Origin of the sequence: Sphingomonas lycopersici (genome assembly GCF_026130605.1) — a bacterium.
GTDB classification, from domain to species: Bacteria; Pseudomonadota; Alphaproteobacteria; order Sphingomonadales; family Sphingomonadaceae; genus Sphingomonas; species Sphingomonas lycopersici.
In genome coordinates this window covers 1-57671 of sequence record NZ_JANFAU010000018.1, presented here as the reverse complement: position 1 = coordinate 57671, position 57671 = coordinate 1, and the positions used below count along the sequence as shown (strand labels likewise).

At 67.9% G+C, this 57671-nt stretch carries 51 protein-coding genes, 2 tRNA genes and 1 pseudogene (1 of these 54 running past the window's edge); 16 read left to right on the top strand and 38 right to left on the bottom strand.

What is annotated here, in order from left to right:
* On the top strand, positions 1-390 hold the end of the coding sequence (locus NED98_RS21570; RefSeq protein WP_265269073.1) for an ABC transporter permease. 465 nt of this gene lie to the left of the window's left edge; the window shows 390 of its 855 coding nt (coding positions 466-855); its start codon lies beyond the left edge, outside the window; it ends in the stop codon at positions 388-390.
* Positions 391-504: 114 nt separating this feature from the next.
* Here the strand turns inward: NED98_RS21570 and NED98_RS21565 are convergent, their stop codons facing one another.
* The 22 genes from NED98_RS21565 to NED98_RS21460 form a co-directional block, all read right to left on the bottom strand.
* Positions 505-1674, bottom strand: coding sequence for a deoxyguanosinetriphosphate triphosphohydrolase (locus NED98_RS21565; RefSeq protein WP_265314437.1), 1170 nt, complete (start codon positions 1672-1674; stop codon positions 505-507).
* The gene (locus NED98_RS21560) at positions 1671-3797 is read right to left on the bottom strand and encodes an SPOR domain-containing protein (RefSeq protein WP_265314436.1); all 2127 of its coding nucleotides are present in this window, start codon (positions 3795-3797) and stop codon (positions 1671-1673) included. Before NED98_RS21560 ends, NED98_RS21565 begins: the two co-directional genes overlap by 4 nt.
* Before the next feature lie 157 nt (positions 3798-3954).
* Positions 3955-5424: a cell division protein FtsZ gene (gene ftsZ, locus NED98_RS21555; protein ID WP_179510785.1), complete on the bottom strand. Its 1470-nt coding sequence runs from the start codon at positions 5422-5424 to the stop codon at positions 3955-3957.
* 107 nt (positions 5425-5531) lie between these two features.
* Entirely contained in the window at positions 5532-6794 is a 1263-nt protein-coding gene (ftsA, locus tag NED98_RS21550; protein WP_265269070.1) for a cell division protein FtsA, read from the bottom strand.
* 18 nt (positions 6795-6812) lie between these two features.
* Complete coding sequence (locus NED98_RS21545; protein WP_265269069.1) at positions 6813-7754, bottom strand: cell division protein FtsQ/DivIB; 942 nt, start codon at positions 7752-7754, stop codon at positions 6813-6815.
* Complete coding sequence (locus NED98_RS21540) at positions 7751-8707, bottom strand: D-alanine--D-alanine ligase (protein ID WP_265269068.1); 957 nt, start codon at positions 8705-8707, stop codon at positions 7751-7753. Before NED98_RS21540 ends, NED98_RS21545 begins: the two co-directional genes overlap by 4 nt.
* Entirely contained in the window at positions 8700-8930 is a 231-nt protein-coding gene (locus NED98_RS21535; RefSeq protein WP_265314434.1) for a hypothetical protein, read from the bottom strand. The genes NED98_RS21540 and NED98_RS21535 overlap by 8 nt, the downstream gene beginning before the upstream one ends.
* Positions 8927-9826 (bottom strand): UDP-N-acetylmuramate dehydrogenase, encoded by a 900-nt coding sequence (gene murB / locus NED98_RS21530; protein ID WP_265314433.1) that lies wholly within the window; start codon positions 9824-9826, stop codon positions 8927-8929. Before murB ends, NED98_RS21535 begins: the two co-directional genes overlap by 4 nt.
* Positions 9823-11238, bottom strand: coding sequence for a UDP-N-acetylmuramate--L-alanine ligase (gene murC / locus NED98_RS21525; RefSeq protein ID WP_179510780.1), 1416 nt, complete (start codon positions 11236-11238; stop codon positions 9823-9825). The genes murB and murC overlap by 4 nt, the downstream gene beginning before the upstream one ends.
* Complete coding sequence (gene murG / locus NED98_RS21520) at positions 11235-12380, bottom strand: undecaprenyldiphospho-muramoylpentapeptide beta-N-acetylglucosaminyltransferase (RefSeq protein WP_265269064.1); 1146 nt, start codon at positions 12378-12380, stop codon at positions 11235-11237. Before murG ends, murC begins: the two co-directional genes overlap by 4 nt.
* Positions 12377-13609: an FtsW/RodA/SpoVE family cell cycle protein gene (locus NED98_RS21515; RefSeq protein WP_265269063.1), complete on the bottom strand. Its 1233-nt coding sequence runs from the start codon at positions 13607-13609 to the stop codon at positions 12377-12379. The genes murG and NED98_RS21515 overlap by 4 nt, the downstream gene beginning before the upstream one ends.
* Entirely contained in the window at positions 13606-14889 is a 1284-nt protein-coding gene (gene murD / locus NED98_RS21510; protein WP_265314432.1) for a UDP-N-acetylmuramoyl-L-alanine--D-glutamate ligase, read from the bottom strand. The genes NED98_RS21515 and murD overlap by 4 nt, the downstream gene beginning before the upstream one ends.
* Before the next feature lie 163 nt (positions 14890-15052).
* On the bottom strand, positions 15053-16123 hold the full coding sequence (gene mraY / locus NED98_RS21505) for a phospho-N-acetylmuramoyl-pentapeptide-transferase (RefSeq protein ID WP_179510776.1): 1071 nt from the start codon (positions 16121-16123) through the stop codon (positions 15053-15055).
* Positions 16124-16125: 2 nt separating this feature from the next.
* On the bottom strand, positions 16126-17490 hold the full coding sequence (locus NED98_RS21500) for a UDP-N-acetylmuramoyl-tripeptide--D-alanyl-D-alanine ligase (protein ID WP_265314431.1): 1365 nt from the start codon (positions 17488-17490) through the stop codon (positions 16126-16128).
* Positions 17491-17516: 26 nt separating this feature from the next.
* A complete protein-coding gene (locus NED98_RS21495) occupies positions 17517-17648 on the bottom strand; it encodes a hypothetical protein (RefSeq protein WP_265269061.1) in 132 nt (43 codons plus the stop codon).
* On the bottom strand, positions 17645-19057 hold the full coding sequence (locus NED98_RS21490; RefSeq protein ID WP_179510774.1) for a UDP-N-acetylmuramoyl-L-alanyl-D-glutamate--2,6-diaminopimelate ligase: 1413 nt from the start codon (positions 19055-19057) through the stop codon (positions 17645-17647). Before NED98_RS21490 ends, NED98_RS21495 begins: the two co-directional genes overlap by 4 nt.
* Positions 19054-20775, bottom strand: coding sequence for a peptidoglycan D,D-transpeptidase FtsI family protein (locus NED98_RS21485; RefSeq protein ID WP_265314430.1), 1722 nt, complete (start codon positions 20773-20775; stop codon positions 19054-19056). Before NED98_RS21485 ends, NED98_RS21490 begins: the two co-directional genes overlap by 4 nt.
* Positions 20772-21530, bottom strand: a complete 759-nt coding sequence (locus NED98_RS21480; RefSeq protein WP_265314429.1) for a hypothetical protein — start codon at positions 21528-21530, stop codon at positions 20772-20774. The genes NED98_RS21485 and NED98_RS21480 overlap by 4 nt, the downstream gene beginning before the upstream one ends.
* 2 nt (positions 21531-21532) lie before the next feature.
* The gene (rsmH, locus tag NED98_RS21475) at positions 21533-22492 is read right to left on the bottom strand and encodes a 16S rRNA (cytosine(1402)-N(4))-methyltransferase RsmH (protein ID WP_265314428.1); all 960 of its coding nucleotides are present in this window, start codon (positions 22490-22492) and stop codon (positions 21533-21535) included.
* On the bottom strand, positions 22489-23040 hold the full coding sequence (locus NED98_RS21470) for a division/cell wall cluster transcriptional repressor MraZ (RefSeq protein ID WP_265314427.1): 552 nt from the start codon (positions 23038-23040) through the stop codon (positions 22489-22491). Before NED98_RS21470 ends, rsmH begins: the two co-directional genes overlap by 4 nt.
* A 341-nt stretch (positions 23041-23381) precedes the next feature.
* Positions 23382-23630, bottom strand: a complete 249-nt coding sequence (locus NED98_RS21465; protein ID WP_265269059.1) for a hypothetical protein — start codon at positions 23628-23630, stop codon at positions 23382-23384.
* A gap of 107 nt (positions 23631-23737) precedes the next feature.
* Positions 23738-24715 (bottom strand): cysteine synthase A, encoded by a 978-nt coding sequence (locus tag NED98_RS21460; protein ID WP_179510769.1) that lies wholly within the window; start codon positions 24713-24715, stop codon positions 23738-23740.
* A gap of 124 nt (positions 24716-24839) precedes the next feature.
* Between NED98_RS21460 and NED98_RS21455 the strand changes: the two genes are divergently transcribed.
* The 4 genes from NED98_RS21455 to aat all read left to right on the top strand — a co-directional run bounded on the left by NED98_RS21455 (position 24840) and on the right by aat (position 27370).
* Entirely contained in the window at positions 24840-25328 is a 489-nt protein-coding gene (locus NED98_RS21455; protein WP_265314425.1) for a DNA-deoxyinosine glycosylase, read from the top strand.
* Between the two features lie 98 nt (positions 25329-25426).
* Positions 25427-25813: a hypothetical protein gene (locus NED98_RS21450; protein ID WP_179510767.1), complete on the top strand. Its 387-nt coding sequence runs from the start codon at positions 25427-25429 to the stop codon at positions 25811-25813.
* A 106-nt stretch (positions 25814-25919) separates the two neighbouring features.
* Complete coding sequence (locus NED98_RS21445) at positions 25920-26630, top strand: ParA family protein (protein ID WP_179510766.1); 711 nt, start codon at positions 25920-25922, stop codon at positions 26628-26630.
* Complete coding sequence (gene aat / locus NED98_RS21440) at positions 26627-27370, top strand: leucyl/phenylalanyl-tRNA--protein transferase (RefSeq protein ID WP_265314424.1); 744 nt, start codon at positions 26627-26629, stop codon at positions 27368-27370. The genes NED98_RS21445 and aat overlap by 4 nt, the downstream gene beginning before the upstream one ends.
* Before the next feature lie 35 nt (positions 27371-27405).
* On the opposite strand, the pseudogene NED98_RS21435 reads toward aat, so the two are convergent.
* The 5 genes and pseudogenes from NED98_RS21435 to NED98_RS21415 form a co-directional block, all read right to left on the bottom strand.
* Positions 27406-27573: pseudogene (locus tag NED98_RS21435) on the bottom strand (DUF2155 domain-containing protein); the annotation flags it as partial.
* A gap of 266 nt (positions 27574-27839) precedes the next feature.
* Positions 27840-28232 carry an NADH:ubiquinone oxidoreductase subunit NDUFA12 gene (locus NED98_RS21430; protein WP_179510764.1) on the bottom strand — a complete coding sequence of 131 codons (393 nt, stop codon included), beginning with the start codon at positions 28230-28232 and terminating at the stop codon, positions 27840-27842.
* A gap of 98 nt (positions 28233-28330) precedes the next feature.
* Positions 28331-28834 carry a DUF192 domain-containing protein gene (locus NED98_RS21425; protein ID WP_265314422.1) on the bottom strand — a complete coding sequence of 168 codons (504 nt, stop codon included), beginning with the start codon at positions 28832-28834 and terminating at the stop codon, positions 28331-28333.
* Position 28835: 1 nt separating this feature from the next.
* Positions 28836-29354 (bottom strand): cold-shock protein, encoded by a 519-nt coding sequence (locus tag NED98_RS21420; protein WP_432423356.1) that lies wholly within the window; start codon positions 29352-29354, stop codon positions 28836-28838.
* 130 nt (positions 29355-29484) lie between these two features.
* Complete coding sequence (locus NED98_RS21415) at positions 29485-30030, bottom strand: regulatory protein RecX (protein WP_265314421.1); 546 nt, start codon at positions 30028-30030, stop codon at positions 29485-29487.
* Between the two features lie 110 nt (positions 30031-30140).
* Between NED98_RS21415 and NED98_RS21410 the strand changes: the two genes are divergently transcribed.
* Positions 30141-31868, top strand: a complete 1728-nt coding sequence (locus NED98_RS21410; RefSeq protein ID WP_265314420.1) for a fatty acyl-AMP ligase — start codon at positions 30141-30143, stop codon at positions 31866-31868.
* A 46-nt stretch (positions 31869-31914) separates the two neighbouring features.
* Here the strand turns inward: NED98_RS21410 and NED98_RS21405 are convergent, their stop codons facing one another.
* Positions 31915-32985: a GlxA family transcriptional regulator gene (locus NED98_RS21405; protein WP_265314419.1), complete on the bottom strand. Its 1071-nt coding sequence runs from the start codon at positions 32983-32985 to the stop codon at positions 31915-31917.
* Between the two features lie 183 nt (positions 32986-33168).
* On the bottom strand, positions 33169-33531 hold the full coding sequence (locus NED98_RS21400) for a UrcA family protein (protein ID WP_179510759.1): 363 nt from the start codon (positions 33529-33531) through the stop codon (positions 33169-33171).
* 458 nt (positions 33532-33989) lie between these two features.
* Here NED98_RS21400 and NED98_RS21395 point away from each other — a divergent pair, with 458 nt between their 5' ends.
* Positions 33990-36353, top strand: coding sequence for a putative bifunctional diguanylate cyclase/phosphodiesterase (locus NED98_RS21395; protein ID WP_265314417.1), 2364 nt, complete (start codon positions 33990-33992; stop codon positions 36351-36353).
* Positions 36354-36410: 57 nt separating this feature from the next.
* A tRNA-Trp gene (locus tag NED98_RS21390) sits at positions 36411-36487 on the top strand.
* Between the two features lie 172 nt (positions 36488-36659).
* Here NED98_RS21390 and NED98_RS21385 read toward each other — a convergent pair.
* Positions 36660-39278, bottom strand: coding sequence for a TonB-dependent receptor (locus NED98_RS21385; RefSeq protein WP_265314416.1), 2619 nt, complete (start codon positions 39276-39278; stop codon positions 36660-36662).
* A 164-nt stretch (positions 39279-39442) separates the two neighbouring features.
* Positions 39443-41038 (bottom strand): tetratricopeptide repeat-containing sulfotransferase family protein, encoded by a 1596-nt coding sequence (locus tag NED98_RS21380; protein WP_265314415.1) that lies wholly within the window; start codon positions 41036-41038, stop codon positions 39443-39445.
* 197 nt (positions 41039-41235) lie between these two features.
* Here NED98_RS21380 and secE point away from each other — a divergent pair, with 197 nt between their 5' ends.
* Together secE and nusG are read left to right on the top strand one after the other, a co-directional pair.
* Positions 41236-41433: a preprotein translocase subunit SecE gene (secE, locus tag NED98_RS21375; protein WP_179510756.1), complete on the top strand. Its 198-nt coding sequence runs from the start codon at positions 41236-41238 to the stop codon at positions 41431-41433.
* 20 nt (positions 41434-41453) lie between these two features.
* Positions 41454-41990 (top strand): transcription termination/antitermination protein NusG, encoded by a 537-nt coding sequence (gene nusG / locus NED98_RS21370; protein ID WP_179510755.1) that lies wholly within the window; start codon positions 41454-41456, stop codon positions 41988-41990.
* A gap of 133 nt (positions 41991-42123) precedes the next feature.
* Here nusG and NED98_RS21365 read toward each other — a convergent pair whose 3' ends face one another.
* The 3 genes from NED98_RS21365 to NED98_RS21355 are packed head-to-tail and all read right to left on the bottom strand — an operon-like array spanning position 42124 to position 45284.
* Positions 42124-43518 carry a hypothetical protein gene (locus NED98_RS21365; RefSeq protein ID WP_265314414.1) on the bottom strand — a complete coding sequence of 465 codons (1395 nt, stop codon included), beginning with the start codon at positions 43516-43518 and terminating at the stop codon, positions 42124-42126.
* A gap of 2 nt (positions 43519-43520) precedes the next feature.
* Positions 43521-44237, bottom strand: a complete 717-nt coding sequence (locus NED98_RS21360) for a DUF4163 domain-containing protein (RefSeq protein ID WP_265314413.1) — start codon at positions 44235-44237, stop codon at positions 43521-43523.
* A gap of 12 nt (positions 44238-44249) precedes the next feature.
* The gene (locus NED98_RS21355) at positions 44250-45284 is read right to left on the bottom strand and encodes a quinone-dependent dihydroorotate dehydrogenase (protein ID WP_265314411.1); all 1035 of its coding nucleotides are present in this window, start codon (positions 45282-45284) and stop codon (positions 44250-44252) included.
* A gap of 245 nt (positions 45285-45529) precedes the next feature.
* Here NED98_RS21355 and NED98_RS21350 point away from each other — a divergent pair, with 245 nt between their 5' ends.
* The 3 genes from NED98_RS21350 to NED98_RS21340 all read left to right on the top strand — a co-directional run bounded on the left by NED98_RS21350 (position 45530) and on the right by NED98_RS21340 (position 49177).
* On the top strand, positions 45530-46345 hold the full coding sequence (locus NED98_RS21350; protein ID WP_265314410.1) for an EF-hand domain-containing protein: 816 nt from the start codon (positions 45530-45532) through the stop codon (positions 46343-46345).
* Positions 46346-46424: 79 nt separating this feature from the next.
* Entirely contained in the window at positions 46425-49040 is a 2616-nt protein-coding gene (locus tag NED98_RS21345; protein WP_265314408.1) for a TonB-dependent receptor, read from the top strand.
* Positions 49041-49103: 63 nt separating this feature from the next.
* A tRNA-Gly gene (locus tag NED98_RS21340) sits at positions 49104-49177 on the top strand.
* Between the two features lie 360 nt (positions 49178-49537).
* Here the strand turns inward: NED98_RS21340 and NED98_RS21335 are convergent.
* The gene (locus tag NED98_RS21335) at positions 49538-49849 is read right to left on the bottom strand and encodes an ArsR/SmtB family transcription factor (RefSeq protein ID WP_265314407.1); all 312 of its coding nucleotides are present in this window, start codon (positions 49847-49849) and stop codon (positions 49538-49540) included.
* Positions 49850-49978: 129 nt separating this feature from the next.
* On the opposite strand from NED98_RS21335, the gene NED98_RS21330 reads away from it, so the two are divergent.
* From NED98_RS21330 to NED98_RS21320, 3 genes are all read left to right on the top strand, one after another.
* Complete coding sequence (locus tag NED98_RS21330) at positions 49979-50713, top strand: SDR family oxidoreductase (RefSeq protein WP_265314405.1); 735 nt, start codon at positions 49979-49981, stop codon at positions 50711-50713.
* Positions 50714-50887: 174 nt separating this feature from the next.
* The gene (locus NED98_RS21325) at positions 50888-51634 is read left to right on the top strand and encodes a helix-turn-helix transcriptional regulator (protein ID WP_265314404.1); all 747 of its coding nucleotides are present in this window, start codon (positions 50888-50890) and stop codon (positions 51632-51634) included.
* 54 nt (positions 51635-51688) lie between these two features.
* Positions 51689-52837 carry an acyl-CoA dehydrogenase family protein gene (locus NED98_RS21320; protein ID WP_265314403.1) on the top strand — a complete coding sequence of 383 codons (1149 nt, stop codon included), beginning with the start codon at positions 51689-51691 and terminating at the stop codon, positions 52835-52837.
* Here the strand turns inward: NED98_RS21320 and NED98_RS21315 are convergent.
* Genes NED98_RS21315 through NED98_RS21305 form a run of 3 tightly spaced genes read right to left on the bottom strand, consistent with a single transcriptional unit; the run spans position 52825 to position 57573 of the window.
* Positions 52825-53499, bottom strand: a complete 675-nt coding sequence (locus NED98_RS21315; RefSeq protein ID WP_265314401.1) for an acyl-CoA dehydrogenase family protein — start codon at positions 53497-53499, stop codon at positions 52825-52827. The two genes, NED98_RS21320 and NED98_RS21315, sit on opposite strands and share 13 nt — an antisense overlap.
* Before the next feature lies 1 nt (position 53500).
* The gene (locus NED98_RS21310; protein ID WP_349293283.1) at positions 53501-55072 is read right to left on the bottom strand and encodes a long-chain-fatty-acid--CoA ligase; all 1572 of its coding nucleotides are present in this window, start codon (positions 55070-55072) and stop codon (positions 53501-53503) included.
* A 23-nt stretch (positions 55073-55095) separates the two neighbouring features.
* On the bottom strand, positions 55096-57573 hold the full coding sequence (locus tag NED98_RS21305; protein WP_265314400.1) for a TonB-dependent receptor: 2478 nt from the start codon (positions 57571-57573) through the stop codon (positions 55096-55098).
* Positions 57574-57671 lie beyond the last annotated feature (98 nt).

The following is a 57671-nucleotide window of genomic DNA, read 5'->3' as shown; positions in this document are numbered from 1 at the left end:
CTCTATCCGGGCGTCCATGTCACCCCGGTGCATCCGGTCGCGGTGATCTGGTTCGGCTTCCTCGGCGCGGCGTTCCTCGCCTTCCTCGGGGTGCTGACCTCGATCTGGGCGGAGAAATTCGATCATGCCGCGGCGGTGACCAATTTCGTCATCGCGCCGCTTTCGCTCCTCTCGGGCACCTTCTATTCGGTCGACCATCTCGCGCCCGCCTTCCGCGCGTTCAGCCATGTGAACCCGTTCTTCTACATCATCTCGGGCTTCCGCTACGGTTTCCTCGGCACCGCCGATTCGCCGGTGCTGGTGGGCAGCGTGGTGATCCTCGCGCTCGATATCGCGCTCGGGCTGCTGTGCTACGTCGCGCTGCGGCGCGGGTGGAAGCTGAAGAACTGAGCCCCTTCCCCGTCATTCCCGCGAAGGCGGGAATCCATTCTGGCTGGCTCCGGCGATAGAATCGCAGACGGTTGTGCTTATGGATTCCCGCCTTCGCGGGAATGACGGAGATTTCTAAAACCCCTCGGGCATCTCGGCCGGGCCGACCACGCGTTCATATTCGCGGATCGCGTAACGATCGGTCATCCCCGCGATATAATCGGCGATATGGCGGCTGAGCGCTGGCTCCTCGGCCGGTAGCGCCGCGCGCCATTCTTCGGGCATCAGCAGCGGATCGGCGCGCAGCGCGGCGAACAGCCCCGCCACCACGCGATGCGCCGCCGCCGCGGCCTCGAGCTGGCGCGGGTGGTGATAGAGATTGGCGTACATGAAGCGCTTCAGATCGCGCTCCTCCTCGCGCATCGCATCGGAGAAGGCGACGAGCGCGCGCGCCGCGGCGCGCACGTCGGCCGCGTCGCGCACCCCCGATTCGGCGATCCGCCGCCGCGTCTCGCCGATCAGATCGAGCACCATCGCGCCAATCTGCTGCCGCACCAGCTCGCGCGACAGCCGCCGGTCGGAGATATCGGGAAAGCGCGTCTTCGCCGCCGCCCAGCCGCGTGCGACCAGCGGCACCGCGTGCAATTGCTCGGGGCTCAGCAGGCCGGCGCGCAGCCCGTCGTCGATATCGTGATTGTCATAGGCGATGTCGTCGGCGATCGCCGCGATCTGCGCCTCGAGGCTGGGCCAGGTGCCGAGTTCCAGCCCCGCCGCCGCATCCGCCTCGGCCAGCGCCCAGCCGGGATGCCGCACCGGGCCATTGTGCTTGGCGAGCCCCTCCAGCGTCTCCCACGTCAGGTTGAGCCCGTCGAACCGCGGATAGGAGCGCTCGATCCGCATCAGCGTGCGCAGCGTATGGCCGTTATGATCGAATCCGCCCTCGGCGAGCGTCGCCGCCTTGAGCGCATCCTCGCCGGCATGGCCGAACGGCGGGTGGCCGATATCGTGCGCGAGACAGATCGCCTCGGTCAGATCCTCGTTAACGCCAAGCGACCGCGCGATCGTCCGCCCGATCTGCGCCACTTCCAGGCTGTGGGTCAGCCGGACGCGGAAGTGATCGCCGTCGGGGGCGAGGAACACCTGAGTCTTGTGGCGCAGCCGGCGGAACGCGATCGAGTGGATGATGCGATCGCGATCGCGCTGATAATCGTCGCGCGGGCCGCGCGTCGCGCCGCCCTCCTCCGCGTGGAGCCGCCCGCGCCCGCGCGCCGGATCGGACGCGCAGGGCGCGAGCGCGCGGCTCATTTGCCCTCGATCTTGGTCATCTTCTGGCCGGCGGTGCTGGTGAAGGTGAACGCCTCGATCCCCTCCTTGCGCAGCTTGTTGACCATCGCGCGCGCTTCGGCCTCGCTCTTGAACGGGCCGGTGACGACGCGGTTGGTGGCGCGCAGCGGCGTCGTATAGGCGTGCTTGCCGTTGAGCGTGCTGCTCTTGGCCTGCGCCTTGGCCCAGGCCTTGGGCAGATCGCTCTCATTAGCCCCGCCCGCGACCTGCACCCAGATCCGCGACGGCTGCGCCTTGGCGGCCTTGCGCTCCTCGGCGGCCTGCTTGGCTTCCTCGGCCTTCTTGGCGGCGGCGAGCTTCTTGGCCGCTTCCGCCTTGCGCTCGGCGGCGGTCTGCTTCTTCGCGGGCTTCGCCTCGGCGTCGGCAGCCTGATCGGCCTCTTCGTCGGCCTTGGCCGATGCCTTGCGGCCGCCTGCGGGCTTGTCGCGGACCTCCGCGAGATCGACCATTGCGAGATTCTTGGCCGCGGTCCGGGCGCGGCCGGTTGCGGACGTGGCCCGGGTCTCCTCCGCGGCGGCCTCGTCCACCGCCTTGCCGCGCGCGGCGCGCGACGATGATTTGACCGGCGGCGTCGCCTCGCTCTCCTCGCGCGCCGGTTTGGGCGGGGTGCGGACGACAGCGCGCGGCGGCAGCGTCTGCGCCACCTCACGGCGCGGCGCGACGCGCACCGCGGAAGATTCGGCGGGCGGCGGCGGCGCGGTGACGGGCGCCGGGCGCTCGTGCAGCTCGGATTGCGGCACCGAAATCCCCGCGATGATCCGCGCGAGGATCGTATCCTCGCTCGCCTTGGGCGAAACGGGGGTGGTCGGGGTCACGATCTGCGGCACGGGCGCAGCCGCGGCGGCGGTTTCCACCGGCGCGGGCGCCGGGGCTGCGGGCGGCGGTGCGATCGACTCGGCGCGCGGCACGCTCGGGATCGCCGGCGACGACGATTCGACCGGGCGAGGCGCGGCGCTGGCGACCTGTCGCGGCGACGGCGGCGTGGCATCGCGCTGCGCGAGCTGCGGCGGATAGGTGCGCGGCGGCAGCTTCTGCGACACTTCCTGCGGCGCGCCGAACACCACACCGCTGCCGGGATAGCGCGGCGGCTCGGGCAGATTGGGCTGGCTCGCCACCTGCGCGGGCGGCGCGGCGACCGGCACGACCGGCGCGACCTTGCCGCGGCGACGATCGCGTTCACGCTCGCGGCGGTCGCGCTCGCGCTCGGCGGCGGAGGGCTGCGGGGGCGGCGGGGCGGCGGCGACGCGCACCGGCGCGCTGGTGGTTTCCGGCGGCAGCGGCGGCAGCGGCGGCGTCATCCGCGCATCGGCGAGCCGCGCCGCGCTCGCGCGGACTTCGCCGAAATGCACCGCAAATGCCTTGTCGACCGGCGCAAGCTTCGGCAGTTGCTGGAAGAAGCCGGCGAGCCCGCTCGCCATGCTCGGCGGCATCATCGTGCTCGCGATCTTCTCCGCGCCCGCCACGTCTCCGCCCATCGCGAGGATGAAGGCGCGCGCGCGCCACGCGCCGCGATCGCTTTTGCGCACCAGGGGCTCGATCTGCTTGAGCGCTTCGTCCTGTCGCCCGGAAATCGCCAGCGACAGCGCGTAGCGGCGCTGCACCTCGTCCTGCGGCCCGGCCTGAAGCGCAAGGCGATAGTCGCGCTGCGCGCGCTGCTGCTCGCCGATCAGATCATAGGCGAGCCCGCGATCCCCCGCGAAGGTGCGCGGATCGAGCCCATAGCCCGCCGCCTGGTCGAAATAGCGCAGCGCCTCGCCCGGCCGCTCCTGCTGGACAAGGATGCGCGCCATCCCGGCCTTCACCCGGCCGTTCATCGGATCGATCTGGTCGGCGCGCTTGAACAACGTGGCGGCGGCGGTGGGATCGCCGAGCGTCAGCGAGAGCTCGCCAGCCTCGATCAACGCATTGAGATCGCGCGGGTTTGCACCCAGAGTGCGCATCGCCTCGGCCAGTTTGTCGGCGTCGGAGAGCACCCCGCGCGGGGGCAGCGGCTGGACCATCTGGAGCTGGGCGGCAACCGCCGCCGGCGCGGTCGCGGCGACCGATGTCAGCAGCAGGAATGCGAAGGAAATCGGGCGACTCATCGCGTCAGGAAAATTCTCTTGTCGAAAGGCGGAATGCCACCCTCCTTAACGAGTGCAGCCACGCCCCGCCAGCACCGGTCGCGACCGACCGGAAGCGACACACGGCGATCCGGGGGAGCGGCGCGGCCAACGCCGGCGGCGCTCCCCGAATGCGCGCTTACTGGTTGTTCTGACGATGCAGGAACCGCGGGATATCGAGCGAATCCTTGCCCTCGCCGTCCTCGGGGCGCTGCGCCCCGCGCGAGGCGTTCTGCATCCGCTCGAACAGGGTGCCGCCGAGCTTGACGCGTGGTGCCGGCGCGGCCTCCTCTTCGGCATCGGCGCCCGACGACAGCCAGCGGCGGCGTGGCGCCTGCGCGGGCGCTTCGTCGTCGAACACCTTGGGCTGCTCCGCGGCGGCCGGCGGGGTCGCGGCGGGCGCCGGCTCGGGCACGATCGTCTCGGCGCCGAGCAGCAGTTCGTCGTCGGCGGGCTCGGCCGGCGGCGCGGCGGCCTCGGTCGGCGCAGGCTTCGCCTCAGGCGCCGGGGTCTCGACCGCAGCAGGCTCGGCCGCGGCGGCCTCCTCCTTCGGCGCGGCAGCCGGGGCGGCCGGCTCGCTGCGACGCGGCGCGGAGAAGGTGAAGGCGCGCGCCGGCTCGGCCGCGGGGGCCTCGGTGCGCGCTTCGGCCTCGATCCCGGTCGCGACGACCGAGACGCGGATCTTGCCTTCGAGCTCGGGGTTGAACGCCGATCCCCAGATGATGTTGGCTTCGGGATCGACCAGCTCGCGGATATGGTTCGCGGCCTCGTCGACCTCGAGCAGGCGCATGTCCTCGCCGCCGGTGATCGAGATGATCACGCCCTTGGCGCCCTGCATCGACACGCCGTCGAGCAGCGGGTTGGCGATCGCCTTCTGCGCGGCGACCAAAGCGCGGTCGTCGCCCTCGGCCTCGCCGGTGCCCATCATCGCCTTGCCCATCTCCTGCATCACCGAGCGGACGTCGGCGAAGTCGAGGTTGATGAGGCCCGGCATGACCATCAGGTCGGTGATCCCGCGCACGCCCTGCTGGAGCACCTCATCGGCCATTTCGAAGGCCTGTTTGAAGGTGGTGTTGGCGTTGGCGATCAGGAACAGATTCTGGTTGGGGATGACGATCAGCGTATCGACATACTTCTGCAGCTCCTCGATCCCGCTGTCGGCGGATTTGGCGCGGCGGTTGCCCTCGAACGCGAACGGCTTGGTGACGACGCCGACCGTCAGGATGCCCATGTCGCGGGCGGCCTTGGCGATCACCGGCGCGGCGCCGGTGCCCGTCCCGCCGCCCATCCCGGCGGCGATGAAGCACATATGCGCGCCTTCGAGTCGGCGCGACATTTCCTCGATCGTTTCCTCGGCGGCGGCGCGACCGATCTCCGGCCGGCTACCCGCGCCGAGCCCCTGGGTGATCTTCGCCCCGAGCTGGATCTTCTGCGGCGCGTTGGATTGTTTGAGCGCCTGCGCGTCGGTGTTGGCGACGAGGAAATCCACGCCCTGCACCTCGGCCCGCATCATGTTGGCGATCGCGTTGCCGCCCGCCCCACCGACACCGATCACCGCGATGCGCGGCGTCAGCTCGTCCGCATCCGGCGTGATGAATTCGATTCCCATCGCGTACTTACTCCGCCTGCCCCGGCTCCACCCCAGCGCCGAGCGTCTCGATTAACCTTCCTGCAACATAGCGTCCGACCGTGCCAGCCGAAAACCACTGTGCAGCCTCAATAATTGGCCTTCACCGTCTGAAAGAGGCGTTTGAGCGCCCTCAACCCCTTCGGCCGATAAACCTGCTGCGCCTGCTGCGGCACCAGCCCGCGCAAATCGATCGGATCATTGGCCGCGAAAAATGCCAGCCCGGCGAGCGTCGCAAAGCCCGGCCCGGCATGTGCCTCGGGCAATCCGGTCAGCCCGCGCGGCCGCCCGACGCGCACCGAGCGGCCGAGCACCTGCTGCGCATAGTCGGCGATGCCCTTTAGCTCCGCGCCGCCCCCGGTCAACACCACCTGGCGGTTGATCGGGCCTTCGAACTTCAATTCCTTGAGCGCGGTCTGCACCTCGCCCATCAATTGCTCCAGCCGGGTGCGGATCACCGCGATCAACGCCGCCTTGGTGATCTGCAGCGCGTCGCCGTCCTCCTCATTCTCGGGGAAGCGGATCGTGATCATCTCATGATTGTCGCGCGGGCTCGCATTCGCCGAGCCGTGGAAACATTTCATCCGCTCCGCCTGCCCGCGCGTCGTGCCGAAGGCGGAGGCGATATCGTCGGTGATGTCGGACGAGCCGATCGCGATCGACTTCAATCCGACGAGCATCTCGCCCGCGAACAACGAGACATTGGTGATCCCCGCGCCGATCTCGACCAACGCCACCCCCAGATCGCGCTCCTCGTCGCTGAGGCAGGCGAGCCCGGTCGCGACCGGCGCGGCGATGATCGACTTGACCTCCAGATGCGCCGAGCGGACGCACAGATCGAGGTTGCGCACCGGCGAACCATCGGCGGCGATGACATGGATGTGCACCCCGAGCCGGTCGGCGTGGAGCCCGATCGGCTTCTTGACGCCATCGAGCCCGTCGAGCGTGTAAAGCGCGGGCTGCGCGTGGAGCACCATCCGGCCCTGCGGATCGATCGACTGGCGCCCTTCCTGCAGCAAGGCGTCGATATCGGCCTGTTCGATACGGTGGCCGTTGAGCTCCGACTCGATGAACGCCTCGTCGGACACCAGCCCGCCGGCGGAGAAGCCCGCCCAGACATTCTCGATATTGATCCCCGCGATCCGCTCCGCCTGCTCGACCGCCTCGCGCACCGCCACCTCGGTCGCGGCCATGTCGGCGATATAGCCGCGCTTCACCCCGCGCGACTCGCGCTGCCCGGTGCCGAGCACGATCAGCTCGCCGCCATCGCCCTTCTGGGCGATCATCGCCGAAATCTTCGACGATCCGATGTCCAGCGCGGTGATCAGTCCTTCCGGTGCTGCCTTCGCCATGTCCCCGTCGCCCCTTCTTCAGACATCGCCGGTCCGCGCAACGCGCGTCTCGGTGGTGGTGCCGTTCCCCGTGCCATTGCCGCCATTTTCCCCCTGGTCGGCATCGGCGCGGTTACTGTCCGGCCCCGGCTTGCGCGCGACCAATTTGTTCGGATCGCGCATATCGAAACGTACCCAGCCCTTGCCCAGCAATGGCTTGGCGCCCTCCATCTCGGCGAATTTGACCAACGCCTGCGCCGCATTGTCCTGCGGCAGCAGCAAGGTCTCGCCGCTGTCGAAGGTGATATCCCAGCGCCGGTTGCCGACCCAGGTCGCCGCCTTGACGCGCGGGCGAAGCGCCGGCGCGGCGGCGAGCAATTGCTGATACGCCGCCTCCTGCTGCGCCGCCCCCGGCCCGATCACCAAAGGCAGCCCGGCGGGCATGTGATCGGCGTCGATCGGCGCGAGCAGCACGCCATTGGCGTCGATCAGCGTCAATTGTCCTTCGTTCTGCCAGATCGCCGCCGGCTCGCGCTCGACGATATGGATCAGCAGCCGATCGGGGAAGCGCCGCGAGACATAAGCGTCAGCGATCCAGCCATAGGCCAGGAGCCGCTTGCGCACCGCATCGAGATCGACCGCGAGCAACGGCCGCTCCGCCGCCTGATTCTCCAGCGCGACGGCATAGACCGTCTCGCGGTCCATCTTCTTGAGGCCGGTGATATCGACCTGCTCGACCCGCATCCCGGCACGCCCGGTGCTCTCGGCGATCGCGCCGCCGATCATCCCGGGCACGCCGAACCAGGTCGCGCCGGCGAGCACCGCCGCGCCGCCGACGCCGAGGAAGGTCCAGGTGACCATCCGGCGCAAGGTATCGTGGCTGATCGGCAGCTTGGCGATCAGCCGGTCGCCGAACGAGGTCTTGCGGCGCGGCGCCCCCGGGCGGCGCGGCGGCGAGCGGCGGACGGGCTGTCGGCTCATACCGCTTCCTCCTGCAACGCCCGATCCTGCAACGCCGCGTCGACGATCGCCTGCACCAGCTCGGGATAGCTCATCCCGGTATGCCGCGCCTGTTCGGGGACGAGGCTCAGCGGGGTCATCCCCGGCTGGGTGTTGACCTCGAGCAGGAACAATCCGTCGATCCCGCGCTCGTCGTCCCAGCGGAAATCGGCGCGGCTGCACCCCTTGCAGCCGAGCAGGCGATGCGCCTCGAGCGCGATCGACTTGCACGCCTCGGTGATCTCGTCGGGGATCTGCGCCGGGAAGATATGCTCGGTCAGCCCCTCGGTATATTTGGCGTCATAATCGTAGAAGCCGCTCTTGGGGCGCAATTCGGTCACGCCGAGCGCGCGATCGCCGAGCACCGCGGTGGTCAGCTCGCGCCCGCGGACATAGGGTTCGGCGAGCAATTCCTCGAAATGCTGCCACGGCCCCTCGACATCGCGCCCGATCGGCGTGCCGTAATTGCCGTCGGCGGTGACGATCGCGATGCCGACCGACGAGCCTTCGTTGACCGGCTTGAGCACATAGGGCCGCGCCAGCGGGTCGCCGGCGAACAATTCGGCCGATTTGACCACGCGACCGCCCGGCATCGGGATGCCGTGGGGGACGAGCTGGTTCTTGGTCAGGATCTTGTCGATCGCGATCACCGAGGTGGCGAGCCCGGAGTGGGTATAGGTAAGCCCGAGCAGGTCCATCATCCCCTGCACCGACCCGTCCTCGCCGGGGGTGCCGTGGAGCGCGTTGAACACCACGTCCGGCTTCGCCTCGGCGAGCCGCGCGGCGACGTCGCGCCCCATATCGATCCGCGTGACGCGATGCCCGAGCGATTCCAGCGCCTCAGCGATACCCTTGCCCGACGACAGCGACACCTCGCGCTCCGCCGACCAGCCGCCCATCAGCACGACGATGTGAAGCGGACGACGATCAGACACGCGATACTCCTTGCGATACGAACAACTTGAGCCCCTGCCCTTCAGGGAAGGTTTTGGGATTGGGCCGTGCCGCAGACGGCGCCGCCCGCTGCACGAAGAAAGACAGCCCTTCGACAAGCTCAGGGCGAACGGGATGAGCGATAGCCCCACCGCAAATATCGTTCGGACTGAGCTTGTCGAAGCCCTGCCCTTTCTTGCTCCACGGATGGACGGCGCGCATCATTTCGCCACCCCGACCCGCTGGATTTCCCATTCGAGCGCGACGCCGCTTTTGGCCTTCACCCGCGCGCGCACTTCCTCGCCCAAGGCCTCGATATCGGCGCTGGTCGCGCCGCCGAGGTTGATGAGGAAATTGGTATGCTTCTCGCTTACCTGCGCGTCGCCGATGCGCAACCCCCGGCAACCCGCGGAATCGACCAGCGCCCATGCCTTCTCACCCGGCGGGTTCTTGAAGGTCGAGCCCCCGGTCTTGGAACGCAGCGGCTGCGAGGCTTCGCGCGACGCGGCGATACGGTCCATCTCCGCCTGGATCGCCGCCGGCTCGCCGGGCCGCCCGCGCAAGGTGGCGCTCACCACCACCGCGCCTTCGGGCAGGTCGGAATGGCGATAGGTATAGCCAAGCTCGGCCACCTCCAGCACGCGCCGCTCGCCCGAGCGCAGCACCACCTCGCATTCGACGAGGATATCCGCGGTCTCGCTGCCGTACGCGCCGCCGTTCATCCGCACGAACCCGCCGACCGTGCCGGGGATCGAGCGAAGGAACTCCACCCCCGCGATCCCCGCGTCGCGCGCGGTGGAGGATACGAGGATGCCGCTCGCCCCGCCGCCGCAGACCAGCGTCGTCGCATCGATCGCCTCGACCCTGGCGAAGGGCTTACCGAGCCGCACCACCACGCCGGGCACCCCGCCGTCGCGCACGATCAGGTTGGAGCCGAGCCCCAGCGCCATCACCGGCACCGCCGGATCGAGCCGCGACAGGAAGCGCGAAAGATCGTCGGCGTCCTTCGGCTCGAACAGCCATTGCGCCGCGCCGCCCGCCTTGAACCAAACGAGCGGCGCAAGCGGCGCATCGGGGGTCAGCCGGCCGGCGACCTCGGGCAAGGCGAGGGCGACGCTCATCGTCGCGCGTCGATCGCGGGGCCGAGCCCGGCGGCCCATTTGGTGATATCGCCCGCGCCGAGGCAGACGATCTGGTCCCCGCCGCGCACCGCGCCCGCGAGCACGTCAGCGAGCGCATCGGCATCAGCCACCGTCGCCGCCGCGCGATGCCCGCGCCGCTTGAGCCCCTCGACCAGCGCCTCGGCATCGGCGCCCTCGACCGGCGCCTCGCCCGCGGCATAGACCGGGGTGACATAGACCATGTCGGCGTCGTTGAACGCGCTCTGGAAGTCGTCCATCAGATTGGCGAGCCGCGTGTAGCGGTGCGGCTGGACCACCGCGATCACCCGCCCCGCCGCGCTCTCGCGCGCCGCCGCGAGCACCGCGCGGATCTCGACCGGGTGGTGGCCGTAATCGTCGATGATCGTCGCCACGCCGTCGTCCGCCCGCACCTCGCCGACCTTGGTGAAGCGGCGCTTGACCCCGCCGAACTTCTCGAACCCCTTCTGGATCGTCGCATCGTCGATACCGAGTTCGAGCGCGACGCCGATCGCTGCCAGCGCATTCTGGACATTGTGGCGGCCGGGCATCGGCAGATCGATATGCTCGATCGAGCGCGCGGTACCGTCGCGGTGGCGGATGATCGCCTCGAAGCGATTGCCGCCGGGATAAGGCACGACATTCACCCCGCGCACGTCGGCCGAGGCGGCGAAGCCATAGGTCACGATGCGCCGGTCGCGCACCCGTGGGATCAGCGCCTGCACCTCGGGGTGATCGAGGCACAGCAGCGCCGCGCCATAGAAGGGCACGTTTTCGATAAATTCGGCATAAGCCGCCTTAGCGCGTTCGAAATCCCCGTAATGATCGAGATGCTCGGGATCGATATTGGTGACCACCGCGATCGTGCCGTCGAGCCGCAGGAAGCTGCCGTCGCTTTCGTCGGCCTCGACCACCATCCAGTCGCTGTCGCCCAGCCGGGCGTTGCTGCCATAGCTGTTGATGATCCCGCCGTTGATCACGGTCGGATCGACCCCGCCCGCATCGAGCAGCGCCGCGACCATCGAGGTGGTGGTGGTCTTGCCGTGCGTCCCCGCCACCGCGACGGTCGATTTGAGCCGCATCAGTTCGGCGAGCATCTCCGCGCGGCGCACCACCGGGATGCGGCGTTCGAGCGCAGCCTCGACCTCGGGGTTGCCGCGCTTGATCGCGGTGGAGGTGACGACCACCGCCGCATCGCCGAGATTTTCCGCCTTATGCCCGATCGCGACCGCGATGCCCTTGGCGCGCAGCCCCTCGACGACATAGCCTTCGGCGACGTCCGAGCCCTGCACCGCATAGCCGAGGTTGTTCATCACCTCGGCGATCCCCGACATGCCGATCCCGCCGATGCCGACGAAATGGATCGTGCCGATATTGGTGGGGACGCCCTTCACGCGAACGCCTCCTTGCGCACCACCGGGCCGACCGGGAGCGCGATGCTCGGCGCGTCGAGGCTTTCGACCAGATCGGCCAGATCGCGCGCCGCATCTGGCTTGCCGCAGGCGCGGGCGCGACCCGCGGCATTTTCGAGCGCTTCAGGATCGAGACCGAGTTTCTGCATCTGCTTGGCGAGTTCCGACGGGGTGAACTGGCGCTGCGCGATCGTCCGCGCACCGCCCGCAAGCGTCATCTCGCGCGCATTGGCGGTCTGGTGGTCGTCGGTCGCCGAGGGCAAGGGCACGAGGATCGCGGGGCGCCCGGCGACGGTCAGTTCGGCGATCGTCGAGGCGCCGGCACGCGCGATCACGACATGCGCCCAGCCGAGATGTTCGGGCAGGTCGGGGAGATAGGTCGCGAGATCGGCGGCGATATCGAGCTCGGCATATTTGGCGCGCGCGGCGTCGATATCCTCGATCCGCGCCTGATGCGTCACCTGCAGCCGGCGACGAAAGGCGACGGGGAGCAGCGCGAGCCCGTCGGGCACCACCTGGCTCAGCACGCTCGCCCCCTGAGACCCGCCGGTGACGAGGACACGGAAGATGCCGTCCTCCTCGAGCAGCGGATAAGGCTTCGCCCGCAGCGCGAGGACATTGTCGCGCACCGGATTGCCGACGCAATGGGTTTTGCCGAGCAGTTTCGGCTTCAATCGCTGGGTCTCGGCATAAGAGGTGGCGATCGCATCGACCCGCGCCGCGACCAGCCGGTTGACCCGCCCGAGCACCGCATTCTGCTCGTGGATCGCGGTCGGGATCTTCTCGGCGAACGCCGCCGCCAGCGCCGGGAAAGCGGGATAGCCGCCGAAACCGATCACCGCCGCCGGGGTGAAGGTGCGATAGAGCTGGCGCGCCATCGCCCGGCCACGCCACATCTCGCGCGCCGCCTTGGCCCAGCCGACCGGGCCGCCGCTGAACCGCCCGGCGGGCAGCACATGCGTCTGTACCCCGTCGAACAGCCCGGGGAAGCGCACCCCGCGTTCGTCGGACACCAGCGCGACGCGATGCCCGCGCCGGATCAGTTCTTCGGCTAATGCAGCAGCGGGCACCATGTGCCCGCCCGTACCGCCCGCCGCGAGAACGAAGTGCCGCGGGCGCGTCATAGCGGCCCCCAGCGCGTGACATAGGGGCTGCGCAGCAGGAACGGATTGCGCCGCGTGAAGGTAAGCAACAGGCCCATCCCGATCGACAGCGCGACCATCGATGAACCGCCATAACTGATGAACGGCAACGTCATGCCCTTTGACGGCGCGAGGCCGGTGTTGACCGCCATCGAGACCAGCGCCTGCGCGCCGAACTGCGTGGCGAGCCCGCCGGCCGCGAGCAATTTGAAATTATCCTGTTCGTCGAGCAGTTTCACGAAGACGCGCACCACGATCGCCAGAAACGTCACCGCGATCACCATACACGCAATCAATCCGAACTCCTCGCCGATGACCGAGTAGATATAGTCCGTGTGCGCTTCGGGAAGCCCGAATTTCACCGTGCCGCCGCCGGGGCCGGTGCCGGTCCACCCGCCGGCGGTGAGCGTGGCATGCGCGGCGTTGGTCTGGAAATGGTCGCTCGCCCCCGTCCCCTCGGCATCGGGGAACAGAAAGGCGTCGATCCGCGCGCGCGCGGTGCCGTAGAAGATATAGGCCGCGACCAGCGCCGCGGGGGCCATCGCGACGAAGCCCGCGATCGTCCGCATCGGCGTGCCCGCGATCATCAGCAGCGCCAGCCACACCGCGCAGAAGATGATCGTCTGCCCCAGATCGGGCTGGAGCATCAGCATCCCCGCCACCGCGACGGTGATCGCAAAGGTGATCGTGGTGACCGGCAGGTCCTGGTCGCGCGCGCGCAGCGAAAGCAGCCAGGCGATCGTGACGATGAAGCACGGCTTGAGGAATTCGGACGGCTGGAATTGCGCGACGCCGAAGCCGATCCAGCGCCGCGCGCCGTTCACCGTCACGCCGATCAGCGGGGTGAGCGCGAGCAGCCCCGCGAACACGCCGCAGCCGAGCACCGCGAGCCGCCGCGCGGTGTTGACCGGCAGCATCGAGGTGACGAACAGCACCGGCAGCGATACCGCCACCCACATCACCTGCCGCCAGAAATAATAGAGCGGCGGGAATTTCATATGCTCGCCCGAATAGCGCACCGCGCTCGCCGGGCTCGCCGCCGCCACCGCGAGCAGCCCGACCGCGATCAGCCCGAGCGTCAGCAGCAGCAATACGCGATCGGTATCCCAGAACCACGTGCCGAGCGGCGAACGATCGCCGCGCCCGCCGCGCCCCTTGAGCCGCGCACGGAGCCCCGCCTCGTTCAGGATCTCGGCCTTTTCCTCGCTCATGCCAGCGCCCCCACCGCGTCGCGAAATGCCTGTCCGCGATGCTCATAGTCGCGGAACTGATCGAAGGAAGCCGCCGCGGGCGACAGCAGCACGGTTTCCCCCGGCTGCGCCGCCTGCGCCGCGCGCTCCACCGCCGTCGCCAGCGTCCCCGCTTCCTCGACCGGCATCACGTCGCGCAGGATCGCGGCGAACCGCGCCCCGGCCTCGCCGATCGTATAGGCACGGACGACATGGTCGAACCACGGGCGGCAGGCATCGAGATCGTCGCCCTTGGCGCGCCCGCCGACGATCCAATGCACCCGCGGGAAGGCGCCGAGCGCCGGCGCGGTGCTTTCGGGATTGGTCGCCTTGCTGTCGTCGACATAAGCGACGCCGTGGACCTCCCCCACCTTTTCCATGCGATGCGGGAGGCCGGCGAAACTCTCCAGCGCGCGATCGATCGTCGCTTCGTCGACGCCCAGCACCTTGGCCACCGCGATCGCGGCGAGCGCGTTCTGCGCATTATGCGGCCCCTGCAGGCTCGGCCAGCGCGACTGATCGAGGCATACGCCCGGCGCGATCTTGGTGAGGTGTTCGGCGCGCGCCGACAATGACCGGGCGATCTCGGCCGAGGGCACGTCGCCGATCCCGATCACCGCCTCATGCGCGGGCGATTGCATCGCGAACAGCCGCGCCTTGGACGCGGCATAGCCGGCAAAGCCGTCGTAGCGATCGAGATGATCGGGGGTGAGGTTGAGCAGCACCGCGACATCGCAATCGAGGCTGTGGGTCAGATCGATCTGATAACTCGACAGTTCGAGCACATAGACCCCGCCGGCCGGTAGCGGCGCCTGCGCGAGGATCGGCAGCCCGATATTGCCGCCCATCAGCGCGGGGATGCCGGCTTGCTTCAGGATATGCGTGACGAGCGCGGTGGTGGTCGATTTGCCGTTGGTGCCGGTGATGCCGACCACCTTGTGCGGCGGCAGCTCGGCGCGCGCCTCGGCGAACAGCTCGATATCGCCGGTGATCGCCACCCCCGCCGCGCGCGCCTTGGCCGCGAGCGGGTGGGTGTTGAGCGGGACCCCGGGGGAGACGACAAGCGCGTCGAACCGGGCGAGGTCGATCGTATCGAGATCGGCGATCGTCGCGCCTTCTATCCCCTCGCGCCGGTCGGCGTTGCTGTCCCAGGCGGTGACGTCGGCGCCACCCGCGACCAGCGCGCGCACCGTCGCCACGCCGGTCCGCGCGAGACCGAGCACCGCATAACGTTTGCCGCGCCAGGAGGAGGAGACGATCACGCGCCCGTTCTCCCGCACTCTGTAACCACCCCGGCGAAGGCCGGGGTCCAGTTACGACCGGCCCGATGCTGGACCCCGGCCTTCGCCGGGGTGGTCGCATGTGCTTGCGGCATGAGATCCCCGCCTGCGCGGGGATGCGGTGAAAAGGATGTGCGCATCCTTTTCACCGCAGCTTCAACGTCGAAAGCCCGGCGAGCGCGAGCACCAAGGCGATGATCCAGAATCGGATCACCACCGTCGGCTCGCTCCAGCCCAATTGTTCGAAATGGTGGTGGATCGGCGCCATGCGGAACACGCGTTTGCCGGTGCGCTTGTACACCGCGACCTGGATGATCACCGACAAGGCCTCGACCACGAACAGCCCGCCGATAATCCCCAACACGATCTCGTGATGCGCGATCACCGCGATCGTCCCCAGCGCGCCGCCGAGCGCGAGGCTGCCGGTATCGCCCATGAACACCGCCGCGGGTGGCGCATTATACCAGAGGAAGGCGAGCCCCGCCCCGACCATCGCGCCGCAGAAGATCGCCAGATCGCCCGCGCGCGGCACGTGCGGAATGCCGAGATAATCGGCGAATTTCACGTTGCCGGCGAGATAGGCGATGATCATGAACGCCACCGCGGCGATGATCACCGGCATCGTCGCCAGCCCGTCGAGCCCGTCGGTCAGATTGACCGCATTGCCGAACGATACGATCGTGAAGGCGGCGAACAGTGGGTAAAGATACCCTAATTCCAGATAGTAACGGTTGGTGAACGGCAGGAACAGCCCGGTGCCGTTCTCCTGGCTGATGATCCACGCCGCGGCGCCCGCGATGAGGAATTCGAGCAGCAGCCGCACCCGCCCCGGTATCCCGGCGGTGGTCGCCTTGGTCACCTTGTCGTAATCGTCCATGAACCCGATCGCGCCGAAGCCGAGCGTCACGAACAGGCTGGCCCAGACGAACGGATTCCTGAGATCCATCCAGATCAGGATCGCGAGGCTGAGGCTGGTGAGGATCATCAGCCCGCCCATCGTCGGCGTACCGCGCTTGGCGAGATGGGTCTGCGGCCCGTCGGCGCGGATCGGCTGGCCCTTGCCCTGCCGCACGCGCAGCCAGCCGATGAACTTCGGCCCGATGATCAGCCCGATGAACAGGGCCGTCGCCACCGCGCCGCCGGTACGGAAGGAAAGATAGCGGATGAGATTGAGGACACTCGGGAAACCGAGGCTCTCGGCGATCAGGTACAACACTTTTACACGCCCCCGGCGAGCGCCGCGACGACGCGCGACAGCCCGACTCCGTTCGATCCCTTGACGAGCACCGCATCGCCCGGCGCGATCATCTGAGCCAGACGATCCAGCGCGCTTGCGGCATCGGGCACATGGACGAAATCGACGCGCCCCTCAAGGGCCTCCGCCAGCGGCGTCATCTTTTCGCCGACCAGCAGCGCCGTTTCGACGTGCGCGGCCAGCACCGGCTCGGCCAAGGCGGCGTGATAGGCGTCGCTCGCCTCGCCCAGTTCGCGCATCTCTCCGAGCACCGCGACATGCCGCCCGGGCTCGTGCGCCAGCACCGCCAGCGTCGCCGCCATCGAGGCGGGGTTGGCGTTGTAGCTCTCGTCGATCACCAGCGCCTCGCCTCCCTTGACCGTCGCGGTGAAGCGTTCGCCGCGCCCTTGCAGCCCGCCGAGCTCGCCCAAAGCGAGCCCCGCCAGCCCGAGATCGCCGCCCGCCGCATCGACCGCCGCGATCACCGCCAGCGCGTTGGACACCCAGTGATTGCCCGGCTGGGCGATCGTGAAGCTCAGCTCGCGCTCGCCGACCCTGGCGGTGACGAAGGTGCCGTTCGCCAGCCGCATCGCCTCGACCGGGTGGACATCGGCGCCGGCATCGCGCCCGAAGGTGACGATCCGCGCGGCATAAGGCGTGGCCGCCGCGATCAGCCGGTCGCGATGCGGGCTGTCATAAGGGACGATCGCCACCCCGCCGGGCTCCAACCCGCGGAAGATCTCACCCTTGGCATCGGCGATCGCGCTTTCGTCGGGGAAGAATTCGGTGTGCGCCGGGGCGATCGCGGTGACGATCGCGATATGCGGCCGGACGAGCGCGGTGAGATGCGCGAGCTCGCCGGCGTGGCTCATCCCCATTTCGAACACGCCGAAGCGCGTGTCGCGCGGCATCCGCGCGAGGCTGAGCGGGACCCCGGTGTGGTTGTTGTAGCTCTTGACCGAACGATGCACCGCGCCGCGCGCGCCGCGATCGAGCGCGGCGAACAGCGCCTCCTTGGTCGAGGTCTTGCCGACCGACCCGGTGACGCCGATCACCTTGCCCTGCATCCGCGCCCGCGCCGCGCGGCCCAGATCCTCCAGCGCGGCGAAGGTATCGGCGACGCGGACGTAAGGGTGCGCGGTATCTTGCGATACCAGCGCACCCGCCGCGCCCCGCGCGAAGGCTCCATCGAGGAATTTGTGGCCGTCGGTTTCCGCGCCCTTCATCGCGACGAACAGATCGCCGCTGCCGATCTCACGGCTGTCGAACGCGACCCCCGAAACGGCGAAGTCGGCAGAAGGCGTGCCGCCGGTGGCGGCCGCGATCTCGGCTGAGGTCCAGAGCGTCATCACCCGGCTATAGGATCAGGGCCGCGTCAACGCAGCCCGCTCACCGCATCGCCGGTGACCAGTTCGTATCGCAGCCCGAGCTTGCGACGCTCGCGCGGGCGCTTCTCGCCGTCCACCTGGGCGAACGGACGGGCGGGGATGTTGATCTTCCTTTTCACGCTACCTCCCTTGCGACAGTTACATCGTCGAACGGCAGGACGAGATCACCGACGATCTGGCCCTGTTCATGCCCCTTGCCGGCGATCAGCACGATATCCTCCGCGCCGGCCATGCGGATCGCCTCGGCGATCGCGGTGCGGCGGTCGCCGATTTCGAGCGCGTTGGGCGCGCCCTCCAGAATGTCGGCGCGGATCGCCGCCGGATCTTCGCTGCGCGGGTTATCGTCGGTGACGATCGCGATATCCGCCGCCGCGGCGGCGATCTGCCCCATCGGCTCGCGCTTGCCGGCGTCACGGTCGCCGCCGGCGCCGAACACCAGGATCAGCCGCCCCGCAACATGCGGGCGCAGCGCCGCGATCGCCGCCTCCAGCGCATCGGGGGTATGCGCATAATCGACATAGACCGGTGCGCCGCTGGGGGCGATCACCGCGCGTTCGAGCCGCCCGCGCACCGGCTGGAGCCGCGCCAGATTGGCGATCGTCGTCGCGACATCACCTCCGGTGGCGATCACCAGCCCCGCCGCGACCAGGGCATTGGCCGCCTGATAGGCGCCGATCAGCGGCAGCGTCACCTTATGCTCGCGCCCCTCGGCGGCGATCACCAGCCCCTGCCCGAGCAAGGTCGGATCGCGCGACACCAGCCGCAGCGTGTCGCCATGTTCGCCGACCGTCACCAGCTTGTTGCGGCGCGCGCGGGCGAGATCGATCACCCGTTCGGACTGCGGATCGTCGACCCACACCACCGCGGTGCCGTCATCGCTCAGCACTTCGGAGAACAGCCGCAGCTTGGCGGTGAAATAGGCCGCCATGTCGCCGTGATAATCGAGGTGATCGCGGCTCAGATTGGTGAAGGCCGCCGCCGCCACCGGCACGCCCTCGGTGCGATATTGGCTGAGGCCGTGGCTCGACGCCTCGAATGCGAGATGCGTTACCCCCTCGCGCGCCAGCCCGGCGACATTGGAGAGGAAGGTCACCACATCGGGGGTGGTGAGCCCGGTCGTCACCTGATCGTCTGCGGTCGAGACGCCCAGGGTGCCGATCGAGGCGGCATGATATCCGGCCATCCGCCACAGTTGGCGCGTCATCTCGACCGTGGAGGTCTTGCCGTTGGTACCGGTGACCGCCACCGACACCGCCGGAAACGGCGCGAAGAAGGTCGCGGCGAGCGCGGCGAAGGTGGCGCGCGGGTTGCTGCTCGCGATATGCGCCGCGCCTTCGACCGTCGCGCCGGGCCGGGCGACCACTGCGACCGCGCCGGCGGCGATCGCCGCGGGGATATAATCCTCGCCGTTGACGCGCTGGCCCTCGAACGCGCCGAACACATTGCCCGGCGCGACCTTGCGATGATCGATCGCGAAGCCGGTCACCTGCGCGGCTTCGTTTCCGCCGGTGATCTGGCCGAGCTTCATTCCGCGCTCCCTTTTTCTTCTTTTTTGTTGGGCGCCTTCCACAGCAGCGGATTGAGGTCGCTTTCGTCGATGTCGCGATGATCATCGGGGATCACCCCGAGCAGCGCGCCGGTGCGGCTGACCACCCGGCTGACCACCGGGGCGACGGTATAGGCAGCGGTGGTCTGGAACGAATTGGCCTGCACGCGCTTGGCCGAATCCATCATCACGATCACGACATAGCGCGGCGCGTCCATCGGGAAGGCCGAGGCGAAGGTCGAGACGTTGGTGTTCCGGGCATAGCCGCCGCGCTGCGCCACCTCGGCGGTGCCGGTCTTACCGCCGACGCGATAGCCCGGCGCCTCGCCGCGACGCCCGGTGCCGTCGAGCACGACGAGCCGCAGCAGCTGACGCATCCGGTCGCTGGTCGATTGCTGGAGCACGCGGCGCCCCTTGGCTTCATGCCCGGGCTGGGCCTTGAGCAGGGTCGCCGGGCGCCAGATCCCGCCGTTGACCAGCGCGGCATAGGCGCTCGCGAGGTGCAACGGGGTCACCGCGATGCCGTGGCCGTAAGCGGTGGTCATCACCGTGGTGCGCGCCCAATAGGTCGGCCAGATCGGCCGCCCCTTTTCGACCAGTTCGATATCGGGCTTGGTGCTGAAGCCGAGCCGGCGGAACATCGTCTGCATCCGCTCCGCACCGACCTCATCGGCGATCCGCGCGGTGGCGATGTTCGACGAATAGATCAATGTTTCCGGGATGTTGAGCCAGCGCTTCTGCTCGTGCCCGCGATCGTCGTGGATCGTATAGCCGCCGACCTTGATCGGCGCGGTCGCATCGAACCGGCGGCTCATGTCGGTGACGACGCCGAAATCGATCGCCGCCGCCATCGCGATAGGCTTGAAGGTCGAGCCGAGCTCGTAGACCGACTGGGTGACGTTGTTGCGCAGCTCCTCGGTGCCGGCCATCCCGACGCGGTTGGGATTGAAATAGGGCAAGGAGACCATCGCGATCACTTCGCCGGTGTGGACGTCGAGCACGATCCCGCCCGCGCCCTTGGCCTGCATGTCGTTCATCGCGCGGCCGAGTTCGCTTTCCATCGCGGCCTGCACGCGGCTGTCGATCGACAGCTGCACCGGGGTGCCGTTCTGCGCCGGATCGGTCAGCCGCGCGTTGAGCGCGCGCTCCATGCCGGCCATGCCCTTGCCGTCGGTCGAGAGATAGCCGAGCGCATGCGCGGCGAGCGACGATTGCGGATAGAGCCGCTGCGACTCCCGCTCGAACACGATCCCCGGCTCGCCGATCGCATTGACCGCCTCGACCAAGGCGGGGCTGGCGCGACGGTTGAGATAGGTGAACGATACCTTCTTGGTGATCTGCGCGTAGAACCATTGCTGGCTGCCGATATCGGGCATCAGATCGGCGAGCTTCTGCGCGATCTCGCTGCGGTCGCCGAGCAGGCGATCGGGATGGACGCCAATCGCCCAGGCGTCGATCGTCCGCGCAAGCGGCTCGCCGTTGCGATCGACGATATCGCCGCGCAGCGCGGCGCCGAGGATCGCGGGTCGCGTCGGCCGCCCCTCGATCGCGAGCCACGCGAGCCGCCCGACGACCAAGGTCACCGCAGCGGCGAACAGCAGCATCAGCATCATCAGGCGCAGATGCTGCGTCGCGAGCAGCGCGTGGCGCGCCTCGCTGGCTTTTACCGATCGAGCAGGGCGCGCGACCAGCGAGGTCAACGCAGCCGCCGTGCCTCGGCGCGCGCGCCGCTCGCCAGATCGCCCATCGTCGTGTCGCTGAGCAGCGACTTGTCGAGCATCGCCACCGCCTTCGCCTTGCGCGAGATCGGCGCGGACGAGGCCAGTTCGGCATGCATCACCACCGCCGCCGCGAGCTTCGGCGCGGGCCGGTCGGCCGCGGGCTTATCCTTCGCCTTGGCCTTGCGCGCCGCGACGGTCGCGTCGGCGAGATCGCCGTGCATCACCACCGCCGGGATCAGCCGCGGCGCGGCATCGCCGCTATGCGCCGACACCTTCATCAAGGTCGCGGGCCGCGCGGCGGCGACCGCCACCGCGGGGGCCTCGTCGATCACCGGCGCCGGCGCAGCAGCGCGGACCGGCCCCGGCGACGACGGCACGAGCAGCGACGCGGTGCGCACTGCGCCCTGCTGCTGGCCCGGGACCTGCGCCGGGACGCCACGGTCGAAGTTGATCGAGGCGAGCTGCCCCTCGTCACGCACGAACTGGCCGGCGGTCGGCGAGGCGAGCGCCAGCGTGTCGCCGTTCCAGCGTTCGAGCTGGGTCAGGTTGGAGCGCACGTCGAACTCGGTCTCCAGCGCGCGGATATCGCGCTGGGCGAGGCCGATGCGGACATTGACCTGCTCGAGCCGCTTGCGCTCGGCCGCGACCTGAAGCGAGACCAGATAGAAGCCCAGCGACACGATCACCACGCCGCCGAACCAACCCAGACCTTTCAATCGATACGTCGCTGCCATCGTTACGCCTCCACAAACTCGGCACCGGCATCCCAGGCCGCGGCGGCGGTGCGCCGCGCGGTGCGCAGCGTCGCCGACCGCGCCCTGGGGTTGCGTGCCACTTCCGCCGCGCTCGGGCGCACTGCCTTCGCCGCCGGCTCGAAACTCGGGGACCGCGCCTCGCGCGCTTCCGGCCGGTGCCGCGACCCCGCCGGGGTCGATCCGCTGCGCTCACGCAGGAAGCGCTTCACCAGCCGGTCCTCCAGGCTGTGAAACGTCACCACCGCCAGCCGCCCGCCCGGCGCCAGCACCCGCTCCGCCGCGGCGAGCCCGCGGGCGAGCTCCTCCAGTTCGCGGTTCACATGGATGCGGATCGCCTGGAAAGCGCGCGTCGCCGGATCCTTCTTGTCGTGCGGCCGATGCCCCAGCGCACGCCGCACGACCTGCGCCAGCGCGCCGGTGGTGGTCAGCGGGCGCGCCGCGACGATCGCCTTCGCCACGCGGCGCGAACGCGGCTCCTCGCCGTAACGCCACAGCACGTCGGCGATCAGCGCCTCGTCCGCGGTGTTGACGAAATCGGCCGCCGACGGCCCCGATTGCGACATGCGCATGTCGAGCGGCCCGTCGCCCTGGAAGGAGAAGCCGCGCTCAGGCCGGTCGAGCTGCATCGACGAGACGCCGATATCCATCACCACGCCATCGACCGGGGGCACGCCGCGCGCATCGAGCTCGCCGGCCAGGGCGGAAAATTCGGCCGGCACGAGGATCAGGCCCGCTTCGGCGCTTTCCAGCGCACGCCCGGCGGCGATCGCATCGGGGTCGCGATCGAAGGCGAACACCCGCGCGCCCTTTGTCAGCAGCGCGCGGGTGTAGCCCCCCGCGCCGAAGGTCGCGTCGACCATCGTCTCACCGGGCGCCGGGGCAAGCGCCGCCAGCACCTCGTCGAGCAGCACCGGGATATGGGGGTCGGCCGGCGCGGTCACAGCGCATACCCCTTTTCCTCGCAGGCGAACTCGACATATTCCTTGAGGAACGGGTCGATCCCCGGCGTCTCGATCAGGATCTTCGGGCTCCAGATCGTGATCCAGTGGAACGATCCGTGGAAGAAGGCGACATTGCCGATCCGCGCATATTTGCGCTCGAACGCCGGCATGATGAACCGCCCGCTGCCGTCGAACGGCAAGGGCTCGGCACCGCCGGCGCGATCGAGGATATTGTAATCGGTGCGCCCGCTCTTCTCGAACTGCGCGGCATCGAGCTGCTCCAGCCGCGCCTTCCAGAAGGGCACGAACTTCGGATCATAAGCGATCAGGCAGCGATGCTCTGGATGCGGGGCGATGATGACGGTCCCGCCGTCCTTGCCGTCTGCGCGCGGGGAATTCTTCGCGAGCATGGCGCGCAGGGTGTTCGGGATGGCAACCCGCGACTTCTCGTCGACGAGCGCGATACCCTTTCCCTGATAGTCGACCCTTTCCGACACGCCCACCTCACCCGGCGACGGACGCGCTTCTCCGGCCCGGAAATCGGCCACCCCGGCCGCCCGGTGCTTGCGAAGATTGAATACAGCGAGTCCGCCCCTCTGCAGCTCTGATAGATATCAGGGCTCTTCGGGGATGGGAAGGGAAATCTGGGGTAAGTCGGGGAAAACGCGCCTAATCGGGGGGTTTTCCTCCCTCGAACATGGGCGTGGGGCAATGTTGTTCCACTTCCGTTCGCGCAATGAGGGCGCCGGAATCGGGGACAATCGGGGAAACGGGGGCGATTTCCCCATTCTTCCCCGGCGATCGCGCGGACATCGTGGAATCAGTCGTCATGTCGGATCAGCTCCGGCTGACGGCCAAGGGAAGCAGCGGATCGTGCTGCATCGGGCGCTCAGTGGTGCGGCGTGGCCGGCGCGGCGCCGTTGGTCGTGGCGGGCGCGACGCCGAGTTCGGCGAGCGGCTCGTTCGGCGCGGTCGCGGCCGGGACGGTATTGTTGGCCAGCGTCATATTGGCGACCGCCTCCGCCTTCGGGGCGTCGATCGTCGCGACGGGCTTCTCGTGGCTCGCCGCGCTGAAGATCGCGCTGGCGAGCCCGATCAGCAGCACGACCGCGGCAAGGCCGATCATGCCGACGCGCACGCGCTGTGCCGTCTGGTTCGCTGCTGTCTGATTAGGGGTAGGTATTTCGGTCTTCATCCGTCGCGCGAGGGTAACGCAACATCGTGCCTTTGTCGAATTTTACAATGTTATCCGCGCTGCAAGCCTTTGTCGGCGAGCCATTCCGGGTTGTAGAGCGTGGAAAGGTAACGGAAACCCGTATCGCACAGGATCGTCGCGATCCGCTTGCCCGGCCCCAGCTCGCGCGCGAGGCGCACCGCCCCGGCGACATTGATCCCCGACGACAGGCCGAGGCACAGCCCCTCCTCGTCGAGCAGCCGCGCCACCCAGTCGAGCCCTTCCTGATCGGGGATGCGGAATTGCGTGTCGACCGGCGCGCCCTCCAGATTGGCGGTGATCCGCCCCTGCCCGATCCCTTCGGCGACCGACGACCCTTCGGCCTTCAGTTCGCCGCAGGCGTAATAGGAATAGAGCGCGGCGCCAAAGGGGTCGCTCAGCGCGATCGTCACCTTCTCGTCCTTCGCCTTGAGCCCCATGCCGACCCCGGCAAAGGTGCCCCCGGTGCCGACCGCGCAGGTGAACCCGTCGACGCGCCCGTCCATCTGCGCCCAGATCTCCTCGGCGGTGCCCGCGATATGCGCCTTGCGGTTGGCGATATTGTCGAACTGATTGGCCCAGATCGCGCCCGGCGTCTCCTCGGCGATGCGGCGTGAGGTATGAACGAAATGATATTGGCTCGAATAGGGCGCCGCCGGCACCGTCACCAGCTCCGCCCCCAAGGCGCGCAGCGTATCCATCTTCTCGCGCGACTGGGTGTCGGGCATCACGATGATCGTGCGATAGCCCTTGGCATTGGCGACCAGCGCCAGCCCGATCCCGGTATTGCCCGCGGTGCCCTCGACGATCGTCCCGCCGGGCTTGAGCTGGCCGCGCGCCTCGGCATCCTCGACGATGAACAGGGCCGCGCGATCCTTCACGCTGGCGCCGGGGTTGGCGAATTCGCATTTGCCGAAAATGTCGCAGCCGGTCTCCTCGCTCGGGCCTTTCAGCCGGACGAGCGGGGTGTTGCCGATCAGCGCAAGCGTGTCGCGGGCGGTGGTGAGCATGACGCATGAAATGGCGCGCCCGGCGCCGCGTGGCAACCTCGCTCGGACTTTCAGGGGCTAAAGACAGCGCGATTGCGCCGTCGCCCCGGTCTTGAGCCCAGGCGACGGAGAGTTAGACTTTGGCATGACACGGAAATCATCCTTTCCCCCGGTCGTCGACCAGCACACGCGGGTGCTGATCCTCGGCAGCCTGCCCGGCGAGCGCAGCCTGGCGGAGCAGCGCTATTATGCGCATCCGCAGAATCAGTTCTGGCGACTGGTCGGCCATGCGATCGGCCGCGACCTCGCGGCGCTGCGCTATGAAGCGCGACTCGCCGCGCTGCGCGAGGCGCGGATCGGGCTGTGGGACGTGATCGCCTCCGCCCGCCGCATCGGCAGCACCGACGCCGCGATCCGCGAACATGACGCCAATGACCTCACCACCCTGACCGACTCGCTGCCCGATCTGCGCGCGGTGGCGTTCAACGGCGGCACCGCGCTGCGGCTCGGCCGCCCGCTGCTCGCGGGGCGCGATCTGGCGCTGGTCGCGCTGCCCTCGTCGAGCCCGCTCCACACGGTGAAAATCGAGCTCAAACAGCCGCAATGGGATGCGCTGGCCGGGTTTCTCGCATGATTGCGCGGCAAAACGAGACATTTGGGGCATAAATATTGTCGCGAATCGGTTTTGCCGCCTTGACGATAGCCCCGCCGCGGGTATGGCGTCGCGACGCTATGAAGACCCTTTTCCTCGTTCCCGCCGCCGTCGCGCTGGTCGCGCTTTCCGCCTGCAATTCGAAGCCGGAAAAGGCCGAAGTGATCGACACCAACCCCGATCCCATGGCCGCTCAGCTCGCCAACAAGGGCGCTGTCGAGCTGCCGCCGGCGATCAAGGCTGAAAAGACCTTCCGCTGCAAGGACAACAGCCTCGTCTATGTCACCTTCTTCCAGGGCGACAAGCAGGCGATCGTCAAGACCAAGAAGGACGGCGCGCCGACCACGCTGAAGGCCGAGAAGGCGGGCGATCCGCTGGTCGCCGAGGGTGGCTGGAAGCTGACCGGCGATCCGTCGCACATCACGCTGACCGCGGGTGGCAAGGGCGAGCAGAGCTGCAAGTCCTAACCGGTCGACATTTCCCATCACACGGGCCGGCGTAGCGATACGCCGGCCCTTTTTCATTTGACGGCGAGCACTTGCCAGCCGCCGCGCGGCGCGGCACCTTCGGCCTATGGCGACAATCGCGGTCTATAGCCTCAAGGGCGGCGTCGGTAAGACGACGCTGGCGGTCAATCTCGCCTGGTGCGCGGCGGCGCGGTCCGCGCGACGCACCTTGCTGTGGGATCTCGATCCGCAGGCCGCGGCAAGCTGGATCCTCGGGCGCGAATCGAAGCGCGATCGCGCGCAGGCCGCCTTCTCGCGCGAGGTCGACGCGCACAAATTGATCCGCGACACCCCGGTCGAGCGGCTCGAGCTGCTCCCCGCCGACGCCTCGTTGCGCGAGCTCGATCATCTGCTGCGCGAAATGGACAAGAAGAAGCGGCTGTCGAAGCTGATCGCCGGGCTCGGCGACTACGACCGCGTGATCCTCGATTGCCCGCCGGGACTGACCGAGACCGCCGATCAGGCGGCGCGCGCCGCCGATCTGATCGTCATCCCGGTCGTCCCCTCCCCGCTCGCGCAGCGCGCCTATGACGAGGTCGAACGGCATCTCGGCGGCAAGACCGCGACGTTGCCGGTCCACGCTCTGGTCGATCGCCGCCGGCGGATGCATCAGGAGGCAGTGGCGGCGCGGCCCGACTGGCCGGTCATCCCGATGGCAAGCGTGGTGGAGGCATCCGCCGCGGCGCATCGCGCGGTAGGCGAAGCCGCGCCGCGCAGCGCCGCGGCGGCAGCCTTCCTCGATATCTGGCAAAGGATCGAACGACGTCTCGCTTCATGAGCTTCGAACGGCTCGACCCGGCGATGGTGCTCGGCGCCTATTCGGTCGGCGTGTTCCCGATGGCCGACGGGCGGGACGCGCCCGGGGTCTATTGGGTCGAGCCGCGGCGCCGCGCGATCATGCCGCTCGACGGCTTCCACCTGTCGCGCTCGCTGCGCAAGACGATCCTCGCCGATCATTTCCGCGTCACCGCCGACCGCGCCTTCCCGGCGGTGATCCGGCTGTGCGCCGAGGCCGCGAGCGATCGCCCCGAGACCTGGATCAACCGCTCGATCGAACAGGTCTTCCTGCGGCTGCACGAGACCGGGCATGCGCATTCGATCGAATGCTGGCACGGCAATTCGCTGGTCGGCGGGCTCTATGGCCTCGTGCTCGGCCGCGCCTTTTTCGGCGAGAGTATGGTGAGCCGTGCGACCAATGCCTCGAAGGTCGCGCTCGCCGCTTTGGTCGCGCGGCTGCGTGCCGGCGGGTTCACCTTGCTCGATTGCCAGTTCATGACCGAACACCTCGCCTCGCTGGGCGCGGTGGAGATCGATCGCGCCGATTACATGGTGTTGCTGGGCGAGGCGTTGGCCGGCTTGGTCTCGGCGACCGGCGCATCGTCGCCCGGCGCGGCATCGTCGCTGTTCGCCCCGGCGGAAGCGCCGGCGGATTTCTTCGCGGTGGAGGCGGCGATCACGTCGGTCTCCGCGCCCTTCGCCGGGAAGGACATCGTGCAGCTCTTGGCCCAGACGTCGTAAACCGGGTGCTGCACCACGTTGAGCCCGGGCCGTTCCTTGAACAGCCAGCCTGAAAAAGCGCGGTGCCACGCCTTGTCCACGCCGCGCACGTCGAGCTGGACGAACGCGCCGGTCAGCTGTTCCTGTTCCCATGGCGCGGTGGTCTCGCACGCGCGCAGGCGGACGATCGTATCGCCGACCTGAACCGCCTGCCCCGGCTTCATCGTCAGCTCGCGGCTGACGCCGTTGCGCTTGTTGAGGATGCCGATCACCGCGACTCGCTGTGCCATCGGCGTCGTCCCGGCATCGGCCGCTGCGCTGTCGCCGCCGACGGTCGTGACGCCGCCCGATCCATTCGTACCGGCGGGAACCGCCTGCGACACCTCCGGCGTATTGGGCCTGGTCGCGCCGCCGTTGAGCCAGCGACTCCCCTGCCACAGGCCGACCCCGGCCAATGCGGCGACGAGCGCGCCCGCCGCCAGCGCACGCTTCACGCCTCGGGGCTCCACGCCTCGTAATCGCCGGTCGCAGGCGCGCGGACGCCGCCCTTCTCCAGCGCGCCCGGCGGACGATAGGCGAGCGCGGTGCCGGTCATGTTGGGCACCGCCGGCTTTTCCCAGCGACGCGGCGCGGGCAGCGCACGATCGGGCACGTCGTCGACATGATGATGCAGCCAGCTGAACCATTCGGGCGGGACGCGGCTCGCGTCGTTCGCGCCACGATAGATCACCCAGCGACGCGGGCGGCCGGCGGTATCCGCCCCGCCCTCGTAATAAACGTTGCCGAGCGAATCCTCGCCGACGCGCGTCTTGCCGCGAAGGCCGAACCAGGTGCCGACGGTCGCGCCGTTCCACCAGGTGAAGGGGTTCAGATTGATGCCCATGCGCCTGCGCTTAGCCCCGAAGCGCGGAGGCTTCAACCGCGCTTTCAATACCTCGCGCCCCTCTCCCCTCCCTGGTGAAGGGAGGGGAGTTCCTGCGGCTATCTATCCCAGCTTACCTTGTCGCCCTCGTTGATGCCGAGCTCGCCGGCGCGGCCGCCGTTGATCTCCAGCACCGCCGCGACCGCCTCGCCCGACGAGATCAACGTCTGCGAGAAAGGCACGGTATTCTCCTCGATCCGCGCGATCGTGTGATCGGGGCGGATGAACAGGATGTCGAGCGAACTCGGCGTGTCCTTCATCCAGAAGTTCGCCGCGCGCGGCGGGCCGTCGGGCGGATAGGGCGCAAACAGCATCCCGCCGTCCTTGGGGATATCGGTGCGGAACATGAGCCCGCGCTCCTGCGCCGCGGCGGTGCGCGCGGCCTCGACCTGAAAGACGTGCGCGCCGTTCCTGCTCTGTACCGTCACCGTGACGAGCGCGGCATTCCCCTTGCCCCCGCCCCCGGAGCCGTCACCCGAGGTCGTCGCCGATGCCGATACGTTGCCGCCCGAGCAGCCCGCGACGAGCGCCGCAAGCATCGCTCCCGCCACGATCCGCCACATGTCAGTCCTCCAGCGCGACCGCGACCGCGAGCGGCCCCTTGCGCCCGTCGACCACGCGTGCGCGCAGCCGCTGATCGGGCTCGACCTCCTGAACGCCGGCGCGGCGCAGCGTTTCCATATGGACGAAGATGTCCTGATCGCCGTCGGGCCGGACGAGGAAGCCATAACCCTTGAGCCGGTTGAACCATTTCACCAGCACCGGCTCCCAATCGCCCGCCTCGTCGAGCAATGCGGCGGGATCGACGCGGGTCGTATCGCGCGGCGGCGCGGGATCGATCGCGTTCGAGGTGTCGATCGACAGGATCTCGGTCGCCTGAAAGCCACGATTGCGCTTGACCGCGATCGCCTCGACCCGCGTCCGCTCGGGCAGGCTGCGCCGGCCGTGCGGCTGGAGCACGCTGAAATGGATCAGCACGTCGCCGGTATCGCCGGAATCCGGCACGAGAAAGCCGAAGCCGCGCGTCACGTCGAACCATTTGAGCGTGCCCGAAACACGCACAGCCGGTTCGGCGTCGGACACGCCTGTCTCCTGTTCGCGGTCATCCGCATCGCGAGGCATGTCGCTACGCACGTATTTTTACCCGTCCCCCAACGATCGTTACGCTAGCATCTTTGGCGCGGTGTACAACAGCGAAACCATTGGGGGCGGCTCATTCCTCGCCCTCGAATGGCACACCCGGCGGACTGGTGACGATTCGCCGCGCCAGCGCATGCGCGTGCCCCGCGCGAATCATCGCCGCGACCTGGCGTTCGACCAGCCGCGCATCGGGCGCCGCGCGCGCCCACGGGCCGAAGCGACGGCGCTTCGCGAAGGCCAGCGCCGCGCGCAGCGGCTGCGCCTCCGCCCCCGGCTCTTCCGCTAGTTCGGCGAGCGCGGCGGCAGTATCCTCGGCGTCGATCTGCGCCGCATGAAGCGCCTGCGCCACACGGCGCGCGCCGAACCCGCGCCGCGCGAGCGATGCCGCGCGCATCGCCGCAAAGGCGCGATCGTTAACATAGCCCAATGCCGCCATCCGCTCGGCGACCGCCGCCGGATCGACCGGCGCGCCCTGCCAACCGCGTTCGCGCACCTTGCGGCGCAGATAATCGGCCAGCTTGCCGCGGGTGGTGGCGAAACGCTCGACATAGCGTAAGGCGAGCTGATCGAGCGCGGCAGCATCGAGCGGGCGGGGCAAAGCGTGGCGTTCGCGGGTCACGCCATGTTGTTGCCACAGTGACGAACGAATTTGAACGCGCCGGGCGCGGAAGGGCCGCCATTGCGCGAGCTTGCGTCCGGGAAGGGGCGCGCGAAAGGTTAAATTCTGGAATGACTACCCTCCAATCGACCCCCACGCAGGATGCGCTGCCGCGCCGGTTCGCGGATTTCGCGACGCTGGGCGAGGCGCTCGATTATGCGGCGCAGGGCACCCGTGGGCTGAATTTCCATGATGCGCGCGGGGCGTTGACCCGCGCCTATCCGTTCTCCGCGTTGCGTCGCGACGCGCTGGCCGCGGCGTGGCGACTAGTCGCTGCGGGGATCAAGCCGGGCGACCGCATCGCGCTGGTCGCCGAAACCGGCACCGAATTCGCCGCATTGTTCTTCGGCGCGGTCTATGCCGGCGCGTGGCCGGTGCCGCTGCCGCTGCCGACCTCGTTCGGCGGCAAGGAATCCTATATCGACCAGCTCCGCGTCCAGCTTTCGAGCTGCGACCCGACGATGCTGATCTATCCGCCCGAGCTGGCGGTGATGGCGGGCGCCGCCGCCGAGGCGGGCGGCGTGCAGGGCGTCGACTGGGGCGAATTGCTCGCCACCGAGCCGACCCCGGTCGCGCTGCCCACGGCGAAGGGCGACGATATCGCCTATCTGCAATATTCGAGCGGCTCGACCCGCTTCCCCCACGGCGTCGCGATCACCCACCACGCATTGCTCAACAATCTCGCCGCGCACGGGCACGGCATGGAGCTGATCGACAGCGATCGCTGCATTTCGTGGCTGCCCTGGTATCACGACATGGGGCTGGTCGGCTGCTTCCTGTCACCGATCGCCAATCAGGTGTCGACCGATTACCTCAAGACCGAGGATTTCGCGCGCCGGCCGCTGGCGTGGCTCGATCTGATCAGCCGCAACCAGGGCACCTCGATCAGCTATTCGCCGACCTTCGGCTATGACATCTGCTCGCGCCGCATCTCCAGCCAGACGCGTGCGTCGGACCGGTTCGATCTGTCGCGCTGGCGGCTCGCCGGCAATGGCGCGGACATGATCCGGCCGGACGTGATGCAGGGCTTCGTCGACGCTTTCGCCGACGCGGGGTTCAAGGCCAGCGCCTTCCTGCCGAGCTACGGCCTCGCCGAGGCGACGCTGGCGGTGTCGATCATGCCGCCGGGCGAAGGCATCCGCGTCGAGCTGGTCGAGGAGACGCAGCTTTCGGGGGTCGCCGCGGGGCAAGATCGCCCGCAGCGTTATCGCGCGATCGTCAATTGCGGCAAGCCGGTGCGCGACATGCGCGTCGAGATCCGCGAGGAGGACGGCACCCCGCTGCCCGAGCGCGCGATCGGCAAGGTGTGGTGCAGCGGGCCGTCGGTGATGGTTGGCTATTTCCGCGATCCCGACGCAACCGCCGCCTGCATGAACGATGGTTGGCTCGATACCGGCGACATGGGCTATATGTCCGACGGCTATATTTACATCGTCGGCCGCGCCAAGGACATGATCATCGTCAACGGCCGCAACCACTGGCCGCAGGACATCGAATGGGCGGTGGAGCAGCTCCCCGGCTTCAAGCAGGGCGATATCGCCGCCTTCGCGATCACCACCCCCGGGGGCGAGGAGACGCCGGCAGTGCTGGTGCAATGCCGCACCTCCGACGATGCCGAACGGACCCGGCTGCGCGAGGAGATCCGTGATCGCGTGCGCGCAGTGACGGGGATGAATTGCGTGATCGAGCTGATCCCGCCGCGCACGCTGCCGCGCACCAGCTCGGGCAAGCTCAGCCGCGCCAAGGCGCGCAAGCTCTATTTGTCCGGCGAGATCAAGCCTTACGCGATCGCCGCGTAAGAGCCGGCATTGCGTCCCCGCGAAGGCGGGGGCGCAGGCATCACCGTCAGCCGGCGCATTTCGCGCGCAAGCGCCCGGCGATCGGCGTGACCTCGCTCGCGCCATTCTCCGCCGCCAGCGTATCGGCAAAACGCCCCGGATCGATTTCCGCCACATGCAGATGCGGCGGCGAGAAGCGCGCGCGATAGTCGCCGGGGGCGATGCCGACGCGGCGGACAAATGCGCGACGCATCCGCTGATAGCTCGCGAACCCCGCCTCCCAGGCAATCTGCTCGACCCGCCGCGAGGTGCGCTGGAGCAGCCGCTTGGCAATCTCCACCCGCAGCGCCTCGACCCACTCGGCGGGTGAATCGCCCGTCGCATTCTCGAATGCGCGATAGAAATTGCGCAGGCTCATATGCGCGCGCTCGGCCAGCCGCTCCGCCCGGAGATCGTCGCCGGGGTGCTCAACGATCCACCGCAGCAACACCGCGATCGGCCCCTCGGCCGGATTCCCGACCGGTTCCTCCGCCCGGTGCGGGAAAGCCGCAAGATCGCGTGCGACCAGCAGCGCGAGTTCGCGACCGTGATCCCGCGCGACCATCGCCAGCGCCATATCGATTCCGGCGGTCATCCCGGCCGATGTCCATATCCCGCGATCCTCCACGAAGGCCGCCTTGGGATCGACGCTGATCGCGGGATAATCCGCCTGAAGCGTCGCGCATTCCCTCCAATGCGTCGTCGCGCGGCGGCCGTCCAGCAGCCTCGCCTCCGCCAGCGCGAAGGCGCCGACGCTGATCGCCGATATCCGCCGCACGCGCGGATGATTGCGCCGCAGCCAGTCGATCGCGCGGGGATCGCGACCGGCCGCCTCGCGCCCGCCGACGGCGATGAGCGTATCGCATTCGCCGGGCGCCAGATCGTGGATCGGCATCGTGTCGACGCGGATGTCCTGACGGGTGCGGACCAGCCCGCCGTCGGGAGAGAACAGATCGACGCTGTAGAGCGGCTCGTCGGCCGCCCCCAATTGCACCAGCCCGTCCGCCGCGCTCGGGAAAACCTTGTCGGGGCCGGCGATATCCAGCAACTCCGGATCGCCGAAGACGAGGATGAAAATCCTCCGCAGGCCAGCGTTCATGTCGCGCCCTCCAACCGCGAAATGGCACATGACACGCGTCACCCGACGCAGCCGACCCGCCTCTGTTATGGCGCAGATGACAGATTACGCTTACGCAAACCGATCCGCCGGCGACCGCGCACGCAATCGCAGACAGGCGCGACGACATGGATCACATGTCGCCGCGCTGCTGTCGAGGCGGATTCAACGCTGCGCGACTTCGATCTCGCCGCGCGCGGACAGGCCGTTCTGGGCACGCTGCTGGATCGCGCTGATATCCGAGCGGGCGCGTGCGAGCGACGCATCATAGCAGGTCCGGCCCGCCATCTGCTCGTCGAGCGGGACATGCATATAGGTCGAAACATCGCACACCCATTCGGCGGCCCCTTTGACGCGTTGCATCAATTGGCGCAGCCCCGCGTCGCTGTTGATGTTGAGATCGGCATAACTGACCCGCATCGTACGCACCTGATCGGCGCGCGCCCTTACGGTGACCGGCCCCGCGGCGGCCGGCAATGCGATGACGAGCAAGGATATGGCAAGAACGCCGTTACGTTTCGCAATCATGGCATCACCTCTCTGTCCGAGCGTGTCCCGCAGAACGAATCTTCGTTGATCTTGCAGGACCGATGACAGCGACCCACGGAAAACTTCCCGGTGGAATGGTCACATTGGTGATGCTTCAGATACAACGCCACTTACCGAGCCGTCACAATGCAGACCCCCGTTCGGTACTACGATCCAGAAGTACAAATCATTATAAATAAACAATAATTCTTCTGATATTAACTAATTATAACAAAACACGCCGGCAGGACATGACAAAATTATATCAATTCATGCCAAAGGAACGCCCATTCAATTTGCAAACAATTGATCCCCGCACTCCCATAAACGGTTAATCCGGAACGGAATTTCCCCACACGTCGGGGCGAGCACGCTATCCCTTGCCGCGATCGCGGCCAGCACCGGAACGCGTTGCGTCGGGAAACCTTTGGTCAACACAGTTCCCCTATATCGGGCCGGTGAACATCGCCGAGCCACCGACCGTTCGTCACCCGGCCATCCCGCTTGGGCCGCTGCTGGGCTTGTCCGAAGGGGAGAACCCCGCCGCCTGGGCGCGGATCCGGGGCGCCAAGCTGCTTGCCGGCCGGCAGATGGCGATGTTCATGCTGGCCGCCAATCTGGTCGGCGCGGCGATCGTCGCGATGCTGTTCGCGCCGCATCTGCCCTTGTCGTGGCTCGGCCTATGGGGGCTCGTCGCCGCCGGCGTCGGCACCGCGATCGCGGTCAGGCGGTTGCGCACCAGCGCCGTCCCCGGCGCGCTGGCCGGCATCGCCGATCTGCGCAACACCGTGTTCGAAGGCGCCGCGCTGGCGGCGGTATGGGGCGTCCCGGTGATGGTGTTCGACCGTTACGTCGATTCCGGCACCGCGCTCGCCTTGTGGATGGTGCTGTCGGTGCTGATGTCGGCCGCTGCGGTCGCGCTCGCCCCGCTGGTGCCCGCCGCGGTCGCTTTCATCGGCGGGATCGCGCTGATGGTGGCGGCCGAGCTGATCGTAACGCACCTCTTCGTCGCGGCAGCCGGCACCCTGTTGTTCGCCGCGATCCTTATCGTCGGCTGCGTCTCGCGCGCCCGCGCGCTCGTGCTGCTGCGCGGGTCCGAGCTGACGCTCACCGAGCGTGACGAGACGGTCAGCCTGTTGCTCGGCGAGAGCGAAGACAATCGCGCCGACTGGCTGTGGGAAACCGATGCGCAGCGCCGTGTGATCCGCGCCTCGGTGCGCTTCGCGCTCGCGCTCGAACTTCAGCCGGCCGAGGTCGAGGGGACGCCGCTGCTCAAGCTGCTCGCCGGCCCGATGTGGGAGGCGGGCAATTTTTCGCCCGGGCTGCGACAACTCGCCGACAAGCTCAAGCGCCGCGAAAGCTTCCGCGATCTCGTCATGCCGGTGTTCGTCCACGGCCAGGAGCGCTGGTGGGAGATTTCCGCCACCCCGCGCAACGACGATCACGGCAATTTCCTCGGCTTCCGCGGCGTCGCCTCGGATGTGACGGCGGAACGAGTCACTGCCGAGAAGATCAACCGCATGGCGCGCTTCGATCCGCTGACCGGCCTGTCCAACCGCCTGATGATCCACGAGATGCTCGGCGAAGCACTGGCCGAGGCGGAGCAATGGGATTCGCGATCGGCGTTCATGATGATTGATCTCGATCGCTTCAAGGCGGTCAACGACACGCTCGGCCACCCGATCGGCGACCGGCTGTTGCGACGCGTGTCGGAGCGGCTGGGACAGCTCGTCACCGGCAATGAGGCGGTGGGCCGGCTCGGCGGCGACGAATTTGCGGTGGTGGTGCGCGACGCCGCCGATATGGCGCGCGTCGAAAAGCTGGCGCAGTCGATCATCGACGCTTTGTCCGCGCCCTATGAGATCGATCAGCATGTCCTGTGGATCGGCGCGTCGATCGGGGTGGCGACCTCGCCGCGCGACGGACAGAGCGCCGAAAACCTGATCCGCTCGGCCGACCTCGCGCTCTATCGCGCCAAGGATGCCGGCGGCGGTGTCTTCCGCTGCTACGAGCCGCAGCTCCATGTCGACGCGGAGGAGCGCCGCGTGCTCGAGATCGCGCTGCGCCAGGCGCTCGATCGCAACGAGCTGTCGCTGCATTATCAGCCGGTGGTCGAGGCCGGCTCGGGCCGCCTGACCGGGTTCGAGGCGCTGCTGCGCTGGCAGAACCCGCAATTCGGCAACATCCCCCCGGCGAAATTCATCCCGCTGGCGGAAGCCGCGCGGCTGATCGAGCCGATCGGCGAATGGGTCCTGCGCACCGCCTGCGCCGAGGCGGCCTCCTGGCCGAGCGATGCGCGGATCGCGGTCAATGTCTCACCCGATCAGCTGCACAATCCGAATTTCGTCACCGTCGTCGCGCAGGCGCTCGCCAATGCCGGGCTGCCGCCGCACCGGCTGGAGCTGGAAGTGACCGAAAACGCCTTCGTACGCGAGGGCAGCAGCGCGGTGACCGTGCTGGAACAGGTCATCGGGCTCGGCGTGCACCTCAGCCTCGACGATTTCGGCACCGGCTATTCGGCGCTCGGCTATCTCAGCCGCACGCGTTTCTCCTCGATCAAGATCGACCAGACCTTCGTGCAGGGCGCCTCGCGCGGGATGCCCGAGGCGCTGGCGATCATCCGCGCGGTGGTCGCGCTGGCGGGCAGCCTCGGCATCTCGACGACGGCCGAAGGGGTCGAGACCGAAGCCGAGCTCAACCTGATCCGCGAACTGGGGTGCAGCAAGATCCAGGGACTCTATTTCGGCCGCCCGCTGCCGGTGGAGGAAGCCCGCGCGCTGATCCGCCGCGCGCGCCGCCCGGACGCATCGGCGGCGGCGTAAATCGCGACTGCCCTATTGCCCGATGCGACGCGGCGCGTTAGGGGGCGCTTTCCGCGTAGGGGTGTAGCTCAGCTGGTTAGAGCGTCGGTCTCCAAAACCGAAGGCCCTCGGTTCGAATCCGAGCTCCCCTGCCACTTTTTCCCAGAATAAACCGTCAAGACAACCGCCCAGGCCGTCATCCCGGCGAAAGCTGGGATGACGGCCTGTGTCGAGATGCCGGGCTGACGCACAAGAAAAAAGGACGGAGCCGAAGCCCCGTCCTTTCCGTTCAACCCGGCGCGCGGAGGCGCCGGGTTGCCCCTCCCATCAGAATTTCGCGCCGGCGCGGATACCGATCGTGCGCGGCTGGATCGGCACGATATACGGCCGGTCGCCGCACGTGCCGCAGGCCTGGAAGCGCGAGATTTCGCCGCGTTCATCCCACAGATTCTGCGCGAAGACCTCCAGCGTATAATTGCTGCCGATTTCCGCCCCGACCGCGAGATTGCCGGTGGTATATGCACGCAGCCGCCCGAGCTGTGCCGCCGGGTTGATGATGTCGCCGGTGCCCGGCGCATAAACCGCCGACCGGATATCCGACGCCGCGGAGCTCTGGTGCGAAACCAGCGCCTGGATATAGCCCTTCGCCGATGCGCCGAGCGGCACCGTATAACGCGCCGTGCCGGTGATCTTGAACTGCGGCGTGATCGGCAGCCGCGTGCCGGCAGCCGCCGACACCAAGTTCGGCTGACCGCTATCGAGCAGACCGGTGCAGGTGAAGGTGGGATCGGCACCGAGGCAGAGATTCTGCCGCGTCTTGGCATCGGTATAGGAGCCGGCCACGGTCAGCGCGAGCGGGCCGGTGTTGACATTGGCATCCATCTCGACGCCGCGGATGCGCGCATTCGGGCCGTTCTGGATGATCGTGAAACTGTTCACGCCGAGGAAGGCGAATTGGAAGCTGTCCCAATTCTGCTGATAGACCGCGCCGTTGAAGCGGAGCATGCCATTGAGCAGCGTCGTCTTCCAGCCCACTTCGTAATTGGTGAGATAATCGGGCGCGTAATTGCTGACATCGGCGCGGCGGTTGATCCCGCCCGGACGGAAGCCGCGCGACCAGGTGGCGTAAAGCATCAGCTGATCGGTCGGCTTCCACGTCGCATTGAACTTGTAGGTGACGCCCTGCCCTTGCGTCCGCTTCGGCAGCAACCCGTTGCCCGAAACGACGGCAAGATTGGTGCACGGCCCGCCGGCGACGGTGGCCGGGAAGAACGGCGCCGGATTCTGGCCGTTGTTCACCATTTGCCGCAGCGTCTGCCCGTTGGTGAGGTAGCAGGCGGCGACGCCCGTCCGCGAGCTGCCCGCGGCGTTATACGGCGTCGCCGTATAAGGAATGCCGTCGTCGCCCACCCCCGGATTGCGGCCGAAGCCGAAGAAGCCGATCAGCGAGTTATCGTAGATGAACGCACGCGCGCCGGCGGTGAGCGTCAGCTTCGGCAGGATGTCGAAGCTCGCCTCGCCGAACATCGCATAATCCTTGTCGACGCGATGCTGCTGGGTAAGCCACAAGGTGCCAGGCAGCCCATTGACCGACAACTCGGGCGCGAGCCCGGCGATGCGATAATCCTGGTGGATGAGGTTCGACTGGCGCTGGTAGAAAGCGCCAGCGACGATGCGGAACCGCTCGGTGCTCGGCGAGGCGACGCGGATTTCCTGGCTCATCTTCTTGAAATGATCGGTGCCCACCACCCGCTGCTGCGGATTGATCGTGTTGCCGGCGGCATCGCGATAATAGAAATAGCCGGCGAGACCTCCCTGCTTCTGATAGAGGTTGTCATAGGCCTCGGCATAATCGGTATAGTCGCTCGACTGCGTATCGCGGCGATCGAGATAGGCGCCGGCATAGGTCAGATCCCAATTGCCGACCTTGCCCTCGATCGTCAGCGCGCCCTGGATGAAGCGATCGCGACGATATTCGGGCAGGAAATGCTGGACCTGGAGGTCGCCGACCCGCGGATCGAAGCCGTAGCTGCCGTGGCTGCGCTGCTCCTGGTAGAGCACCGTCGGCGTCACCGTCCAATTGTCGTCGAGATCGACCTTGAGCGCGGCGCGGCCGCCCCAGGTTTCGGTGTCGTTATAGTCCTTCTTTACCAGCGCCTTGTTGTTGAGAGTGATCCCGTCCTTGAGACAGCCAATGGTAACGGTGGGATCGTTCGGATCCTTGATCGGCGTGCCACAGAAGGTGCGGGTGCCCGCAACGTTATCGATATAGCCAGCATCCTTCTGGTAGAAGCCGACCACGCGCAGCGCGACGTTCGGCGAGAAGGGTGCGTTGATCATCCCCTCGATCTTGCCGCCGACGCCGCCCTTGTTGACGGTGTTGAGCTCGCCGTCGACGCGGCCGTAGAAACCCGAGGTGTCGGGCTTGTTGGTGATGATGCGGATCGTCCCCGCCTCGCTCGACGCGCCGTAGAGGGTGCCCTGCGGGCCGGACAGGCTCTCGATCCGCGCGACGTCATAGATATGGATGTCGAGCGTGCCGCCGATCGTCGTCACCGGCTGTTCGTCGAGATAGCTACCGACCGAGGGCAGCGAGCCCGAGTGGTTGCCGTCACCGCCCGAGGCGACGCCGCGCATATAGACGGTCGTCACGCCCGGCTGCGACGTCTGGAACGCCACCGACGGGAGGAGCTGGGTATATTCGTTGAAATTCGAGATGTTGAGCTGATCGAGCTTGCGCGTCGACAGCGCCTGCATCGAGATCGGCACCGTCTGGATATTCTCGTCGCGCTTCTGCGCGGTGACGATGATGTCGCTCATCGCGTCGCTGGCCGCGGGGCGGCTGGGCGCATTGCTCTCGGCGGGCGCGGTCTGCGCAAAGGCGGGGCCGGCAAATGCGACCGAAGCAAAAAGCGAGACCAGCACGCGGCGTTCGAAACTTGTCATCACGCTCCCCCCGGAGACTGTTTTATTGTGGAACGGCAAGACTGTGATGCGGCGCGGCTCAGGTCAATCGCCGCGCACCGACAATCGCGCGAACCGCGCCGACCGTGACAGTTTTGCAACGAAGCAATCAGCTCATCTAATCGTCATGCCCGGCTTGAGCTAATTCACCCGAAGCGCGGCGCCAGCGGATAATGGTCGACCACGTCGCCCAGCGCCGCCTCCAGCGGGCCGAGGTGGGGCGCGAACGGCCGCCATGCGGCATCGCCGCCGCGGAAGATCGGCTTGCGCACCTGTTCGGAGCTCGCCGTGCGCACCGCGCGCTCCGTCTCGTGGAACGACAGGCAGGCAGGCTCGAACGGCAGATCGAGCCGGTCGAGCAACGCGCGAATCCCGGCCTCGGGCGCGTCGACCAGCTCCTCGTGGATCACGCGTATCACCTGCCCCGGCAGCACATGATCGAGATGCGCCATCAGCCGCACATAATCGCGGTAATAGCGCCCCATATCGTCGAGCCCGTAGCTGAACGCCTGCCCACGCGCGAAATGCTGCTTGAAATTGGAGAAGCAGCAGGCGCGCGGATCGCGCCGCGCGTCGATGATCCGCGCATGGGGCAGGATCAGCCGGATCAGCGCGACATGCAGCCAGTTATTGGGCAATTTGTCGATGAAGAACGGCCGTCCGCTGCGCCGCTGCACCGCCGCGCGACGCAGATATTCCTCGCCCAGCCCCGCCGCGTCCTCGGCGGTGAGCGCAGCCAGCCCCGCGGGATAGCCCGATACGCGCCGCACCATCGCGGGCAGGTCGGGAAGCTCGGTCGTCCCCTCCACCTGGCTGTGGCTGGAGAGGATCTGCTCGATCAGCGTCGACCCCGCACGCGGCATCCCGAGGATGAAGATCGCATCGGGCGCCCGGCATCCCCAGCCCGCGCGCGCGGCGAAGAAATCGGGGGTCGCCACCGCGATCATCGCGTCGACCATATCGGTCAGCAATTGCGGATCGTAGCCGAGCTGCGCGCGCCGCATCGCATTACCGGCGGCATAATGCGCAAAGGCGATGTCGGCGTCGCCGCGGTCCTCATAAGCCTTGCCCAGCGCGAAATCGAGGTGAAGCGCATCGTCCTCGACCAGATCGGTGCCCGCTCGTGCCGCCGCCATCGCCGTGAGATCGGCATCGGTAAAGCGCACGGTCTTGAGGTTGGCGAGGCTCCACCACGCCTCGCCCAACGTCGGCTCGGCCGCGATCGCGCGGCGATAGGCGTCGACCCCGTCGGTCTGCCGCCCGACCGTCTTGAGCATATGGCCGTAGCTCATCCACACCCGCGGCTGATCCGGGGCGGCGGCGAGGACGCGTTCGTAGAGCGCGATCGCCGCGTCGAACCCGCCGAGCCGGCCGAGCGCGGCGGCCTTGAGATTGGCATGGCCGATATGATCGGGCTCGGTCGCGAGCAATTCGTCGAGCTCGACCAGCGCCTCGGGCGCGCGGTTCTGGCGATAGAGGACGAGCGCGAGATTGGCACGCGCCGCAGTGAAGGCGGGGGCCAGTTCGAGCGCGCGGCGCAGCAGATTCTCCGCGTCCTGGTTGCGCCCGATCCGCCCGGCCAGCTCCGCCAGCATGCGGATCGCGCGCGCGTCGAACGGATCCTGCTTGAGATAGCCCTTGAGCAACGGCTCGGCGATGTGGAGCTGCCCGTCGTGCAGCGCGATCGCGGCGTCGAGCAGCATCGGGGGGTAAGCGTGGGATTGCGTGGTGACGGTTGCCATCGGCCGCGACGATGCGGGCTAGCGTCGCGCGAAGCAAGCGCTCTGTCCCGCCCGCCGCCACCTCTTGCCTTCCCGTGACGGCGACGCTATCTCCGCGACCCATCCGACAGCGAGGACGGGCTTCACCGTTTCCCTGATGACAGGGAAGCGGTGGCGGACCTATGCCTCGCTCGGCTCGTTTGCGAAGGCACGTAAAAGTGGCGAAGACGTCCCCGATCGAATTCATCCGTCAGGTTCAGACAGAGGCGCGCAAGGTCACCTGGCCGGGTCGCCGCCAGACGGTGATGACCGCCGTGATGGTTCTGATCATGACGACGATTCTGGCGCTGTTCTTCCTCGGCATCGACACGGTCTTTGATCAGATCGTGAAGGGCCTGCTTGCCCTCGCGAAATAACGGACAAGGGTTTCACGCAAATGGCGCGCTGGTACATCATCCACGCTTATTCCGGTTTCGAGGGCAAGGTCCGCGATACCATTTTGACCGAGGCGGAGCGGCTCGGCCTCTCGGCGCTCGTCGAGCAGATCGAGGTGCCGACCGAGACGGTGACCGAGGCGCGGCGCGGCAAGAAGGTGTCGGTCGAGCGCAAGTTCATGCCCGGCTATGTGCTGGCCAAGCTCAGCATGAACGACGACGTCTATCACCTCGTCAAGAACACGCCGCGCGTCACCGGCTTCCTCGGCTCGTCGGGCAAGCCGCAGGCGATCAGCGACGCCGAAGCCGCGCGGATGCTCAACTCGAAGGAGGAAGCCGCCGCCGCGCCGAAGCATCAGGTGAAGGTCGATTACGAGATCGGCGATTCGGTCAAGGTGCTCGACGGCCCGTTCGCGAGCTTCAACGGCACGGTCGAGGAGCTCGATTTCGACAAGTCGAAGGTCAAGGTGTCGGTGTCGATCTTCGGCCGCGCCACCCCGGTCGAGCTCGATTTCGAGCAGGTCGAGCGCAGCAAGTAAGCCGCAGGCGGCACGCGCATAGCCTTGCTATGCGCGAGACCGCCAAGGCCGGCCGGCGGGTCGCGCAGCGAACCCGTCCGACGACGCGGGATTCACTCCCGCGTCGGCCCCTCCGCATCTTGGGCACTCCTCCTCAGTGGCTCAGCCGCCACCCGATCGCGATCACCGCGATCGCCACCGGCGGCACCGCCAGTCGCCCCAGCGGCACCCGCGCGCCGGCCGCCCGCCAGCCGCTCACCGCGAGCACCAGCGCGAGCGCCCCGCCGATCATCGTCCACAGATAGTAACGCAGCTCCGCCGCCACCCCGAGCGGGGCATAGCCGAGCGCGTAGAGCAGCGCCGACCACGCCAGCATCTGCGTCGGGAAGCCGATCGGCGCGCGCATCGCCGCCCAGAGCAGCCCGATCATCGCCGCGATCCACACACACGGCCAGCCGAGCGGCATCTCCCCTTGCCACCGCGCCAGCCGATCGACCGCACGCACCACCACATTCGGCGTGATCGCAAAGCCCCAGTCGTTGGGCGGCGCCTCGACCTGCACCGGGCGGTCGACCGAATCGAGCGTCAGGAAGCGCGTCTCGACGTTCCAATGCGCCAGCCGGTGCTGGGCATAAGCGATCGGGTGCGCGAGGATCGCGCGCAGCCAGAACAGATGCGGCTCGATATGCCCCGCGGCAAAGGCGCGGCGGACATGATCGAAGTCGATCGGGCACGGCTGATCGACCCACCAGGCGTAGCTGTCCCACTTCACCGGATTGTAGCAATGCCGGTTGATCGCGACCGCATCCCTCACCCCGACCGGCGGAAAGCGGTTCTCCCCGGCGTGATAAGTGATCCCGCCGAGATCGAAGATGATCAGCGACAGCTCGACCCCGCTCGGCTTGGCGGCAAGCAGGCGGTTGGCGACCGGCATCGCCGCGGCGAGCAGCGCCAGCGCGGCGACCCCCGCCACGATCATCCGTTTCGGCTGCGCGCGCCAGCTTTCGGGCAAGGTCCACAAAGCGAGCGGCAGGGTGGCGAAGACCGCGTTGAACCGCAGCATCGAGGCGAACACCAGCAACGCCAGCGCGGCCGCACGCAGCGCTCCCTTCCCGCGCGCGGACCGGTCCGCGAAGGCGCATAGCCCGACCGCCGCGAGCAACGCGCCGGTCATCAGACTGTCTTTGATGATCGTCGCCATCAGCGCGATCGCCAGCGGCAGGAGCGCGACGCACCCGATCGCCACCGCCCGCCCGCTGCGCCGCGCGCGCAAGGCGGTGAGGATCAGCAATTTGAACCCGGTGGCGTAGAGCAACAGCTGGAGGATCAACATCGGCGCCGGGCTGTCCGCGAGCGGGAGCAACTGCCGCCAGATCCATTCCATCGCCGGCGGGTGCCAGTCGTCGAAATCGCCGCTCAGCGCCTGATCATATTGCCGGATCGAATCCCAGGTGACGAGGCCGGGCCAATAGGCCAGCGACGCGGCGCACGCGACGACCAGCGGCACGAAGGCGAACAGCCACTGCCGCCGGGTCGCCCGCTGCGTCATCGTCAGCGCGCGACGTCGAACGCGGTGCGATAAGCGGGCTTCACCGCGCGGAGCACCGCAGCGGTGACCGGCAGCGTCACCTCATATTCGCCCTCGGCATAAGGCCCGGCGACATAAGGATCGGCGATCAGCCCGACGCGGTTGATCCGGTTGCGGTTCGACGAGCCGAGCAGCACGGTCAGTTCGCCGATCTTGGGGCAGGCATCGAACGGCCCGTCATGCCCCGGCGCTTCGCCGCGGCGCTGGGTACGGATCGCGTTGAGCCGGTCGCAGAACGCCTGCCCGACTGCCGCCTGCAGTGCGGCGTCGGAAACGAACACCGCCTTGGGCTCCACCCGGCGCTTGGCGGCCTTGTCCCACACCAGCCCGAACGATCCCGGATTGCCGTGCGCGCCGCCGGTATAGCTGTAGACATTGCCCGACAGGCTCAGGAAGCGCGGCGTGTTGGTCACCAGCTTCCATGTCTTCTGCAGCTCATAGGCGCGGAACGGGAAACTGCCCTTGCGCGCCTCCTGCCGTGCCTCGGCGGCGTCGCGCGCCAACGCCGTACGCTGCTTGGCGCGGTCCGCCTCCAGCCACGCGCGCAGCGACGGGATCGCCGCCGCCTCGGCGGGGTAGCTATAGGTAAAGCTGTAATCGGCGGTCTTGACGCTCGACTGCGCCGACGCGCTCGTCGCGATCGCAATCCCCAGCCCCGCCGCGATGATCCTGTTCCTCATCCGCTCGTCTCCTTATTCGCTCCCCACTGCCTCGGCGATCGACCCTAATCCCGCGGCGCGCACCTTCTCCTCGAGCCCGCGCACGATGCGTCGCGCGATCCCCGGCCCTTCATAAACCATTGCACTGTAAAGCTGGACCAGACTCGCACCGGCGCGGATGCTGTCCCAAGCGTGGTCGGCGCTGGCGATCCCGCCGATCCCGACCAGCGGGATTTCCCCGCCAGTCGCCTTGCGGAAATCGCGCAGCCGGGTGAGCGCCAGCGCGCGCAGCGGCTCGCCGGAGAGTCCGCCGGTCTCCGCGGCGTGCGCCGAGCGCAGCGGCGGGCGGCCGATCGTGGTGTTGCTGACCATCAGCGCGCCCAGCCGCCGGTCGATCGCGGCGCGCGCGATCGCGTCGACGTCCTCGGGCTGGAGATCGGGCGCGACCTTGAGGAACACCGGCACCGCGCCTGCCACCGCCGCGCCGACGCGATCGAGCAATTCGTGGAGCGCCCCCACGTCCTGCAACGCGCGCAGCCCCGGGGTATTGGGGCTGGAGATATTGAGCGTCAGATAGCTGGCGTGCGGCGCCATCAGCCGCGCCATCGTGACATAATCGGCAATGCGATCGACCGCCTCCTTGTTTGCGCCGATATTGACCCCGACGATGCCGCCCCGCCCGGCGCGCGCAGCGAGCCGTCGCGCCGCCGCTTCGCCGCCCTGGCTGTTGAAGCCGAAGCGGTTGATCACCGCGCGATCCTCGGCCAGGCGGAACAGCCGCGGGCGCGGGTTGCCAGGCTGCGGCAGCGGAGTGATCGTCCCCACCTCGGCAAAGCCGAAGCCGAGCGCGAGCAGCGCATCGGGCACCTCGGCATCCTTGTCGAACCCCGCGGCGATCCCGAGCGGATTGGGGAAATCGAGCCCCGCCACCGTGATCGCGAGCGCCGCATCCGCCTTCGGTGCGGCCCGGCGCGGCATCGCCTTGAGCGCCGCCACCGACAGGCGGTGCGCGCGCTCCGGATCGAGGCAGAAGATAGCGGGGCGGATCAGGTCGTAAGCGGTCGGCAAGGGCGTTCCCCAGATTCGGTCGACGTTCGGTCGCGTCGCCGCATATACACCGTCACCCCGGCCTTGAGCCGGGGTCCTTTGTGCCTCGGGCTTTACGGCTGGAACCTCTTGCCCCTGCCTTTGCCTCCAGTTCGCCCCCGGCTCAAGACCACACATTTCGGCGCGCCGACAATCATCTCAATGCTGTAATATCTTCGAGACGATCGTCGGCCATGAGGTGCGCGCAAATTTCATCGGGAACTCATGTGCGTCGCTTTTCGCTCCTCTCCGTGACGATGCTGCTCGCGGCCTGCGCCACCGATCGCCCGCCGCCGCGCCAGCACGGTTGGCAAGCGCATCACGCGGAAGGCGGCGACGATCAGCCGCATTATCTGTTCTTCAGCCCGATGGGCGAGCCGTTCCGGGTCGAGCATCCCGACAAGGCGTGGTTCGCCGGTGCCGACACCAACCACGACGGGCGGCTCGACCGCGCCGAATTCCGCGCCGATGCGCTGCGCTTCTTCCATGTCCTCGATCGCAACAACGACGGCGAGATCGATCCCGACGAGATCGACATTTACGAGAACCGCATCGCGCCCGAGATCCGCGTCCGCGACGCAGGCGGCGGGCGGCCTGCTGCATCGTCGAGCGGGCATGGCGGCGGCCGGGGCGGTGGTCGTGGCGGCGGCGGTGGGCGCCGCGGCGGCGGCGGCGGTTTCGGCGGCGGTGGCCCGGGCGGAGGCGGCGGATCGGAACCCGCCGGTCGCCCCGCCTATCCGCAGGCGCAGGGCGCGGCGCGCTGGAGCTATATCGGGCTGCCCGAGCCGGTGACCGCCGCAGACACCAATCTGAACCGCGGGGTCGATACCAGCGAATTCCTCGCCGCCGCCGATCAGCGCTTCATGCTGCTCGATCGCAACGGCGACGGCGTCATCACCCCGGGCGAATTGCCCGCCGTCGATACCCGCGCGCGCGGAGGCATCGGCGGCGACAGGGGCCGTCCGCCGGGCGACCATCCGTTCCGCCGGCCGGTGCCGCCGGACGTCGAGGACGACGATCGCGCCCCGCAACCGGCGCATTAACGCACCGACCATCTTCAGTTCATCTCCACCACGACATTTTCCGGGAACCATGTCGATTCACACACTTCGATCGCGGCTGATGCTCCAATCCTCGCTCGCGCTGGTGCTCGGGGGGCTCGCCCTGCCCGCCGCCGCGCAGGAGGCGGCCGCGCCGGCGAAGACCGCCCCGCCGGCCGAGGCGGCGGAGCCCGAGGATATCGTCGTCACCGGCCAGGCGCTGCCGGGTTCGGTGGTCGGCGACATCCCCCCCGAAAACCGCCTGACCCCGGCGCAGATCCAGGCCTATGGCGTCAGCTCGGTCAGCGATCTGCTGGCGGAGATCGCCGATCAGACCACCAGCATCCAGGGCCGCGACAACAGCGGCCCGGTGGTGCTGGTCAACGGCAAGCGCATTTCGGGGATCAACGAGGTTGGCGACCTGCCGACCGAGGCGATCCTGCGCGTCGATATTCTCCCCGAGGAGGTCGCGCTCAAATACGGCTATAGCGCGTCGCAAAAGGTGGTGAACATCATCCTGCGCCGGCGCTTCCTCGCGCGCACCGTGGAGGCCGGCGGCGGTGCGGCGACCGAGGGCGGCGGGGGCAATGCCAACGGCGTTATCGGCTACACCCGCATCCACAACGCCCAGCGCCTCAACATTACCGCGCGTGCCAAGGCGAGCGCGGCGCTGCTCGAGGATCAGCGCGGCATCGTCCGCGACCCCGCCGACGCGACCTCGCGCAATCCCGATGCGGGCGACCCCGCCTATCGCACGCTGAGCCCGTCGACCCGCAATTATTCGGTCAACGGGACCTATGCCTATCAGATCTCGCCGAAGATCACCGCCTCGCTCAACGGCACCGCGGGCTATCAGACGAGCCGCGGGCTGATCGGCGGCGCCCCCGTCTCCGACGATCCCGACGCGATCGTCGCGCTGCGGCAGGATAGCGACACCTTCACCGGCCATGCCGGGGTGACGCTCAACGCCGATCTCTCGCCGACCTGGAAGCTCTCCTTCACCGGCACCTATGATCATAGCGACACGCGCAGCGACAACGATCGCTTCCAGACCGCCGGGGTGCGCGGGCAGCATGCGATCGCGATCACCAATACCGCCGGCGCCTCGCTGCTCGCCAGCGGGCCGCTATTCTCGCTGCCGGCGGGCAAATTGCGCACCTCTATCAGCATCGGCGGCAACGCGAGCCAGTTGAGCTCGACCACCGATCGTCTCGGCGGCGCGACCCTGTCGACCGCGATCGCGCGCTCGACCGGCAATGCCCAGCTCAGCTTCGACATCCCGATCGCGAGCAAGAAGGCCGGCTTCCTCGGCGCGCTCGGCACCTTGACCGCCAATGTCAACGGCGCGGTCAACCAGCTTTCCGATTACGGCACGCTGGCGACATTCGGCTATGGCCTCAACTGGACCCCGCGCACCGGGATCACGCTGATCGCCTCGGTCAACGAGGATCGCGTCGCGCCGACGCTGACGCAATTGCGCGGGCCGCTGCTCACCGTGCCCAATGTCCGCATCTTCGATTATGTCACCGGGCAGACGGTGCAGGTGACCCAGATCACCGGGGGCAACCCCGATCTGAAGGCGGACGACCGGCATGTGTTCAAGCTCGGCTTCTCGCTCAAGCCGGCATCGAAGCTCGATCTGACGATCAACGCCAATTATCTCAGCAGCCGGGTCAACAACCCGATCGGCAGCCTGACCGGCGCCAGCCTGTTCGCGCAGAACGCCTTCCCCGACCGCTTCGTGCGCGATCCCGACGGCATGCTGGAAAGCGTCGACGCGCGCCCAATCAACTTCGCGCGCGAGGATCGCGAGCAGTTCCGCTGGGGCATCGTCTTTTCGAAGGTGCTGCGCGCAGCGACCCGCCCGCCGATGCCGCCCGGCGGCTATCCGTGGCGCAACCGCGGCGAGGGGCGCGGCGAAGGACGCGGCGCGGGTGGCGGCAACGAAGGCGGCGATCGCGTCGTCCGGTCCGAAAGCGACGGCACGATGCCTCCGCCCCCGCCGCCGGGTGACGTTACGGTCACCGGCCAGCGGCCGGCACCGGACATCGACAACGGCCCGCCCCCTCCCCCCGCCGACGGCATGATGCCGCTACCGCCCCCGGGCGGCGCGGGCGGCCCGCCGGGTGACGGCGGCGGCTTCGGCCGCGGCGGTGGCTTCGGAGGCGGCGGCTTCGGCGGCGGCCGGCGCGGCGGCGGCTTCGGCCGCAACGCCGGCGGCAACGAGGCGCGGCTGCAGCTGTCGATCTGGCACACCTGGTCGATCCGCGACACCTTGTTGCTGCGCGACGGCACCCAGCCGCTCGACCTGCTCGCCGGCGACACGATCGGCGCGATCACCCAGCCGCGGCATCAGGTGCAGTTCAACGCTGGGGTGACCGACAACGGCATCGGGCTGCGGCTGACCGGCAATTGGCGCGCCGCGGCGACGACCCGCACCTCGGCCACACCAGCGGTGGGCGACCTGCATTTCTCGTCGCTGGCGACCTTCAACCTCCGGCTGTTCGCCAATATCGCGCAGCGGCTGCCCCACGAAAGCTGGGCGCGCGGGCTGCGGCTGACGCTGGCGCTCGACAATATCTTCAACAGCCGCCAACGCGTCACCGATGCTACCGGCGCGACGCCGCTCGCCTATCAGCCGGGGTATCTCGACCCTTATGGGCGAACGATCAGCCTGTCGCTGCGCAAGATGTTTTAACGACGAAATGCATGTGCGCTGTTGACCGAGCCGCCCGCCCTGTGGCAGGCGGCCGCTCGGAACGCGGGTGTAGCTCAATGGTAGAGCAGAAGCTTCCCAAGCTTACGACGAGGGTTCGATTCCCTTCACCCGCTCCAGTTTCCCATCCAAAAGCGTCCGAAGCAGCCTAGAAAAACGGCTGATTTCCTAGTAAAATTGGGCATGACCCGTCCAGTGCGGTCCTCCCCAATCCACGCTCATCCGACGAGATTTGGGGGTCACGGCACTTTCGCGATTCGAAGTATTCCCCTTCGCTGGCGTCGCTCGTCCAGAAAACGCGCACAGGTCTTCCCTCGTCGAGACGCGAATGTCTGCTCACGCCGGAACCGGTCATTCAGCGGGGGACCACTCCATCTCGATATCAGCCACAATGGGCCGCCCATCGCCTGCTGACGGCGACATGGCTTGAGAACGTCGTAATCAGGGGCATATCCAATCTCGAAAGCTGCCGCCGGACGTCAGTAAAGATTGTTGGCGAGAACGGCATCGAGAAGCCCCGGAAAACGCTGGTCAAATTCGGCACGGCGCAACGTGTTGATCATCTCGCGCCCTGCCTGCTTCGTCTCTATCAGCCCGGCGGCGCGCAGCAGTTTGAGATGGTTGGACAGCGTACTCTTGGGAATCGAATCGCACGGCGCGGCGCCCGTGCAGCTCAATTGTTGCGTTGCCGCCAGCCTCGCGATCATGCCCAGTCGGTTGGGATCAGCCAGAGCATGAAGCGCCAGATCGAGCGGAACGTCGTCCAGCCGGGGATGGGTGAAGCGAGGCATGAGACAGATATAGGAAGAGCGAGTTGATTTAATAGTTCGGGAATATTGAACTGTTAGACCGCGGCTCCATATCCCCGGCTGCCGACAGCGCACGATGGCGTGATCGCGGGCCATTTTTGGAGTATTTGCATGTCACTTCTGGGCAAGAAGGCGCTCGTCACCGGTGGATCGCGCGGGATCGGCGCGGCGATCGCCAAGCGGCTGGCCGCGGACGGTGCCGCGGTCGCGATCACCTATGCCGGCAACAAGGCGGCAGCCGATGCCACAGTCGCTGCGATCGAAGCTGCGGGCGGCACCGCGTTCGCCTTCCAGGCCGATGCCGCGGATCCCGCTTCGCAACGCGCCGGCGTCGAGCGGGCAGCGGCGGCACTGGGCGGCATCGACGTGCTGGTCCACAATGCCGGGGTCGCCGAATTCTCGGCTGTGGAGCAGGATACCGACGAGGTCTATGATCGCCAGTTCGCGGTCAATGTGAAGGGAGTGCATGTCGGCACGCGCGCGGCCTTGCCTCACCTCCGCGATGGCGGGCGTATCATCCTGATCGGCAGCGTCTCCGGCGAACTCGCCTTTCCGGCGACGGCGGTCTACAGCGCGACCAAGGCGGCGGTCGCGGCGCTCGCGCGTGGCTGGGCGAAGGACCTCGCGGCGCGCAACATCCTGGTCAACGCGGTACAGCCGGGGCCGATCGATACCGACATGAACCCGGCCGACGGCGACTTCGCGCAACAGATGATGTCGTTTATCCCGCTCGGCCGCTACGGGAAGGTCGAGGAAATCGCGGGCGCGGTCGCATTCCTGGCCGGACCGGACGCCAGTTACATCACCGGGACGACGCTCAACATAGACGGCGGCACGGCGGCCTGAGTATGAGTGGCCAGTTCCTTCTCCACAAGCGGCGGAGGAACTGGCTGACCGCCGGAACCGCATCGGGCAATGCCCCTTTGGCAATTGTGCCGGACCAGAAGCAGCCTTCGACAACGCGCCTCCATTGCGACACAGCTTCTTTCCGTCCAAGGCGGTGCCCGAGAGGGCGCCAGCATGAATCAGGGCTCGATGCCGGAATTATCGTGGGAGGCGGTCGATCGCCTGGCGGCGGCGGTCGCGGCGGCTGGCCGGCGTGCGGGGCTGCCCTACGTCGCGGTGCAGAGCGATCTCGGCGATCCCAAACCGATGACCGACGGCAACGGCCACGCTTATGCCGAATCGCTGCCGTGGGTCGACGCCGGGGCGGCTTATTGGCGCGATCGCGCGCTGGCGCTGCGGTCGAGCTTCCTGCTCGCCGCGCGGGTGTTTGCCGAGCCGATCTGGTTTGCCGAGGGACGGCTCGGCTCGTGGCGCCCGACGCACAGCCTCGACGCGATCGACTGTTCGCGCGTCACCGAGGAATTCGGCTATACCGGCGCGATCATCGCCCCGGCGCATCTCGCCGGGGGGCAGGTGGGGGCGGTGGTATGGGTGACGACCGCGCCGATCGACATACCCGCAATATTCGCGGCGCATGCCGCGGAGATGTTCACCACCGCGCTGCAATTCCTCGCCGCGCATAGCGAATTGGCGACGCGGCGCCGCCGGCTGACCCCCGCGACGCTTTCCCCACGCGAGGCGCAATGCGTGCGCTGGGCGGCAGCGGGCAAGACCAATGCGGAGATTGCCGCGATCCTGTCGCTGTCGGTGTCGACCGTACGCTTCCATTTGCGCAATGCCGCCGAAAAGCTCGGCGCGGCGACGCGTGCGCGGTTGATCCAGCTTGCGACGGCAATGGGGTTTCTAGGGCGGCATGTGTAACCCCTGACGCCTGTGTCAGGTGGACAGCGCGCGCGTTCCACGCATGATGCGTCAATGGATCATCTGTTGACCCCCGAAACGCGCGCCTTCCGTGATGAGGTGCGCGATTTCCTGCGCGACAATCTGCCCGCCGATCTCGCGCGCGCCGCGCGGCGCGCGACCAGCGTGTTCATCCACCCCGATATCTCGCTGGCGTGGCAACGCATCCTCCATGCGCGGGGCTGGGCCGCGCCCGATTGGCCGGTCGATTATGGCGGCCCCGGCTGGGACGGCATCCGGCGCTATATCTTCGCCGAGGAATGCGCCCGCGCCCACGCCCCGTCGCTCGCGCCGCAGGGGCTGAAGATGGTCGCCCCGGTGATCATGCATTATGGTAGCGCGGCGCAGAAAGCTGCGCTCTTGCCGCGCATTCTCTCAGGCGAGGATGTTTGGTGCCAGGGCTATTCGGAGCCGGGGGCGGGATCGGATCTCGCGGCGCTGCGCATGCGCGCGACGCGCGACGGCGACGATTATGTGCTCAACGGCTCCAAGATCTGGACGACCCACGCGCAATTCGCCAACCGCATGTTCTGCCTCGTCCGCACCAGCGCCGAGGGGCGCCCGCAATCCGGGATCACCTTTCTGCTGCTCGATATGGCGACACCCGGGATCACCGTCGCGCCGATCCCGACGCTCGCGGGCGAGCATGAGTTCAATCAGGTGTTTTTCGACGACGTGCGCGTGCCGGTCGCCGGGCGGCTGGGGGCGGAGAATGACGGCTGGACGGTCGCCAAGCATCTGCTGACCTTCGAACGCGGCGGGCGCTATGCGCCGAGCCTCGCCGCACATCTCGCGTCGATCCGCGCGGCGGCGGAGCAGACCGGCTGGCTGGCGCATGACGGCAACCGCGAGCGGCTGGCGCGCGAGGCGATCGCGATCGATGCGTTGCGCGCGATCGAGATCGCGGCGCTGGAGGGAAGCGGCCCGTCGGACGCGACGCGCCCCTCGATGCTCAAGGTGCTCGGCACCGAGACGTCGCAGCGGCTCGATCATCTCGCGCTGGAGATGGCGGCGTTGTGGGACGGCGCGCTCGACGATGCCCCCGATGCGATTGCGGTGGCGATGCCGCGCTATCTCAACAATCGCGCGGGGAGCATCTATGCCGGGTCGAACGAGATCCAGCGCGATCTGATCGCGCGCGTCGTGGTCGATCAGGCGGCGTAGCGCGCGAGATGCGCGCGAGCGCCGCCGTCGCCCTGCATCAAGGCGCAGGCGCGGCGGAAATAGCCGCCGACGCGCAGCTCCGCGGTCAGCCCCATCGCGCCGTGAATCTGCACCGCGCCCTCGCCGACGACGCGCGCTGCATCGTCGCATATCACGCGGGCGGCGCTCACCGTGCGCGCAGCGTCCTCGCCGCCAAGGGTCAGCGCATCGATCGCCGCGCCGGTGATCACTTCGGCCTGTTCGAGCGCCATCGCCATATCGGCCATGCGGTGGCGCAGCGCCTGAAAGCTGGCGATCGCGACGCCGAACTGGTGGCGTTCCTTGGCGAACAAGGCGGCGTCGCGCAGCATCGTGCGGCACAGCCCGACCATTTCGGCGCAATGCAGCACCGCGAGGACGTCGGCCGCGGCATTGCTGGCGTCGCCGCGCCTGGCGACCCAATATTCGGCCCAGGGGAGCGCGGCATTGGCGCGGCCGAGCGCAGCGGCGACGACTGCGGCGTCGCGCAGATCGGTGCCGAGCCCGCCGTCCGCCTCCGCCACGCCGAGCGCGTCGAGCCCAGTCGCTTCGATCGCACCGGCCCAGTCGATTGCGCCGCGCGCCAGCGCCGCATCGAGCGTGTCGGCGAGCATCCGTTGCTCGTCGGTGCGCGCGAAAGTCATATCAAACTACCTTTCTATCGTGCCCGGCCCAGAAGGGCGCGCGCAGCTCGCGGCGGAGAATCTTGCCGGCGGGATTGCGCGGCAGCGCGGCGACGAAGTCGACCGATTTGGGGCATTTGAATCCTGCGATCCGTGCGCGGGCGTGCGCGATGATCGCGTCCGCATCGGCCTGTTCGCCGGGTTTCAGGACCACGATCGCCTTGACCGCCTCACCCCATTTCGCGTCAGGCACCCCGATCACCGCGACATCCGCCACCGCGGGATGGCCGTAGATCGCGCTTTCCACCTCGGCAGGATAGACATTCTCCGCGCCGGTGATGATCATGTCCTTGATGCGATCCTGGATATAGAGATAGCCCTCCGCATCGAGCATGCCCGCATCGCCGGTGCGCAACCAGCCGTCGCCGATCAGGGTCCTGGCGGTTTCCTCGGGCTTGTTCCAATAACCGGGGGTGTTGTTGGGGCTGCGGATCGCGACCTCGCCGATCGTATGGGGCGGGAGCATGTGGCCCGCGGCATCGATGATCCTGAGCTCGACTCCGGGCAGCGCCTTGCCGGCCGCGGTCATCTTATGCTCGCGCCCCGGAAGATGATCCTCGGGCGGCAGCGCGACCACCGCCCCCCAGGTCTCGGTCATGCCATAGACCTGGACAAAGCCGCAGCCGATCCGCGCCAGCGCCTGCTGAAGCAGCGGCAGCGGGATCGGGCTGGCGCCATAGGACAGCGTCTCGATCGACGAGAAATCGGCGTCGGCGGCCTTGGGATGCTGGAGCATGATCCCGATCGCGGCGGGGACGAGGAACAGCCGCCGCACGCGATGCTCGGCCACCGCGTCGATCACCGCGCCGGGATCGAATTCGGCGTGGACGATCAGTTCCTGCCCGCTGTTGATCGCCCCCAGCACCACCCCGACACCGCCGATATGGCCATAGGGCATCGCGATGATCGTGGTGTCGCCGGGATCGGCGAGCAGCCAGTCGATCCCGGCGGCGATCATATTGGCACGCTGGCGGATGCCGTTGGCGTGGCTCAGCATCACGCCTTTGGGCAGGCCGGTGGTGCCTGAGGTGTAGAGCTGGAGCACGATATCGTGTTCGTCCACCACCACTGCCGGCGGCGTCGCGGAAGCGGCATCGCGGAACGCGCGGTAACTCGCCTCGTCCATCGATCTGACCGCCAGCCCGCGCGCCGCTGCCGCGTCGCCGATCGCCGCGAAAGCGGGCTCGACGAATAGCGCCGCCGCATGGCTGTCGGCCAGGATATGCGCCACCTCCGGCGCGGCGAGCCGCCAGATGATCGGCACGAACACCACGCCGGCGCGTGCCGCGCCCAGCGCGAGTTCGATCGAATGATCGCTGTTCTTGCCGAGATAGGCGATCCGGTCGCCCTTCTTCAGCTCCATCGCAACCAGCGCATTGGCGACCCGATCGGCATGCGCGTCGACGTCGGCGTAACTGGTCACCCGCCCCGCGAAGCGCAGCGCGATCGCGTCGGGGCGCTCGATCGCGTGGTGGCGGAGCGCTGCACCGAAAGTCGTGGGGAGCGACATGGTCTCCGCATCATCATCAAGCACATCCCGCTCCCCGATCACCGTCTTCAGAACCGGAAGGCCGCGGTGGCGCCCCAGGTCCGCGTCTGCCCGGGGAAACGCACCACGACATTGGCGTTGCTCGCCACCGCCGTCCAATAATATTGGTCGAACAGGTTGCGCGCCCACAGGCTGAACGCCCAGCTATCGTCATTGGCTTTCACCCCGATCCCGGCATTGACCGTGGTATAGGCCTTGATGTCGTAGAGCGGGTTGATCTCGAACACCGTCGTCTGACGCGATTGATAGCGGACATTGGCGTTGGCGGTGACATTGAGCCGATCGCTGACCGGCTGATCGATCAGGGCGGTGCCCGAAAGCGTCAGTTCCGGGCTGTAGATGAAGCGCGCGCCGGCGAAATTCTGCGTCTGCCCGGCGGCGTTGGTGCCGATATAATCCTTGATCCTGGTCTTGAGCCACAGGGCGTTGCCGATCAGCGTGAAGGCGTTGGTCGGGCGGATCGTCAGCTCGCCTTCGACGCCATAGGCCTCCGATTTGGGCACGTTATCGAGCCGGGCGAGCGCGGTGTAGATCGGATCGGCGAAATAGGTGCTGATCTGCTTGTCTTTGTAATCATAATAGAAACCGGCGAGGTTGAGCTGTACCTTGCGCTCGAGGAACCCCAGTTTCGCGCCGATTTCATAAGCGGTGAGCTGTTCCTGCTTCACCGGCCCGTTCTGCCGCGCGATATTGGCGGCGTTGATCGGGGTCGTCCCCGATTTATAGCCGCGCGAGATCGAGGCGTAGAGCAGGGTCGTCGAACTCGGGGTGATATCGAGCGCCGCGCGCCACGCGAAATTGTCCTCGTCGATCCTTGAGGAGACCAGCCCGAAGCTGTTGGTCGCGGGGTTGTAGGTATTGCACTGGTTGGCGCTGATCGGCGCGGCGAGCTGGCCGTAGAGTTGGAAGAACAGCGCGCGATTGGCGAGGTTGACGTTGGGCAGCATGCTGCCGTTGAAGTCGCGCGAGCAGCCGGCGTAATCCTGTTTGTCGCGAGTATAGCGCCCGCCGAGGGTCAGCTTGATCAGATCGGAGAAAGCATAATCGGCATTGGCGAAGATGCTCCATGTCCGCGTGTCGATATTGCCGACATCGCGATAGGTGCGGAAGGCGGTGGCGGCGTCGGTGAGTGTGTAGCCGAAGACGTTGAACGGCGAGGCGAGCAATTGCGCGGTGCCGGCGCGCACCAGCCCGACATTGGCATTCTGCCCTAGCAAGGTGCGGTTGCTGTCGAGGATCGTATCCTTGGCATAATAGCCGCCGATCAGCCAGTTATACCCCGCGCCGTCGCCCTCGACGCGCAATTCCTGCGCGAAGCTCTTGATATGCCCCACCGCATTCTGGATCAGGATTTCATAGGGCACCCCCGACCAGTCGAACGTCGCCTGCCGATCGAACTCGTTATAGCCGGTCAGCGAGACGATGCGCGCATGATCGGACAGGTTGAGCTGGATGCGCCCCTTCAGCCCGACGAACCAATTGTCTTCCGCGAGCGGCCCCGACAGCCCCGCGCCGCGCCCGATATTGGCCGAGCGCGCGGCGGTCGGATCCCAATCGGCCTGGCTGCCGCTGGTGGGGACATTATTGGCGATATAGCTCGCCACCCCCGGCGCGTTGAACAGGCTGGCGGTCGATCCGCTGCCCGGCGTGGTCGCGGGGGTGAAGCCGATCCCCTGTCCCGCGACGGTATCGGATTTGTTGACCCAATAGGTCGCCGAAAGGTCGATCTGGAACGGCCCCGGCTGGAAGGCGAGCGAGCCGCGCACGCCATAGCGCTTGACCTTGCCGAGCCGGTCGCCGCGGCTGTTGCTGATCTGCCAGCCCTGATCGCTCAGGTCCACGCGATAGCCGAGCCGCGCCTGTATCCCCTGCGCGATCGGCCCGGTGACATAGCCGCCGACGTTGAGCGTGCGATAATTGCCGACGTCGATGCTCATCGCCCCCGACGGCGCCTCGCTCGGCTTGCCGGTGACGAAGTTGATCAGGCCGGCGGTCGTATTGCGCCCGTAAAGCGTCCCCTGCGGCCCCTTGAGCACCTCGACCCGCTCGATATCGATCATCGGGCCGGTGTTCATGATCGGATAGGCGTAGGCGACCTCATCGGTATAGGTGCCGACGGTGGAGGTGGACGACAGGTTGATCGTGTTGAAACCGATCCCGCGCAACGTATAGGTCGGAACGCCTTGATAGCTTTGCGCGACGGTGAAGCTCGGCACCACCGCGGCGAGATCGCGGACGTTGTTGACGCGCAATTCCTGCAAGGTCTCGGCGGGTAGCGCCTGGATCGACATGCCGACGCTGTTGATCGATTCCGCGCGGCGCTGCGCGGTGACGATGATGTCGCCGGGCACCGGCTGCGCGGCGGCGGCGGGTTTGGCGCTATCGGGGTCGGCCTGTTCCGCCTGGGCGGCGCCTGCTGCGGTCAGTGCGACCGCCGCCGCGCCGCTCTTGAGCATGATGCACAGATGCCGGATCGTCCTGCTCATGGATCCTCTCCTGGATGGCGGCTTCTGCGAGCCGATTGCCAGAAGAGGCTAGCAGGCCACCCGGACCGGGGGCCCCCCCCCCAAAAAAAAGGGGGGGC

Coding starts and splice junctions, on each gene's coding strand:
- NED98_RS21565 (WP_265314437.1), bottom strand. CDS start 1,674: ATGAGCCGCGCGCTCGCGCCCTGCGCGTCCGATCCGGCGCGCGGGCGC.
- NED98_RS21560 (WP_265314436.1), bottom strand. CDS start 3,797: ATGAGTCGCCCGATTTCCTTCGCATTCCTGCTGCTGACATCGGTCGCC.
- ftsZ (WP_179510785.1), bottom strand. CDS start 5,424: ATGGGAATCGAATTCATCACGCCGGATGCGGACGAGCTGACGCCGCGC.
- ftsA (WP_265269070.1), bottom strand. CDS start 6,794: ATGGCGAAGGCAGCACCGGAAGGACTGATCACCGCGCTGGACATCGGA.
- NED98_RS21545 (WP_265269069.1), bottom strand. CDS start 7,754: ATGAGCCGACAGCCCGTCCGCCGCTCGCCGCCGCGCCGCCCGGGGGCG.
- NED98_RS21535 (WP_265314434.1), bottom strand. CDS start 8,930: ATGATGCGCGCCGTCCATCCGTGGAGCAAGAAAGGGCAGGGCTTCGAC.
- murB (WP_265314433.1), bottom strand. CDS start 9,826: ATGAGCGTCGCCCTCGCCTTGCCCGAGGTCGCCGGCCGGCTGACCCCC.
- murG (WP_265269064.1), bottom strand. CDS start 12,380: ATGACGCGCCCGCGGCACTTCGTTCTCGCGGCGGGCGGTACGGGCGGG.
- NED98_RS21515 (WP_265269063.1), bottom strand. CDS start 13,609: ATGAGCGAGGAAAAGGCCGAGATCCTGAACGAGGCGGGGCTCCGTGCG.
- NED98_RS21500 (WP_265314431.1), bottom strand. CDS start 17,490: ATGACGCTCTGGACCTCAGCCGAGATCGCGGCCGCCACCGGCGGCACG.
- NED98_RS21490 (WP_179510774.1), bottom strand. CDS start 19,057: ATGAAGCTCGGCCAGATCACCGGCGGAAACGAAGCCGCGCAGGTGACC.
- NED98_RS21480 (WP_265314429.1), bottom strand. CDS start 21,530: ATGGCAGCGACGTATCGATTGAAAGGTCTGGGTTGGTTCGGCGGCGTG.
- NED98_RS21460 (WP_179510769.1), bottom strand. CDS start 24,715: ATGCTCACCACCGCCCGCGACACGCTTGCGCTGATCGGCAACACCCCG.
- NED98_RS21455 (WP_265314425.1), top strand. CDS start 24,840: ATGACACGGAAATCATCCTTTCCCCCGGTCGTCGACCAGCACACGCGG.
- NED98_RS21450 (WP_179510767.1), top strand. CDS start 25,427: ATGAAGACCCTTTTCCTCGTTCCCGCCGCCGTCGCGCTGGTCGCGCTT.
- NED98_RS21445 (WP_179510766.1), top strand. CDS start 25,920: ATGGCGACAATCGCGGTCTATAGCCTCAAGGGCGGCGTCGGTAAGACG.
- aat (WP_265314424.1), top strand. CDS start 26,627: ATGAGCTTCGAACGGCTCGACCCGGCGATGGTGCTCGGCGCCTATTCG.
- NED98_RS21430 (WP_179510764.1), bottom strand. CDS start 28,232: ATGGGCATCAATCTGAACCCCTTCACCTGGTGGAACGGCGCGACCGTC.
- NED98_RS21425 (WP_265314422.1), bottom strand. CDS start 28,834: ATGTGGCGGATCGTGGCGGGAGCGATGCTTGCGGCGCTCGTCGCGGGC.
- NED98_RS21410 (WP_265314420.1), top strand. CDS start 30,141: ATGACTACCCTCCAATCGACCCCCACGCAGGATGCGCTGCCGCGCCGG.
- NED98_RS21405 (WP_265314419.1), bottom strand. CDS start 32,985: ATGAACGCTGGCCTGCGGAGGATTTTCATCCTCGTCTTCGGCGATCCG.
- NED98_RS21400 (WP_179510759.1), bottom strand. CDS start 33,531: ATGATTGCGAAACGTAACGGCGTTCTTGCCATATCCTTGCTCGTCATC.
- NED98_RS21385 (WP_265314416.1), bottom strand. CDS start 39,278: ATGACAAGTTTCGAACGCCGCGTGCTGGTCTCGCTTTTTGCTTCGGTC.
- NED98_RS21380 (WP_265314415.1), bottom strand. CDS start 41,038: ATGGCAACCGTCACCACGCAATCCCACGCTTACCCCCCGATGCTGCTC.
- nusG (WP_179510755.1), top strand. CDS start 41,454: ATGGCGCGCTGGTACATCATCCACGCTTATTCCGGTTTCGAGGGCAAG.
- NED98_RS21365 (WP_265314414.1), bottom strand. CDS start 43,518: ATGACGCAGCGGGCGACCCGGCGGCAGTGGCTGTTCGCCTTCGTGCCG.
- NED98_RS21360 (WP_265314413.1), bottom strand. CDS start 44,237: ATGAGGAACAGGATCATCGCGGCGGGGCTGGGGATTGCGATCGCGACG.
- NED98_RS21345 (WP_265314408.1), top strand. CDS start 46,425: ATGCTCCAATCCTCGCTCGCGCTGGTGCTCGGGGGGCTCGCCCTGCCC.
- NED98_RS21335 (WP_265314407.1), bottom strand. CDS start 49,849: ATGCCTCGCTTCACCCATCCCCGGCTGGACGACGTTCCGCTCGATCTG.
- NED98_RS21330 (WP_265314405.1), top strand. CDS start 49,979: ATGTCACTTCTGGGCAAGAAGGCGCTCGTCACCGGTGGATCGCGCGGG.
- NED98_RS21325 (WP_265314404.1), top strand. CDS start 50,888: ATGAATCAGGGCTCGATGCCGGAATTATCGTGGGAGGCGGTCGATCGC.
- NED98_RS21320 (WP_265314403.1), top strand. CDS start 51,689: ATGGATCATCTGTTGACCCCCGAAACGCGCGCCTTCCGTGATGAGGTG.
- NED98_RS21315 (WP_265314401.1), bottom strand. CDS start 53,499: ATGACTTTCGCGCGCACCGACGAGCAACGGATGCTCGCCGACACGCTC.
- NED98_RS21305 (WP_265314400.1), bottom strand. CDS start 57,573: ATGAGCAGGACGATCCGGCATCTGTGCATCATGCTCAAGAGCGGCGCG.